Here is a 57,671-nt window from a genome sequence, read left to right on the forward strand (position 1 = left end):
TGAGCGCAGCACCAAATCAGCCGAAACCATGATACAGATTACCATGATACACATCATGCTTAAGAAATTATCCAAATGAAATTTAAACAGCCTCTGAGAAGTATTGCCGCCGCTTTCTTTTTTTTCTGAATAGGCAAAACCATCTTTTTCTAATTTGTAGAATGCACGAACTAAAAGTTTTTTCTCTACTTCAGGAAAAACAGGTCGTTTATAATCGCCAGCTCCAAATGCACTTTCATTCTTTAAGAATAGTAAAGCTTTGTCAAGAAAATCAACTGTTGTAATTTTTATCTTTTCTTCATACATATTTTCTATTGCAGCTAACGGTATTCGTGCAGCCGAAGCCCGAAGCGTAGCGAGGGTTAAAGCTGCACTTTGTTACCTGCTGTATATTTTAACGCTTTTAGAGTTATTATCAACCGATGCAATCCCAACAACCAAAGCCAAAGTTATTGAAAGGACAAACGTCAACATCATAAGAACAAATGTATTAAGCCCTGTACTCCATCTTTTATATTTGGGAGCATTCCATCGTGTTCCTAAAATTATGTTCCTGTTACTGGTTAGTAGAAAAAGCTGATTTAGAGTCCAGAATGCAACCAAAAAACAGAAGGGCATGAACAGCATAAATTGACGAATGTAATATCCTGCCAATCCAATAATTGCAGTAACTAAAAGTTGCTTACCGAAGAAATTTAAGTGGAATAATTTGTTGTACGGCTGCTTGCTAACTCGTTCATTAAATTTTCCTTGGATGAAATATAAGCAATATCCCATTCCCAAAATTACTGAAGGTATAACAAGTAACTGGTATGTTTCAAAACTATAATCCATAAGACTTTTATGATTTCTATTGCAGCTAACTACTGGATATGCGTAAACATACGGTTATTAGCACTATACACGAAAGTTTACTACTACTGTGCTGTACTTATTCAGTACACTCACCTAAATATAATCTATTTTGTAAGATCATCCGATACTTACAAACTTTAACTCTAAAGTATGGCAGGCAACTTTTAGCCATCCCTCCAAATAATGAGATAGGATGTTCTGTAAAGTCGGAAACGAGCAATATTATTCCAAAATACATATGCTGCACTTTTGCGACTTGCCCACAAGATCCTTTGAGGATGACAAAATAGATTAAATCAAATTTGTCTGAGTACTTACTTTACACTTTGCAGTCACAACTTTATACACATCAGCTTTTTATCCATCGTATAAACAATAAAGGCAGCCTCTTTGGCTGCCTTTATTGTTTATACTTTGGATGGTGGATTATAACCTAATGCTTATGCCGCTTTCCACTTGATAGTGCAGCCAATAGCTTTGGTGTTTGGCTGGCTCACCTGCTTTCCGGCTACTAGCTCGTTCAAGGCATCTTCGGCGTATTTTTTCTGTACCTGTGCCGCGTCTTTGTAGTTGTCGTCTATGGTGCCGATATAGGCTACTTTCAGGCTGCCGTCTTTCTGCTTCTGTACGACATACAGGTGCGGAGTGCGTGTAGCGCCGTAAGCTTTCGTGATTTCCTGCGTAGCATCATACACATAGGCAAACGGGAAACTCTTTTCTTTGGAACGTTCCTGCATCAGCTCATAAGAGTCTTTCGGCGATACCTTGGCATCATTCGGGTTAATAGCGATTACCGGGTAACCTTTAGGTGCATACTTCTTGTGCAGGTCTATCAGGCGGTCTTCGTAGGCAATGGCGTAAGGGCAGGAGTTGCAGGTAAAGGTTACGATAAACCCTTTGGCATCTTTGTAATCAGCCATCGATACCATTTTGCCATCTACGTTCTTTAGCTTAAAGTCGCGGGCAGTGTCACCTACCTGATAGCCGGTTTCAGAGGCTGGCACTGCTGAGAGCAGCACACTTACCAGCAGCAGGCAAGCCATGTACACGAAAGGCAATTTTGCTTTTTTCATAGGTATAAAGTTTAAGTATAAAATGATTAGTTTTAGTATCTGTTGATTTATAGCTTTTTCAGAGGCTGCTATGCCTAATTCAGTGAGTCGCGCTGTGGCTATTTATACTTTTCAATTAGTGCGTTCAGCTCTTCCTGTGTCATCTCTGCTTCCCGAAACTCATAGGTGCCCTGCTTGTTATTGTACACCATAGTGGCAGGTATGGCCCCTGACCATTTCGGTTCTATCTTATCAATCCAGGAATTGCCGTCTACCTCATCCAGCAGCATAACTCTAGATTTTAGGCCGCGCCGCTGTACAAAAGTTTTTACGCGGCTGTCTAAGTCCTCTACAGCATCCATACTTACTAATACCACCTTTACCGGCTGGCCTTTATACTTTTGGTTGGCAGCCTCAAAGTATGGCAGTTCCTTTATGCAGGGTTTGCACCAGGTGGCCCAGAAATTTACCACATATAAAGTGTCGTTTGGCTGCTGGCGTAGCTGCTGTAGTTCTTTATACTTGATAACCTCTACCTTTTGTGCCGAGGCAGTAACTGTTGTTAACAGCGCAAGGCCAAGGGCAGCCAGCAATAGGTTAAGTTTTCGTGTGTTCATAGTTAGGTAACGTTTGTAGTTGCAGTATACGTATTTTAAAGTATAAATATAAGAGGTATAGCTACTTAATAAAACAGCAGCCATAGTTTATAGATAAACTATGGCTGCTGTAAAACTGCAATCAAAGCGATTTGTTTATTTATCCTGCTACCTGTGCCGCAGTAGTGCGTGGCGCTTTTTTGCTTGGCTTCTTCTTACGAAGCTTATTGATCCAAATCAAGGTACCAGTAACTGGCAAACTGGTGGCAATTAAGCAAGCCAGGAAGTATAAAATCTTTGAGAAAGTGCCATATACATCGCCCAGGTGTAGCGGCTTGATCAGCGACACGATCTGCTCGTTTAGTGGTTTGTCTGCAAATATATCTACCTGTAGCGCCTGCCCGTTGTGCTGGTCTAGCTGTACTTTGTCTGATGCTGCCAGGGCAAAGAAACCTGCTTCGCTTTTTGTAATCACCACGGCTGTTGTATCATCACCAGGGATAGATACCCTTAAATTACCCTCATAAGGAAGTATAGTATTTGCTTTGGCTACAAAGTCAGCCAGCATTAAGTCCGTAGCGTCAGCAGCAGGCATAGAGCTCAGTGGCTTTTCACGGCGGCCCTTAAATACTTCTGCACCCATTACTTTGCTCAGGCCTTCACGGTACCAGTCAAAAGACCAGCAAAGGCCGGTAAGCGACATAATCAGCAGCAGCAGGAAAGAGTAAAAGCCAAACGTGTTGTGCAGGTCGTGATTGATGCGCTTCCAGTTGGCATCCGTCTTTACTTTTAAGCCCTGCTTCCAGTTCTTGATTTTCTTAGGCCACCACAGCACCAGGCCAGTAAGCACCAGAATAGTAAAGATGATGGTTGATATTCCCACGATCATCTTGCCTACACCACCCTCTATTAATAACCAGCGGTGCAGCTGCATTACAGTGCCGAAGAACTCTGTTGCCGGGCCTTCTGTTGTGCCAAGCACAGCTCCTGTGTAAGGATTAACCATGTAGGTGGTTGGCCTGCCGCCACCGCCGCCTGCTGGCCCATGGCCGCCTTTACTTTCTTTGCCGCCTCTGCCTTCCGGTTTTTTGGCTGCAGCAGTTTCAGCGCCTTTCCCTTCTCGCTCACCTTTGCCACCGCCTTCTTGCTTTTGGGCTACGCCCACACGGTAAGCCAGCGTTTTGTCCTGCGGAATCTCAAGTGATACCACATTACCTTTTAGCTCTTTCCCCAGTTTGTACACCAGTGCATCCGGAGACAGTGGTGTTGCATTAGCGGCGGCTTCTGCTTTATACTTATCTGGCTCCAGCGCTTCCTCAATGTCGGTGCGGAAAGTATAAACGGTGCCGCTCAGGCAAACAACGAACAGCACAAGACCACTAGCGATGCCCAACCACAGGTGCACATCGTTAAAGAACTTGCGGAAGGTATAGCTCTTTTTCATTTTGATGGGTTAGAAAGTAAAGGTTGTTTACTGCAAAAGCTGCCGACAGATAGTGTCGGCAGCTTTTGTGAATTGTTTCACTTTAATATATAGTTAGAATCTGTATGTAACTACACCAGAAACGTTTCGAGGTTGAATTCTGTCAATAAAGTTTGAGCGGTAAGCATCGTAACCAACTTCATCAAATATGTTGTTAAACAAGGCCCTCACTCCCCAGTGTTTCAGGAAATCGTAGCCAACCTGCGCATTCACGATGGTATATGCTTTGTTGTTCCACGGTGCAGTGTTAGGGTCTATGTTGTGGTACTGCACGCCTGGCTGTGTCCAGTCGTTGTAAGGGCGCTCTCCTAAATAGTATGCACCTGCACCGAAGTTAAGTCCTTTTAGTGCTCCGTTAAGTAGCGTATAGCTTGCGTAAGCGTTAAATGTATGCTTCGGTGTGTTGTTTGGTGCAGAGCCAGGCACAAAGGTAGTGTGCTCTTTATACTCTGCATCAATGTACGCATAACCCATTACTACTTCCAGGTTCTCCAGCACACGGCCGGTAAGTTCTACTTCTACACCTTTGCGTTCATCGTTACCGCCTTTTATGTAGTAGCCTGTTGGTAATACAGTGCCGTTCTCATCAACCATGAACGCCTGCAGGTTCATGTCTTTGTTGTTGATCTTGTACAAAGTCAGGTTAAAGCGCAGGCGGTCGTTTAACCACTCCGATTTAATGCCTGCTTCAAACTGATCGATACGCTCAGCGCCAAGCGGGTTTCCTTCTGCATCTACTACAGAGGCAGAGCGAGGATTGGTGCTGTTTGTGTAAGATCCGAAGATATTGATACCATCTTTAACCGTGAACATCACACCTGCCAGAGGGTTCCAAAACTCAGAAGTAGCACTGGTTTCGCCGGCATTTTTCGTTTTGTTTGTGCTGTAGCGAACGCCGCCGTATACTCTTGCCCAGTTAGTAAGCTGGATTACATCCTGGAAAGTAGCTCCAAAGCGATAGTCGTAAGATTGCGTGCCTCCTGTGCGCTCAAAGGCCGGGATGTTTTCAGGTAGCACATTCGATACTGTGCTTGGATCCAGCACGTTGATCTGGTCAATAGCGATAGAGTTGAATGTAGGCATGAACAGGTCAATGTAGCGATAATCGGCACCTACCTGGAAAGTATGGTTAATACCGCCTGTTTTTACCTTGCGGCCAACCAGGTCGAACTGCAAAACAGTGCTGTTGTCTTCGCGGGTTGAGTTATGAGAGATAGAGCGCCTGTACCAGTTTACCTGGTCTGTATTTATACCTTTTGCCGGATCAGCCTTTAGTGCCGATAAGCCAGATCTGATGCCGTCAGCGTCGTAGTTAGAGTTGAAGAAAGCAGCACGTAAGTATAAGTTGTTGGTAAGGTCATACTTATAACGGGCAGCATAAGTAGTGTGCTTTACGTCTGTTTTGTCTGACTCAAAACCTAAGAATCTTTCAGAAGGTAAATCGTAAATCAGGTTTTCTTTGTTGCCTACTGATAAGTTTACAGTTCCTGCATCAAAGCCCTGCTCTTCTTTAAAGTAATCCATCTCTAACGTAAGAGTGCTTCTGGCGTTTGGTCTCCACTCTACAGACGGGTTAATATAGAATGACTCGTTGTCCATGTGGTCACGGAATTTGCCACCGTTTTCGTAGGCACCGTTTAGGCGAACTGCAAACTTGTTGTCTTTATCTACTACACGCTGTATATCAAACGTAGGGCGAATTAATCCCCAGCTGCCTGCGCGCAACGATACGCTACCGGCGTTTTCGAACTTAGGCGTTTTAGTAACAATATTTACCAGGCCACCCGGTCCGCCTAGGTCTGTGGCGGCACCCATTGTAATAGCGCTGGCACCTTTTAGTACCTGCACACTTTCCACACCCTGCATATCGGTCGAGAAGCCGGAGCCACGGAAGTCTGTCATTACGCGCACACCATTTTTAAGTGTAGGTATACCACGGAAGCCCCGAGAAGAAATACTCTCGCGCACACCACCATAAGTTGCATAAGTATAAACACCTGGCACGTTGCGCACACCTTCAATTACAGTAAGTGCTCCCTGCTGCTCAATTAGTTTCTCAGAGATCACAGATATACTCTGGATCTGCTCGCTTGGCTTTAGAGGCAGACGGGTAATGGCATCCAGCTTCTCCGGCTGCTTGTCTCTTATTCCGAACACCTCTACCTGAGTTACCTCGTTGGATTTGGTCTTCAGGTTAAAGCCGATAGTTTCAGTTTCGCCTTTATCAAGTTCAACTTTCTCTATGAAGCTGTTAAACCCAAGCATCATAGCTCTCACCTGGTAAGTGCCTGCTGGCAAGTGGATAATCTTGAAATAACCATTCTCATCGGTAACAGTGCCAAAAGAAGTGTTTTCCACTACAATGCTGGCTGCAGCCAATGGCTGACCGTTTTCCTGAAGCACCCTTCCTTGAATAGCGGAGCTTCTGTGCTGTGCCCACGCAAGCTGCGTAAAAAGTATACACAAGCAGATCAGGGTAAATTTTTTAAACATGCCTTATAGATTATAGATGATGTATATGGTTTCTTCTGGGTAGGTGTGGTAGCTAGAGCTTATATCTCCCTTTCCAGATTTAGAGTTATTTAGACTAATTCTAAGTGATGCAAACTTACATACTTACTTAGACTAGTTCCAAATAATGAACATTTAAATTGATGGGCTGATAGATAAAATCACTAATAGTAGCTAGTGCTAGTGAGAGCCGATTCTAGTGCGCCCTTGTGAGGAAGTGACAACCGAGAGGGAAAAGTTGTGACGTTAACAATTAAGGCGCAGGCGCGTTATGTATATAACGACACAATGTTTAACCATAAAAACAAACTTAGTAATGGCTAATAAATTAGAAGGAAAGAAAATAGCGATTTTAGTAGAAGAAGGATTTGAGCAGGTAGAGCTTACAAAGCCGCTGCAGGCGCTGAAAGACGAAGGAGCCGAAGCGCATATTATCTCTCCAAACAAGAACAGTGAGATCAAGGCCTGGAACCACACAGACTGGGGCGATAAGTTTAAAGTTGACAAGAAGCTGAGCGATGTAAGCGCTGACGATTATAATGGATTACTTTTGCCAGGTGGCGTTATGAACCCCGATAACCTGCGCACCAACCAGGATGCCGTTTCTTTTGTAAACAAGTTTATGGAAAGCGGTAAGCCTGTGGCTGCTATTTGCCACGCCCCCTGGACGCTGATAGAGACAGGTAAGGTGAAAGGCAAGAAAATGACCAGCTACCATACCCTGAAAACAGACCTCATAAATGCCGGTGCTGATTGGGTAGACCAGGAAGTGGTGGTAGACCAAGGCCTTGTTACCAGCCGCAACCCAGACGATATTCCTGCTTTTAATAAAAAGATGATAGAGGAGTTTGCTGAAGGCAAGCACGACCGCTAAGCTTACTTAATATATAAAAGCGAAAGCCATACCTTATACTCAAGGTATGGCTTTCGCTTTTTGCGGTAAGTATAAATTATAGGTTCGGTATCAGCCTAAACAGCTGGCCTGCTCCTGACTCCAGCAGTATAACCAGCACCAGGTCTAGCAGAAACAGGAATACTCCCTGTAATACAATAGACTGGCCCCAGCCCAGGGGCTTCTCATACTTCGGCGTGTTGCGCGATCGCTCTTTCAGGTATACACCCAGGATAATATAGGCTACATCTAACCCCACATTCAGGTACAATACTTTTTTATACCAGCTGTGGAGCTCTACACTTGTGGCCAGGGTTAGTGTTGCCTGGTCTTTGGAGATGATGCTATATAATGCTACCGTCGCTATAATAAGGTTTACGATGTTCCAGTACAGGTTCATCTGGTAAAAGTATTTCCGGTTGCGGGTAGCCTTTGTCAGCTTAAAGCTGCTTAAGAGTATATTTAAAACGGCCCAGCCGCCTAAAAGCAGCATGCCTACTTGCAGCGTGTTTGCCTGCTGCTGATTAAACGGGCTAAGTGCCGTAGTTTGGGCACTTGCTGTAAAACTTAACAGGAACAGGGGCAACAGGCATAAATATTTTATCATAGGTAAGAGGGCATGTTTAGGAGTATCAACGAGCAGAAAGGCGCTTTAGCATAAAAAAATACGCTTTTGCTGTTATGTATAATTATAGAATAACGGGTAAAGGTACCTAAGATTCTGGTGTAGTGGGCTTTTGCGGCTTTGCTACTATGTCTAAACCAATGTTAACTTCCGGGTGTATCGTCTGGTCACCTAAGGATTGGTCGGAGCGGTAGATTAACCCCCATTTAGTCCGGTCGATGTTAAAGTTAGCCTTGGCACGTACCAGGCTATCCTGCATCGTTACGCGTGCCGGAAAAGCGATGCTCTTGGTTTGCCCTTTTATGGTGAGGTTGCCGGTAAGGCGGTGCGTAGGGTTATTAATGCGCAGCTCACTGTAAGTTACCTTTGTCTTTTGCTTTGCTTTTTCGCTAAGGCTGTCGTACGGGGCTATGCCAGTTAACTCAAACTCTGCGGTTGGAAAACGTTCAGAGTCAAAAAAGTCGGCAGACCGTAAATGCGTTGTCAGTTTCTTGTTGCTTTCAGCATCTATGGTTTTATCAGAAGCGCGGGTAGTAGTCATGTCTATAACAAAATGGCCGCCGGTTAGTAGGTCGTCCGTCATGTATAGCTCGCCGTGCTGCAGATCAAACACGCCGTTGTGGCGGCCGGTCATCTTGGCCCCAATCCAGGTTATCTCGCTCTTTGCCGTATCTATAGCAAAAGTAACAGCCGGAGTTGGCTGCTCTTTTTTTACAATGGCATCGCTTATAACAGCCTCATCGGTTTTAACAGTGGTGTCGCAGGCGCTGAGGGTAAAAAGCAGCAGGGCCAGCTGCAAAAGCAGGTTACGGTGATGCTTAGCCATAGGATAGTGGTTTGATATAGCAGCCACAGTACCGCAGCTGTGCCTACTGGTACGCTATAAACACGCAAAACGATATGGTATATGCGTAGAAATGCAGCAGAACAGGGAGTTGCTGTGTTGCCTGCACCTTGCGCTGCTGCGTTTTGTTTGCGTTGATCCAAGCTACTAGAATCCAATACCAAGGTATACTTGTATCACACCGGTTTTAACATTTTGGTCGATGCTGTTGCCTGCATCATCTTCTTTGCGCAGGTCGGCAAACCCATGCACATAACGTGCGCCTAGCCTAAACCGCTCCAGAAACTTACCTTCCAGGCCTGCTGCAAAGCCATAGTCAAACGTGTTGTATGGCTCCAGGTTCACTTCCTGATCTTCCTGCTTTGTCGACATCATAATGCCTACCTGTGGGCCAAGGTGCGCGCTGAAGTTATCAGATATGTTGAATACAGCTAGTATGGGCAACTCCAGGTAATCGAAACGGAAGACAGAATCCTGGCGCTCAAAGCCTCTGCGTGTATATAGCAGCTCTGGCTGAACAGAGAATACCTCACTTACTCCAAACTGCGCAAATATACCGGCATGGAAGGAGGTTAGATTATCAGTAGAGCCATACCTGTCGGCATCGCTACCATGTACGTTCGCAAAATTAACGCCGCCTTTTATACCTAAGCCTGAGTTAGGAGACCGGCTAAACAGGTTATGATTCCGGGTGATAGGGTTAGGTCCTTCTATCTGTGCATAACTAGTTAGCGAGCATAGTATAAAGAGTGCGAGTATCAGTTGTTTTTTCATAGTGTATGTCTTTAGCTTGTGCTTCTCCATGTTCGAGAATATGTACTTATGTTTATACTTGCCTTAACTGGTGCGGGTTATCTGTTTTGCACTGCTTTAGATAAACTGGGGACATCAGGTAGACATATAAGTAGCTTTATACTTCCTTTTCCGAGCGCATTTATCTATAAAACCCTTAGGTGATGTAGGAAATACATAGATTGCCAGAAGGTTAATAATATGATTTAATTAATATGTTATAATGTGCGTAAAGTCTGTTTACGGGCAGGTTTTAGTCATTGGCTAAATGTTTATTCCATGTTAGCTTTACTTGAATATTAAACTTTTTAGGCTTTGTTAACAGTGAATTAACAGCAAATAGTGGATAAGATTGTTGAATCAACATAGTTATCCACATTTATGTGAATAAATAAGGCGTAAAACTACAAGTGCTGCCCACTTTTTTTAAAAGTTTCAGAACTTATCAACGAGGCCAAAAAACTAAATTTAAATTGTACTGATTTATGAATGGTAGTAGTGGTGAGTGCCGCCTTGGTAGCCGCTATGTAAAACTTTGAATTATGTATTATTGTTAGCTTTGCAATATGCTGAAGATAGCCTGGTCTGAGATTTTTGCCCACAGCCTGCCGGAGAATCACCGTTTCCCGATGGCTAAGTATGATTTGCTGCCTGAGCAATTATTATATGAAGGTACCATCACAAAAGATAATCTGTTTGCACCCGAGCCGCTGGCCGAGCAGTTTATACTTGATACCCACCATCCCGAATATTGGCACCGCCTGCGTAACCTGCAGCTAACTGCCTCAGAAATTCGCAAGACAGGTTTTCCGCTTTCCGAGCAGTTGGTGCAGCGCGAAGTGGTGATCATGAACGGTACGGTGCAGGCGGCACTGTTTGCGCTGGAGTATGGCATCGGGATGAACATAGCCGGAGGAACGCACCATGCCTTCACAAACCGTGGCGAGGGTTTTTGCCTGCTCAACGACATTGCCATTGCCGCAAATTACCTGCTTAAGTATAAGGCTATCCGAAAGGTGCTGGTGGTTGATTTAGATGTGCACCAGGGGAACGGTACAGCTCAAATCTTTGAGCATGAGCCACGCGTGTTTACGTTTAGCATGCATTGCGGCCACAATTATCCTTTCCATAAAGAGCGTTCTGATTTAGATGTGCCTTTAGCCGAGGGAACAGACGATAAGGCTTACCTACAGCTTCTGAAGCATCATCTGCCGCGCCTGCTAGAGGAAGTGCAGCCAGAGTTTGTGTTCTTTCAGTCTGGGGTGGATGTGTTGGCTACCGATAAGCTAGGCAAGTTGGGTATGACCATTGACGGCTGCAAGCAACGCGACCGCTATGTGTTGGAGCTTTGCCAGCAGCACAACCTGCCGGTAGCCGTAAGTATGGGAGGTGGCTACTCTAAACAGATCGCCCACATTGTAGAGGCACATGCCAATACGTTCAGGCTGGCACAGCAGCTGTTTTTTTGAGGCAGAAGGCTTGAAGGTCAATGTTGGCAAGCGGCTATACTTGCACAAGTCGTAAAGAAGTATAAAAGCCTGCTATAAAGTAATCTTCAGGGAAGAAGTTGAAGAATTTATACTTGCTGATGCAAGTCCAAATCCATTTCAGCACTTGCAGCTGTTAATACTATAATCTGTGGCAGGCTTAATCTCGCCTTTTGAGCTTATCGTTCTCATCTTTCTTGGTAGGAATCAGCATCCGAAGCGCAAAAAACACAATCGGAGCCAGGGCAAGCACCAGTATAGCCATCAGAATTATCTTCAGCGCTTTGACAAACACCGAAATCAGGATAGCAGAGATAACGATAGACACCGCAAAGAGTACCCAGAAGTTAATAGACTGTTTGCTCATGTTTATTTTTCAGGCTTTAAGATGATCAGCCAAGTTAAGATTTTTGAAGTAATAGTTGCCATCTAAAAGCCCACATCCATTTAAGCTTATAAGTGGTGACTCCTGCTTTTTGCACCAGCCGCTCCAGGTCGTGGCGTTTAAAAGCCCGCCAAACCGAAAGCGGTCCATCGTTCTGCACCATCGGTGATTTTGAGAACACAGCCGTCAGGTATTTGATAGAATAATAGGCGAGCCAGTGGCGGTGCAGATCGTTGATGATTACAGCCATTTGCGCCTGCTGGTGTAGCTGCCGAAACATCTGTATCAGTTGCTCATCAGTAAAATGGTGGCAAAACAAGCTGCACACCACTACATCATACTTTTCCTGCGCAAACGCTTCAGAAAAAACGTCGTGCTGCTCTACCTGTATTTCCGGAAAATCGCTGCAATGGCGGCGGGCATACTGCACAATAAATTCGTTTGCATCTACGCCTATCAGCTCAACGTTAACCCCTTTGCGGCGGGCCCAACGGGCAATGTTCTTCAGCGTATCGCCGCCGCCGCAGCCTATATCGGCAATGCGCAGGAGCTGCGGCTTATGCTTTGCTACCAGCTCATCCAAGGCACTGAGTACTACTTTGTGCCCGCCCAGCCAGTTGTTGATCACCTCCAGCTCATTTAGCGTCTGGCTCATCTCTTCTGAGGAGATGGTCAGGTCATCCATTATTTCTGCTTCGTAAGAGCGGTGTTTAAGCGTTCGCATAGTGTACTTTCAATAGCATAGATTCTAGGGTAAGGCCAGGGCCAAAGGCAAAGCTCAGGATTGGCTCGTCTTGCTGCTGCGGTGTCAGCGTTTTCATAAGGGCTTTCAGCACAAACAGCACTGTGGCCGACGACATATTGCCGAATTCTTTTAGCACCTCATACGCAAAGCGGTTATCATCGCGGGTCATACCTAACTCCTTTTCGATTACTTCCAGAATGCGGCGGCCTCCGGGGTGTATGGCAAAAAGATCTATCTCTGAAACCTTCATTTTAAGACCCTCCAGCAGGCGGTCAGTGAGCTGCTTTATACCATTCTGAATCAGCTCGGGCACGTAAGACGAAAGCGTCATTTCAAAGCCAGTGTCGCCGATGTGCCAGGCCATTTCACTTTTGCCGTCAGGAGCCAGGTCGCAGTGGAAGGAAGTTAGCTCAAGGCTTACGTCTGCGCTTGGCTTCCCCTGTACCAACACTGCCGCAGAGCCATCACCAAACAACGCATTCGATACCAGGTGGTCCTGCTCTGTGTTCTTCTGGAAATGAATAGTGCAGATTTCTGTACAAACCACCATCACTTTGGCATCTTGGTCGGCTTTGCAAATAGCATCGGCCAGTTTGAGCGCATTAAAGGCGGCATAGCAGCCCATAAAGTTAACAGAGGTGCGCTGTACAGTAGTTGGTAGGCCCAGGCGCTCTACCAGTTCTATATCTAAGCCCGGCGCATACATGCCCGTGCAGCTAACGGTAATCAGGTGCGTGATGTCAGGGATGTTTGTATGCGTAGCTTGCTCCAGGCACTCGCGTATGGCTTGCTCTGATAGCGTAACGGCATGCTCACGGTATACGCCCATGCGCTGTTGCACAGTAGGGAATGGCTCCAGAGTTGGGGTGTTCGGGTAAAAAGTGAAGTCGCCATTATCGCGGGTATAGTCTTCGAGCACGCTATAGCGCTGGCCTATGCCCGTTACGCGGTATAGGGCCTGTAATTTACGGGATTCCCGCTCATCAAACTGTAGTATGTTAGACATGAAGTCTGCTACCTGCATTTGCGGTATCTTGTGGGGTGGGTTTGCTGTGCCGATGGCGCAAATGTAGGTTTTCATAGAGTCGGGTTACGAAGTATATACGTGGGTGTTTTTAAAGTATAATGCATGATTTTGAGGTGCCGCAGAAACAATTGTGCGAGCCTCTAGCTATACTTGACTGGTACAGCGGTTGCAGCTATAACCAGTAAGTATGGCTTTAGTTACGCAAGCCGCCTGTTAATAGATTTGGGCAGGTTTTAAAATGGCTGGCCGTGGGTCTGGCGCATAATCAGTTTTACAGCTGCCGGAATATGTTTTAATCCGCCTACTGCCAACTCTGAGAGTATGGGGCTGCCAAACAGGTTTTGTACGGTACGGCCTACGCGCAGCCGGCTCTCAAACTGCTTTTGCCATGCTTTGGTATAGCCAGCTTCTAAGGCGGCGCGATTTTGACCATCAGCAAAATACTGGAGTACTTGCTCCGTCAGTATTTTGGCAGAGTGTATGGCAATGGCCATGCCGTTGCCACAAAGCGGCGTGATCATACCGGCTGCATCCCCGCACATAAGCAAGTGGTCTTCTACACAGGTTTTGGTAGCAAACGAGATCTCATTGATCACCTCTGGCTGCTCATACAGAAACTCGCCTGTCTCGAAAATGTGGCGCAGGTGCGGGTTGCGGTAAAGTACTTTTTGCTCCATGGCAGGTATAGAGCCGTGGGTTTTCAGGTTTTCGCGGGTGGTCAGGTAGCAAAGGCAGTAACTGTCGTTTTCGATGGCAGAAGTGCCGGCGTACCCGTTCTTGAAGTTGTGCAGTGCAATCAGGTCGCGCGGGAAATCATACTTTACGTGATACTTCACACCAATGTAGGGAGATCGGTTTTGGAAGAAGGTGCGGTTAAGCTGCCGATCCAGGTTGGAGCGCTTGCCGTAAGACCCTATCGCAATGCGTGCCTGTACAGTTTGGCCGCCGGATAGTTGAGCTGTGAAAATGTCATGCTCAAAATCGACTTCTCTTACTGTCTTCTCAAGTATAAATTGCGCGCCTGCCTGCTTAGCCAAGGTATATAAGTGATGATCTAAAGTATAGCGGCTCACGCCAAACCCACCCAGGTCCAATTCTGATTCCAGGCTTTTGCCAGTAGGAGAGGTGAGCTGCAAACGGTTTATATGTGCAGGTTTCAAGGAATTTATCTCTACTCCCAACTGGCGCAGGTAAGGCAGCACCTCGTTTGAAATGTACTCCCCGCATACTTTGTGAAACGGATAAGCTTTCTTTTCTACAAGCACTACCCGTAGCCCAGCCCTTGCTAAGCCCAGCGCATTAATCAGCCCTGCTAGTCCACCGCCAATAATTAGAATATCGTTTACCACAGCATATGTTATTAAATATTGTTTTTGTACAAATCCGATCTCACAATATTAGTGAATGGCCCTTTTTTAGTGGGTACAATACAAGAACAAAAAAAGGCTTGCATCGTTTTAATTAAGTGGAATGACTTTTGTCATGTTACTTACCTAAGACCTTGATAACTAGAATATATGAAACAAATTATACTTTCTGTTTTTACGTGCTTCTCCGTATTGTTGGTGCAGGCACAGGCCAAAGCTCCTGCACAGGTGCAAGTGGCGCAGCAAACAGAGCAAGAAAACCCGCTTGGCTTAAAGCAAGAAGAAGATGTGGCCATTTACCCAAACCCTAGCAATGGTGTTTTTACGATTTCCATAGCTAACCTTCAGGCTCAGAAAGTAGAGCTTCGCATATTGAACGTTATCGGGAACGAGATTCATCGCGAAACGTTAACCCGTACCCAACCTGTGCTGACCCGAACAATCAATTTGGATCGGTATGCCAAGGGTTTATACTATGTAAAGCTGGAGGCAGATGACTATAGTGCGGTGCGCAGAGTAGTGGTGAAATAAGCTAAACCTGTAACAGGTGCTTTACGGCAGCTTTTGCTTTGCAAGGGCTGCCGTTCTTTTTTGCTCTGGCTATACGTGCTGTTACTCACGCTCCGGAAGTATGGTTTTAGGAACGAATCCGGTGTAGGTCGTACTGTCTTGCTGAATGCGTGCCTTCGCGAACATGGCGTTTGCCGTGTCGAGGATATGAACTTGCTGAGCTGTATCGAAGTAGGCGACAGTGCTGGCCTTAAAGTCGGGGCGGCTGTACAGCTTGCTACTTATCAGCGGCTTTGTAGCATATAGCACATCTTTAGGCAATGGCATTAGCTGGCCCGTTTCGTTAGCGACAGTAGCTTTTTCCTTATCATGGTCGTCATCACTGCTGCCTGAGCAGGCGCTTAAACACAAGATGGCAAGTATAAAAGGTGCAGTTTTTTTCATGAGAAGGTGAGCAGTGCTTTGCTATGTATATGTTTTTGTGCCTATTAAGTTACAGGCGCAAGCCAAAACAAAAAGCGCAGGGCCTATTGCCCCGCGCTTTTATACTATAAGCCAGGTTGTGGTTTGGTAAAGTTAGCTCTGCTGGCTTAAATCAAGTTGGGTTGTGAAAACCTGCTTAAACCTATCAGTGGCCCTGATGGTAATTAATTTTGCGTTTGCGGATGGTTGGGCAAAGAACATGTGGTTTGTAAGCAGCGGCTCTACCCACTTGTGTTTAGCTGGTTTGGTAGCACCTGCATGCAACTCTACTGACAGCGGGTCCAGCGCAGTGATACGCTCCATGCTGCCCATATCTTTGCCGTCTTCCAGCCACTCTACTTTCCATTCCGGGTCCCAGTTCCATACATTGGCTGCAATGTGTTTTGGTTTCTCTGGAACTGAGCCTGCCGGATATGCCCGTACCTGGTGCTCTTTCGGAAGTCCGGTTGACTTATAGTACCAGCGCACCTCAGGGCCATCTACCTCATAAACGCCATAGCCATTCGGGGTTCCGTCGTAACAGATAGGGCCCGTCCACCAGGCGCCGCAAACAGTGCCGTGTACATGTTCAATTACATTATCACCCTCAAATATTTTCTCATTAAAGTGCGTGTGGCCCGACATAATATGCGCTTTGTAAGGCTTTAGGATGCGATAAAGCTCTTTGCGGTTTGATACCACGCCACCCATCGGTTCTTCTTTTTCTTTGTTGCGGAGGTGCTGGTGTGTGTATACGGGTATGTGTACGTTTACTACCACCGTGCTACCAGGCTTTACGTTTGCCAAATCCTGCTCCAACCACTCCAGTTGCCGCTCTGTCAGGTAACCAATGTACTTTTTGGCGGTACCTATAAAGAACACATCATCCAGCACCACATAATGGATGTCACCCCGGTTAAAAGAGTAGTAGGTAGGGCCAAATAACTCTTTGAACTTCTCGGCAGAGCCGTCGTCTGTGCGGGCATCCAGGTTCATGTCGTGGTTCCCGATTACCTGGTAAAATGGAATTCCCGCTGTAGCAACTGCTTGTTGGTAATCTTCAAATAACTCAAACTTATCCCATACCAGGTCGCCGCAGCCAATGCCATGAAAAAGGGTGTTGGCTGGGTAGCTGTTGACAAGTTGCTTCAGGTCCGGGGCAGTTTTGGTCTTTAGCTCCTCCGCGTCTGCTTCAGAAATAATCTGCGGGTCGGCCCATACTACAAAGTTGTGCTTTGTGTCGTCCTGTGCTAGTTTCTGCAAAGCAAAGTCAGCTTTAAAACGGTTACGGCTTGGCTTTATGCGTTGGTAAAAGCGTGCGATGCTGTTCTCGTTTGGCAGCTCGTATCCACGTGGAACAGAAAGGTAAACAAACTCGGCAGTAGCGTTGCTTTCCAATTCATACTTGCCGCTGGCATCCGTCAGCACTATGTTATATCCATCTGTTACGGCTACACCTGCTATACCCTTGCCGCCGTTGTGCACTTTGCCGGAGAGGCTTACAATAGAAAGGTCTTTTCCTTTGGCCGGCTTTGTTGGCTGCGCCTGCAGTAAGTTAGGCGAAAGCGTAAAGCCTACTCCTGCCAGGCCTAAAGACTTAAGAAAGGTTCTTCTTTTTTGGGACATGATAAGTAAAGTATAAAGTATTGGGTTGATGATAGGCGAGGGCCTGTGAATTCAGTTTATTTCTCCCACCATACTTTGGTGTTGATGTCGTCGCCGCCCATGTTGGAGACTGCCTTTTCGTAGTTCTCCTTATTATAGATCTGCACGATGTTTGGGTACTTAAAGCGCACCGGCGTTTGCTGGTTATTAACCATGGCAGAAGTTTTAGGCAGAACCGGGAAGCCTGTACGGCGGTATTCAAACCACTGCTGGTAATCGTTGAAGTACAGGGCATAGTATTTCTGTAGCATAATGCGCTCCAGGGTGCCATCGTAAGCAGCTTTAGGATTCTCAAAATAATCTGAAGTAAGCGTAGCTCCCCATTGTTCCACAGCGGCTTTCACACCAGCTTGGTAGTGCGCTTTTGCGTTTCCGCTGGTGTGGGCCAGCATAGCCAGTTCTGATTTAATAAACTCTACCTCCGCATAGCTCATGATCGCAGAGACCATTGGTGCCGTTACAAGCGCAACATTGTGGTTGGATGGGATAAAGTTGAACTGTGAGTCGCTTCCTGCATAAGCACTCGGAATACCCTTGTAGCCAATGGACGTCTTTCCGTCTTTGGACCTGGCCTGGATCATGAACTTCTCGCGGCGCGGGTCATTCAGCTCATTCAGGTTGTTAGTGAAAAACTCTGAAGTAGCACGGAACGTGGTAAAATCAATAGCACGGCCCCAAGGTGACACAAGTGGTGTAACACCTGTGATCTTAAGTATAGCTGCTTCCTGATTGCTGGTAAACACTGGGTGGGCAGAAGGATTGTTGATGATCTCCGCCATCTTTACAAAAGAGTTCATCTCAGGTCGCTTTGAGACGCGAAGCAGCATACGCAGGCGCAAGGAGTTACAGAATTTCCTCCAGTTGCCAATTTTGTTTCCATACAGAATGTCAGTTCCGTATATCATTGGCTTAGAAGCGTCAAAAAGAGTGTTCGCCTTCTCCAGGTCTGCCAGTATCTTAGTATAAACCTCTTTTTGGGTATTGAATGCCGGTTGAAGAATTTTTTCGTCTCCACGTGCGGCTTCATCCATAGGTACATCGCCAAAGCTGTCAGTCAGTAAAGAATAAACCCAAGCGTTAAGAGTAAGTGCAATAGCCTCGTAATTTTTATCCTGTGCTGCTACTGCCGTAGCTTCCATCTCCTTAAGGTTTTTGATCCAGCGGTAGTAATTATTCCAGGTAGAGTTTCCTGCGGTTTCGCTGATGTCGTAACGGTGCTCGCCACCTGTGGCGCTTGGGTAAGGCAGGCCCACCTGCATGATCTCGAACGTGAAAGCATCTGCACGGGAGGTGTTGAAGCTGGCCATCTCGTAAATGATGGGGTTGAGCAAAGTACCCGGACTAACCTTGTCGATCTTGTTGGGGTCAATATTGAGCTCCGCAAAATCATCGGTACAGGAAAAGCTGATGCAGCTGAGCGCTACAAGTAAAACCAGTAATTTTTTTATTGTTGTCATACAATTTAGCTTTTGATAAACCGCCACACATGTAAGCAGGCGATGTACCACGTTTCTCTGTATTGATTAGAATTTCAGTGTTACATTCATGCCATAGGTTCTGGGCGTAGGCAGCTGGCCCATTTCCACACCTGGCAAAGCAGTAGAGCCGTTAAGAGCGGCCGTCTCCGGATCAAAAATCGGGAAGTCGGTGATCATGGCCAGGTTGCGGCCATACACGGCTATACTTGCGCCTTGTATAAATTTGGTCTTGGCTAACAATTGCTGAGGCAGGTTAAACTCCAGGCGCGTTTCACGCAGCTTCAGGTAAGAAGCATCAAACGAGTTTGATTCCACGTTAGCACGGCGGTAGTAGTCGGCGTAGTAATTAGCAACATTCACCTTTGTTTCGTTAGGCGAGTACGTGCCGTCTGCGTTTGCTACCACGCCCGCACCTATTATATACCCCTCCTCGCGGCCTGCCAGCGTGTGCTTCAGCTTGCCCTGCTCGCTCATTTTGTGGTGTGTCTGGGAGTAGATGATACCGCCGTACTGGCCGTCTAGCAATATGCTGAAGCGGAGGTTTTTGTAAGATACTTCGTTGTGAAGGCCACCTTTCCAGTCGGCATAGGCATTGCCGATGTACTGGATCTCATCAGGGCGCTCTGGCAAACCATCCTTATTATAGATAATCTGCCCATCTGGGGTGCGTTTAAAGCCATACCCGTAGATGTCGCCGGTGGTGCCGCCAACCTTGGCAATAATAGTTGCATTGCCACCATACCCGATAACCTGACTACCGTCTAAGCCTTCCGCCAGGTCCAGCACTTCGTTTTGGTTTTTAGACCAGGTAACAGTAGTATTCCACTTTAGCTTAGGGAGGTCAACCAGCCTGCCGGTTAATGCCAACTCAACGCCCTGGTTTCTTACTTTGCCCGAATTAAGGAAAGCTTCTCTGTAGCCGGTGGTTTGATCAAGAGGAACAGCTACAATCTGGTTGCGGGTAATGTTGCGGTAGAAGTTAATATCCATGCCTATGCGCCCGCTGAAAAGCTTGTACTCCAGGCCTGCCTCGTAGTTCGTGGCCATCTCAGGTTTCAGGTCAGGGTTAAAGAGGGTGTAGTCAGCAGTGGCAGAGCCAGCAAACTCGCTAGGAATGTAATACTTGTTTGTCTGGTAAGGGTCACCACCGTTGCCTACATCTGCTACAGAAAGCCTGAGTTTAGCATAAGACACCGCTCTGGGTAGCCGGAACAGGTCCGAAAGTACAAAGCTGGTATTTACTGAAGGATAAAAGAAAGAGCTGTTCTTTACAGGGAGCTTGCTGGACCAGTCGTTACGTGCCGTTACGTCCACAAAAATCTTATCATCATAGGAGAAAGTCATTAAGCCGAACACACTATGCACCTCACTATTGCGCTCAATGGTGCGCATCATCGGGTTATTTATACCGTTCGATAACTTGTAAACTCCGGGCACTACCAAGCCGTCCACATACCCTTCGGTGCGCTTATAATGCTGGCTCATTATGTTGCCACCTAACATAGCACGCATATCAATTCTGCTGCTAAGCTTTTCTTTGTAAGTCAGCATGGCATCAGTATTTTGCTGCAGATCGAAAATTGTTTGCTCTTTGTAGTAGCCTTTCTGGAAGTTAGCAGTGCTGTAAGGGCGCTGCATGGTACGGTCCTCGTTGCTAAAGTCTATGCCGGAGCGCACCATTAGCTCAAACTTAGGCGAAACCTCATAGGTAGCAGAGAGGTTGCCAACGGTGCTGTAGTTGTCAACACTATTGGTCATTTCATAGGCAATCACATACGGGTTATCAATAAATGAGCTAAACGGGTGAAGCTGATCTACCTGGTATTGACCTTGTTTCCAGCGGGGTTCGTACCAAGCCAGGTCGATGCTGGGGTTCTGGAAGATCATGAAGTAAGCAACAGACTGGTTGTTGTAACCTGTGGCCGGAAGATTGTCGCTTTGTTTGTGCGCAAAATTCACCTTGGAGTTCAGGCGTAGTTTATCGGCCACTTTATAGTTCAGGCTAAGCGATGTGTTCAGGCGCTCAAAGCCTGTGTTTGGCATGATCCACTCATTTTTAGTATGTGTAATGGACGCACGCGCAGACCCTTTTTCATTGCCACCCTCAATGGCTATGTTGTTAGATACGGTGTGGCCTGTTCGCCAGAAGCCTTTGATGTTATCTTCATACGGTCTCCAAAGCCTCCGTTCCGGTGACTGTCCTTCCAGGGTTGGATCGTACTGATAGTATAGCTGGCCGTTGAACTTAGGGCCATATGCGCTACTTGTTCCGCCTGTGCTAGCGCCATCGTCAGAAGCACCATAAGAGTAGTATAACTCTCCGGCCTCGTTAAATTGCTTTCCTGTGCCTTGCCCATACTCGTACTGGTAGTCAGGCCACTTTAGTACATCATCAAAGCTGATGTTGGTGTTTACCGTTACACCCAGCCCCTTTTTGTTGCGCGAGCCGGACTTAGTGGTGATGATTAAGGCGCCATTAGCTGCCAGGTGCCCATAAAGCGCAGCTGCACTTGCTCCCTTCAACACCGTTATACTTTCAATGTCGTCCGGGTTGATGTTTGATATACCATTCCCAAAGTCTATCGGCACATCATTACCTGAGCCCGCGCCGTATGCGTTGCCTACACCAGATTCTGTCAAACCCGTGTTCATCGGAACACCGTCTAGCACTATCAAAGCCTGGTTCTTGCCTGGGTTCAGCGAGTTATCGCCTCTTAGTTTGATTGTAGTGGTGTTTACAGGGCCGGAGCCAGTTGAAATCAGGCTTAAGCCAGCTACTTTGCCAGATAAGGCACTGGCAAAGTTATTGGGCCGTGCCTCCATCAGCTGCTCTCCGCTTATTTTAGTAACAGCATAACCCAGCGCTTTCTCCTCACGCTCAATACCCAGGGCCGTTACCACCACCTCATTCAGCTTATTGGTATCTTCGCTAAGTATAATGTTCATCATGGCCTGATTACCAACTGCAACCTCTTTGCTTAAAAAGCCGATGTAACTTACTACCAGCACATCCTGCTCATTGCGGATTTTGAGGGTGTAATTGCCATCCATGTCGGTTACGGTGCCGGTAGTTGTGCCTTTGATAGCCACACTAGCGCCTGGTAAGGCAATTCCCTGGCTGTCTGTAATCTTACCTTTCACCGTTTTAGCTTCCTGCCTTGGTGCCTTCTGCGAGATGGCGATGGAGTTGCCGACCTGCCGATACTCCAGGTTCGTGTTGTGAAGTATAGCAGCCAGCACGTCTGACAGCTGCACGTTGCTACCGCTGTAGCTAACATTATAGAGCCCGTCAAGCTGTTGATCGTTATAGATAAACTTGTAGCTCGTCTTTTTCTCTATGTGGGCAAGCGCATCTTTCAAGGAGACGCTCTTAAACTGAAGTGTAATGGAAGTACCAAGGATGCTGCTGTTCTGAGGCTGGGCCAGCAGTGGCAGCTGCGTTCCCAACGATAGCAAAGCAGCAAGGCCAAGGCTGCGTAATCCTTTAAACCTGTGCAGGAGATTACATGTAAGCGCTACCGGGAGATAGACTTTTTTCATACTTTTAACTGATTTTGATGACGTAGAGGTTATTTAAAATCATTTTGAAAGCACGCAGAGCCTTATTATAGCAGTAATAAGAATGCGTGTGCAAATACTGCCGGACCCGTAGCAGCGGGTTCGGTTTTTATTTGCAGCTGGTTCCGTGCAAGGTTATGGCTCGTCCATGCTGTTTGTAAGTGAGGTTAGTGGTGATGCCCAGCAGATGAAGGGCATCTTTCAGAGAGACATTATCAAAAGTGGCCGTAAAGCGGCAGTTGTGCAGGGCCTGGTCTTTAATCTCGATTTGCACATCATACCAGCGTTCCAGTTCTTCGGCTATCTGGTGCAGGGGCATATTTCGGAATACCATTTCTCCTTTTGTCCAGGCGGTCGCTTCGCTTGCAGGCACTTCGGCTGTAGTATGTGTTCCGGTAGTGAGGTGGTAGGTGAGTTGCTGGTTCGGCCTTAGCTTCTGTAGCTCGTGGGTACTGTCCTGTACGCTTACCTTGCCTGTTGCTACAGTTACCTGCGCAGTCCCTGTGCTTTTATAGGCATGAATGTTAAACGAGGTGCCCAGCACAGCTGTGGTTATTCCGGCAGTATGCACCTTGAAGGGTTTGGTACTATCAGGCACAACTTCAAAAAACGCTTCACCTTCTAAATAAACCGTCCGGTCTTCTACAAAATAGGCATCACTGTAAGAAATGCTGCTTTCGGCATTAAGGTATACCACGCTGCCATCGGGGAAGAATAGTTTAGATCTTTGTCCTTTACCATTTTCCTTCTTGATGATAGTAGCAGTTTGCTGGGCCAACTGCTTATTTGCCGTTTGCCAGTCGCTGTAGTCAAGGTATACAAAAGCGCCTGCGCACAGTAGCAACATAAGTGAGGCCGCAACAGCCCACCAGTGAGAAGTATAAAATTGGGGTGAACGCGGCAGTTGCGGTTCAGAAGTAAGTTGCTCTTCCTGCCACAGGTCTATTTTCTGGTTTAGCAGGTTGAGGCCACGCGCTGTAGGTTGGTAGGTGGATTGGTCGAGCTTAACACTATGAAAATACGCTTCCAGCTCTTCCTGGATATTATTGTTCTCAGCGCTTTGCTGTAACCACTCCTGCAGCTTTAGCTTCTCTTGTTCGGTAGCCTGGTTTTGCCAGTAGCGTATCAAAATGTTGTAATGTTCCTCTCGTAGCATAAGCGTGGTGTTCGCCTATAAGAGTAAGAAAGCAGCATGCTCCCCTGAAAGAAATTGTTAACCTTATGTTAGTAAATGGTTACGTGATATTTTGATTACTCCTGCTGCTGGTGGTAGGCTCTCTTTAGGAAACTTTGGGATTTGGAAAGCCTGTATTCTACGGTTTTCTCTGTCAGGCTGAGGGTTTTAGCCACTTCAGCATAGGTAAGGCCGGATAATTTGAGACGCAGAATCAGACGGTCTTGCTCGGGTAGTCGGTTGATAATGCTGTCGAGGCTATAGTTCAGCTCTCGAAAAAGGAGTGCGTCCAGTGGGTTATAGTGCTCTATGGCCTGGCTCTGAGCTTGCTCATCCAGCTCTTCCCAAAGCCGCTCTTTTTTTAAATATAAAAGCGCTTGGTTTCGTACGGCTGCATAAAGGTATGTTTTGAGCGATGTCCTGATTTCAAGCGTTTCTCTTTTTTGCCACACTGCCAGAAACACATCAGAAACCACTTCTTCAGCCAGGTCTGCACTTTTCACAATCTGGCAGGCAAAGTCGCAGAGGCATTGGTAATAAAGCAAGTATAGCTTTTCGAGTGCGCCACGGCTACCTGCACAGATGTTGTTTAGCAGCCAATTTACATCTACAGGTTCCATAAATCTTTGTTCCGGATGTTGTTGTAAAGCTACAGCACCAAGACCTATGGCAGCAAAAATGGGGTGTTATCAAATAATTAAGGAGTATGGTAGCTAGGGTACAGCGGGTAAGAGTAGTAGAGAATAAGCTGCTGAAGATTTATTTTCAGGAAGAGAAGCGGTAAAAGAAGAGTTGGTAAGTATAGAAGAAAGGTAGTACAGCTAGCTTTGCTGATTTTAGATATAGCTGTTCAGCGTGGCTGCTTTAGTAAATGCTAACACAATAGCTAAAAGTGGCCCCGCCAGGAATCGAACCTGGATCTAGAGTTTAGGAAACTCCTATTCTATCCATTGAACTACGGGGCCTTGTACTTTGGTTTGCGAATTTACACCAAACCCAGCCATAAAGCAAGAGGATGTAAACTCTCGCTTTAGTAAGAGATCATGGCAATAACAAAGCCAAGCACAGTTAGCACAAGTCCTACCATAAAGATAGTATAGGATATCCGAAGGATTTTATATTTGCGCTCTAGTACAACCCCCAGGTAATAAATGTCTGTGATCATGTTGTTGTATAGAGCCTTCTTGTCACGCATAAGATCATGCATGCCGCCTTGGAAGTCCTCTAGCGGGAGGTTTGTGAAATTACCGAAGAACAGGATGTTTATTTTACGGGAGTCCAGTTTCTTATCCTTCTTCTTCTTGAAAGAAAAGCTGGTTACCTCTGGTTGGGCCGAAATGATGGCAAAAACCACAGACCCCAATGTGGTAAGCAATAAAATGCCAATTGGAATAAGAATGCGATATGTAGCCAGTCCGGTGCCAGTGCCAAGAATGGACGTTTGGGCACTGAGGTAAGTAATCACCACAGATAGGATGATGGCATTAAGGCTGATCATCATGTTAGCCTTATTATCAGCGATGGCACTAAGCTCCAAATGCGTACGGTACGTGTTCCGAAACATTGTTTCGATGCCACGCTTAGGTTGTGCCAGGGTTTTGTTCGCCTTCTTTTTCTCTTTCTTCTTCTTCTCATCCTCAATGCTCAGGCGGCTGCGCTGCTCCTGTATGTTTAACCCAAGTTGGGCGGCAAACTTCCGCTGTGCCTGCACCGTGTAAAAGCTGGTAGATAGCAGAAAATCCATCTGAAACTGCTCCCACTCATGGTCAGAGAAAAATTTATCCTGATAAATTTCCCACTCTACGCGTAACAGTTCGGCTGTGGCAAAAAAAGTATCCTTGCCTATATTAGACATATCAGCATCTACCAACAGCTCCTCTAGAAGCGTTTCCGGCTCGGTATCGTGTTGCGTTGCCAGAATAGTCTGGCTAATGCGTTCTATGCGTTCTTCAGGGTAGCCCTGCTCCTGTAGCCATTCAGTGGCAATGCGTACACTTTCCTGTTCATGGCCGGCATAGGCATCCACATAGCCAGTATCATGAAACCAGGCCGCCAGCACAAGGTCCTGCAACTGATCTTCTGGCAAAAGCGTCCGCTGCCCCAGGTCTTGCGCTTCGGCTACAGTTTCAAAAGTATGTTTATAGTTGTGGTAAACGAGTTTTTTCGAAAGCCTTTGCTTAAAAAGCTTAAATACATGCTCTCCGGCCTGTTTAATTATTGCTTGGTCTTCCATATTCTAGTTTGATGGCCAGGTGATCACCGCCTAAAGTAGCGGCATGGCATAGCTGGCAGGTTGTGCTGGCATTTGCAGCACATTCTACTCAGCGGTTACGGTAAAACAGCCTTTTTGTTAGTGGATAGGCTGACTGAGGTGGTATCCGGTAGTATAAATGAAGGCAACAACTTAAAACAGGTGCGTCTCGTTTATCAACTTCAGTCCTGCCGTGCCTATAGAAATTGCTGTAGGAAGGAGAGGCAGGGGGTAAATGCTGTAGCTCACGATGCAGTATTGCCCTTCTCACCTTTAGAGGCATTCAGCTACCTTATTATCTACACCTGTAAACAGGGCAGTACACCCACTGCCTGCAACTGTACGTTAGTAAGAAAGTGCTGTAGCTGCTGTGGCAGGTATATCGAGCAAACGTTACTATGATACATAAGACTAGGATAACACAGCTGCCATTTTTACGCTTTGGTTGGGCGGCTATACTTTGTTTTTTTGTAAGTGCTTGTGTTTCCACCGAGCCATACTACAGTCCGGAAGCGCTGAGCTGGGAACAGGAAAAGCCAGCTCCAGGCAACAAGGTACAGTATAGTGTTTTCCTGATTGGCGATGTGGGCGCACCTGACCTGGAAAATGGAGAGCCGCCTTTGCTGTTTATGCGCAGGCAAATGGAAGAAGCAGGGGCAACAAGCGCTACCATTTTTCTGGGTGATAATGTGTACATGAACGGCTTACCAGCGCCGGACAAGTATGACCGGGAAATATCTGAAAAACGGCTGAATGCGCAGCTTGATATCTTAAAAGGATACCCGGGAGAAAAGTATATGATACCCGGCAACCACGACTGGAACCACAGCGGGCGCGGCGGTTTAGAGGCCGTAACCCGAGAGCAGCGCTATGTAAACGAGTACCTGACAGACGAAAACATAGTAGTAGGCGGCGATTTTTACGTGCCGGGAGATGGCTGCCCTGGGCCATACGAGGTAAAGCTGAGCGATGACCTGGTGCTGATCGCCCTAGACTCTGAATGGTGGTTGCACCCCTTCGACAGGCCTTATGGTGATAATAGCAGCTGTGGCGCCTCTACCGAAGAAGAGCTCCTGGTGCAGCTAGAAGATATCATCGAAAAGAACCAAGGCAGCGATATACTTGTAGTTGGTCATCACCCGCTGATTACGCGTGGCGAGCACGGCGGTTTTTTTACTTTAAGAGACCACCTGTTTCCGCTTACCATGCTCCGCGATTGGATGTACCTGCCGTTGCCTGCCATAGGCTCTATCTATCCTTTTGCCCGCAAGTATGGCGGCATCCTGCAGGATATTCCGCATCCACGTTATCAGGCCTATATCAACGGCTTGCTAAACATCTTCAAGAAGTATGATAATATTACTTATGCTGCGGGCCATGAGCACGCACTGGAGTATTTTAACTATGAGGGTATACCTCACATCGTAAGTGGCTCCGGCTGCAAAACCGATTACCTGAAACCTGGCGGCAGTGCGTCTTACCTGCACACCATCAAAGGCTTTGTTCGTGTAAACTACTATGAGAGTGGTGAAGTATGGGCAGAGTACTGGGTACCGACTAATCAGGAAGGAACAGAGGGTAAGATTACATTCCGCACACCGCTATACGCCAAAAAACCACGCAAAGAAGTTCCGCTAGTAGAAGACAATACTAACTATGCTGACAGTACTATCACCATTGTTGCCAACAACAACTACAAGGCTGGCAACTTAAGAAAGGCTTTGCTGGGAGAGCACTACCGCGACGTGTGGGCCACGCCTGTAGAAGTGCCGCTGCTGGATATTAAAAATGAGTTAGGAGGCCTTACACCTTACCAGAAAGGAGGAGGAAAGCAAACGGCAGCGCTCAAAGTCAGAACACCTGAAGCCAAAGAATACACCTTGCGCAGCGTCAACAAAGACCCTTCCAAGGCGCTGCCAGAGTTTCTGCGCGAAACAGCGGTGCGTGGGCTGTTACAGGATCAAATATCTGCACAGCACCCTTATGGGGCGCTTATTGTGCCGCCCCTTGCCGATGCGGCAGGCGTATACCATACTAACCCCAGGTTGGTATACATCCCCAACACACCTTACCTGAGGCAGTACCTGGATGAGTTTGGCAACATGCTGGCTTTTCTGGAAGAAGATGCCGATGAAAACCACGAGGAAATAGAAAGCCTGGGCAATGCCGAAAACCTGGTAGGCACCGATAAGCTTTTGGAGGAACTGGAGGAAGACAACGACAACGAAGTAGACCAGCCGGAGTATGTGCGGGCGCGGCTACTGGATATGCTCATCGGCGACTGGGACCGGCACGAAGGGCAGTGGCGCTGGGTAGAACAGGACAAGCCTGGCAAAGGAAAGCTGTACATACCTGTGCCCGAAGATCGTGATCAGGCGTTTTTCAAAGCCGATGGGATACTTCCCTGGCTGGCTACACGTACTTGGGGCATCCGCAACATTCAGAACTTCGGGTATGATTTTAATGATATTATTGGCCTAAACCTGAGCGGCATTACGCTTGACAGAAGCTTTACCTCTAAAGTATCCCGGCAGGAGTGGCTACAGATAGCAGAAGACATCAAACAAAGTATAACCGACGAAGTAATAGAGCAGGCCGTGCAGCAGTGGCCGGAGCCAGTGCGCCAAATATCAGCTGATGAGATTGCAGCCAAACTAAAGTCGAGGAGAGAAAAACTGCCCGAAGTCGCCGCGACCTATTATGATTTCCTGGCTCGATATGTAGACATTACAGGCAGCGATAAGCACGAGCGATTCCTTATCAACCGCATCAACAACAAAGAAATGCAGGTGATCGGGTATAAAACCTCTAAAGAAGGAGAGATACTGGAAGAACTTTACAACCGCACTTTTTATACAGACGAGACAAAGGAAGTGCGCTTTTTTGGCATGGATGGCAAAGATGAGTTCGTCGTGTCCGGAGAGGTAGATAAGAGTATAGTGGTACGCATCATCGGAGGTGGTGATGAAGATAAGATCACCGACACGTCGCATGTTGCCGGTCTGAAGAAGCACACCATCGTGTACGATACAGAAGAGGGCAACATATTTAATTTCGGGAGTGAGACAAAAGACAAAACAGAACCTTATGTGGATGTAAACCTCTACAACCGCGCTGATTATAAGCTGCCTTATGTGGGGCCTCGCATCTCGGCTGAGTATAATGTAGATGATGGTGTGTTTCTGGGGGCAGGGGTATTGCTGCGCACGCACAAGTTTCGTAAAAACCCTTATGCCGCAGAGCACCTGCTGGAGGCAAACTATGCTTTCCGTACTAACTCGTTTAACCTGCGGTACACCGGCGATCTTCGTGATGTGGTGCATAACTGGAATCTGGCCTTGAATGCGCACCTGCAGGGGCCGCAGTTTCAGCGTAACTTCTATGGCTTAGGCAATCATTCAGAACAAGCCGCTGACGTAGAAGATGATTACTATCGCGTGCGCTACGAGCGTATGTCGCTAAGTGCCTCTTTTTACCGGCAGCCCTTTACATTTGTGAAAATAGGAATTGGACCCACCTATGATCGGTTTGAGGTAACCATGCCCGACGAAGAAACCTATCTGCTGAATGAGGCACAGGCCGGACGCTTACGCCAGGATACGTATAACCCGGAAACTGGCAAGTTTAATGCGCAGCACTATGCGGGTATTAAAGCCTTTGCCACGCTTAATGTAATAGGTGGCGGCAGCACAGAAGCCAACCCGCGTATAGGTATGCGCTGGTTTAACACCATCAGCTATAACCAACAGCTAAATGGGGAGAAGCTAAGTTACACTAACCTTAATTCAGAATTTCGTTTTTACATCAGTCCATACTTCCCGTTCCAGCTAACGTGGGCAGGCAGAATAGGAGCTGCGCATAATTTTGGTGACTTCCGCTTTTACCAGGCTAACACCTTGGGTGGCACAGAAAACCTTAGAGGCTATCGCCGTACGCGCTTTGCCGGCCGCAGCAGCATATATGCCAACGGAGAGGCTCGCCTGCAGCTCTTTGATTATAACCTGTACCTGGTGCCGGGCAAGTTTGGTATACTTGGGCAGTTAGATGCAGGCAGGGTATATATGGATGATGAACCAAAAGAAGCTTTCTTCCGCAGCTTGCACACAGGGTATGGCGGTGGTGTGTGGACCGATTTTCTGAATCGCACCGTGCTGTCACTGACTTATAGTGTAGGAGAGGAGGAAAAACTGTGGATGCTCAACTTCGGATTCTTTTTCTAACACAAAGCCAATTTGCAAGTATAAGCAAAGGTGCAGCAAAGGCAGCCTTGCAAAAAAAATAATCGCTACAACAAACATGAACATACAAAAACTACTCTTAGGTACCTTAACTATACTATGCTTTGCCGGACAGGTACAGGCACAGCAGCCCGAAACAAAAGCACTGGAAGAATTTGCCTCTCCGGGGGTAAGAGGTATGGGGCGATCCCGGGGAATTGTAATCGGCTATGAGCGCCTGCCACAGTTTGATATAGACTCTGACTCTAAAGACCCTCGCATCGGAGACGGGAGTGGCCGTGTAAAGAGAAACAATAAGTTTGATTTCAGAGCCCTTGCCCCGCTTCTTAACAAGCCACAGGATAAAGTTATTTTAGGCTTTAGCTACAATCTCGAAGAATTTAATTTTCAGCGAGCCACACCGGCAGCCTATCCCGTTTACCAGTATCTGGAGGATAAGAACTTACGAAGTATAGGGTTGCAACTGGCTTACCTGCACTCCATAAATGAGCGTAACTTTTACCTGGTGCGTGTGAAGGGTGAGTTGAATGGGGACTACACACAAGATAACATTAATGTAACAGATTACCTGAAGGCAACCGTTGACCTGGCGTACGGCTGGAAAAAATCAGAGGATTATGCTATTGGGGTGGGTTTGCAGCTGGGCTATACATTCGGTAGGCAAAATGTTTACCCCGGAATTTTGTACAACCGTACCTTTAACGACAAGTGGGGTGTAGAGTCTATTTTTCCGGCCAATGCGCGTGTGCGCTATAACGTAAACGAAAAGACGCTGCTTTACGCAGGATATCGTCTGGAAGGAGCTAGTTATAACCTTTATGTAGACGAGCCTCCGCTATCGGAGTTTAAGGAGCTGGAGCTGCGGCGCACAGACGTTAAAGCCCTTGTCCGGCTGGAGCGCGAGATTTATGACTTCCTTTGGTTTTCCGTAGAGGGTGGCTTCCGGCAGTACTACCGTAACAGGATTTTTGATGAAATAGGATCACGCGATGAGCTTATTAATAATGACTTGGCGGGTGCAGGGTATATCGGTGTAGAGCTTTACCTGGTGCCGCCCCGCAAGTGGCTTGAGAGAAACTAAAAATCAGCTACAGAAAAATCCATAAAAGCAGAAGGGCAGCTATACTTAGCTGCCCTTCTGCTTTTATGGAGATATGATGGACTGTTAATTTTCGTCATAAGCTGCCTCGGTTCCGGCTGGCACCATCTCGCGCAGGTAATTATAAATAGCATATTGCGCACGCACGTTACTAGGTGCAGGAGGCTTAATATAGCTGTTGTCTACGCTACGGGTCTTCATGTCATCTGCAAGCTGCAGGTCTATTGTGTGGCGTATCTGCGCTGCCAGGTCCGGCTGGTAAATAGGGAAGGCAACCTCGACACGGCGGTTCAAATTTCGCGTCATCCAATCGGCAGAGGCAATGTATAATTGCTCATTGCCATTGTTATGGAAGATATAAACGCGGGCATGCTCCAGGTATCTGTCTACAATGCTACGCACCTGTATGTTCTCGCTTAAGCCTTCTATGCCGGGCATAAGGCAGCAAATGCCACGCACCAGCAACTGTATTTTTACACCAGCCTGACTTGCTGCGTACAGCTTCCGTATCATGCGCTCGTCCTGCAGTGCATTCATCTTCAATATCATACTTGCCGGTAGTCCTTTCTTCGCATTTTTTATCTCACGGTCTACCATTTTAGTGAAGTTCTGCCGCATGTTCAAAGGGGCCATCAGCAAGTGATTAAACTCCTTGTCGGGCTGCCGGTCAATAAAGAAGTTAAACACCTGCTCCACGTCTTTTGTCAGGCGCTTGTCAGAAGTAAAGAGGGCATGGTCGGCGTAAATTTTAGAGGTATCTTCGTTATAGTTGCCCGTACTTAAATACGCATAGTTTACCAGTTTGCCTTTTTCATTACGGGTGATGAGGCCAAGCTTGGAATGCACCTTAAGGCCAGGCACACCAAATATTACATTTGCACCGGCTTTCTGTAGCTTACCGGCCCAGTATATGTTTGATTCCTCATCAAAGCGTGCACGTAATTCTACCACCACTGTTACCAGTTTCCCGTTTTTTGCTGCCCTGGCTAGTGCTTTGGCTATTTTAGATTTGCCGGCCACACGGTAAAGAGTGGCGCTAATGGCTGTAACCTTTGGGTCGCGGGCGGCCTCATCAAAAAGGCGCAGCACATAGTCAAACGACTGGTAAGGATAATGCACCATGTAATCCTGCTGCTGCATAGCAGCAAGTATACTTGGCTCCTGATGCAGCTGCGGATGTATAAGAGTAGGCTGTGGCGTATACTTCAGGTCGGGCAGGTTAAAGTCCGGGAACCCGAAAAAATCACGGAAGTTGTGGTACTTGCTGCCTTCCACCAGATCATCCTGTGTTATGCCTGTATGCGCTATAAGCATATTTAGCAGCTCCTGCGGTGTCTCAGGATCATAGAGCAGACGGGCAGGAGAGCCTGTCTCCCTTTTTTTCAGGCTGTTCTGTATCTTGGCCATCAAGCTGCCTGATACTTCTTCTTCTATATCCAGCTCTGCATCCCGTGATACTTTAACGGCATGGGCTACAAAAGATTTATACTTAGGAAACAGCAAGGGCAGGCAGAAGCGGAGCACATCATCAATAAACATAACATAACGCTGGCCGTCTACTGTCGGCAGTTTTACGAATCGGCTTCCATGCTTCTTTGTGGGCAGCTCCAGCATTGCAAAACGCATATCCTTACAGTCTTGCTCTGTTGGCTCCCACATTTCTATCCCCAGGTACACCATCTGGTCCTGCAGGAAAAGGTGTGTTTCAGTTTCGTCTAATATGATAGGGAGCACAAGGGGCTCCAGGGTTTCGTTGAAATAATTCCGTACCCATACTTCCTGCTCCTGGTTCAAGTCGTGCTCAGTCAGTAAGTGTATGTTGTGCTGGCGCAGGTCGGCCAGTATACCTTCCCGGAAAATTTCGCCAAACTCCTGCTGCTGCCGGTGTACTTCCTGTAATATCGAAGCAAGGATTTCGGCTGGTTCTTCTTCTAGCTTGCTGCGCGTTTTCTTTTTCAGGTTGATCAGGCGCTTTAAGGTAGCTACGCGTACTTTAAAGTACTCATCTAGGTTAGCAGAGAAGATGGCCATAAACTTAATGCGCTCCAGCAGAGGCACTGTTTTATCTTTGGCCTCCTGCAAAACTCTATAATTAAAGGCTAGCCAGCTTAATTCGCGGTTGATGAATATATGTTTTTCAGGAGTTTTCAGCTCCTCTTTTCTTTCTTGTTTCATGATGTAGAAATGTATGCTGCGGTTGCAGCTTTGCAGGTGCAAAAGGGTTATTTGTGATTCTTCGGGAAGTCGTGAAGCAGGAGTTCTGCGTTTTCTTTAGAGATGTCGTACCAGCTTTCGCAGTTAAAGCGGATGCCAACCACGCCCGTGGTAGGCAGACTGGCTACGGGTTCCGGCGAAAGCATATTGGCAAACTCGGAGATGGCTTCGTTGTGTCCCACCAGCATCACCTGTTTTACCTCAGCCGGGGTACTTTGAATTACTTCCAGTAAGACATTTTTATCAGCGCCGTAAACACGGGTATCTACTACAATATCGTCGGCATCGTAATCTAGCTCTTTGCCAACAAGCGTGGCGGTGGTCAGCGCCCTTACAGCCGGGCTTGAAATGATAAGCTCTGGCTTAACGTTTTGCGATGCCAGCTCATGTCCCATCAGAGGGGCATCGTGCCGGCCACGTTTGTTAAGCGGACGGTCGTGATCACTCAGTCCGTCAAACTCCCAACTCGACTTTGCGTGCCTAAGGATATATAGCGTCTTCATAAGGTCTCTTTGTTCAATAGCCGTTTGCAGCCTCTTGTCTGGCCGCAGGTATGGCATTGCTAATTACTGCAACTGAGGGCAAATGGTTGTGCGGTGGTGGCGAAGTATAGCTCTGGCTGAAGATAGGGCCTGTTAAACAAAAGACCATGGCCTACTGAGGTAAGCCATGGTCTTTTGTGTTCATATACAAGGTATTACTTATACATTGTTTGGGTATCGCTGATAATGAAGCTCTGCAACCCGCCGCTGTAGCTCTTCTCGCAGCTCATCCATATTCAGCTTATCAGTAGCAGAGATAAACATAGCAGGAGCATGCTCTTTTGCCATGTAAGTAGCTTTCAGGTCTTCGATAGAAGGCCGGGCCTCAATGTTCTCTTCCTGTAGCTCCTCCTGGCGTTGTTTCAGGTATTCATCAATTTTGTTGAACACTAGCAGCACCGGCTTCTCAGCAGAGTTTATATCTTTCAAAGTCTCGTTTACTACCGCAATCTGGTCCTCAAACGACTCATGTGATATATCCACCACATGCACCAGCATATCGGCCTCACGTATCTCATCCAGCGTTGATTTAAAGGCCTCAATAAGCTTTGTAGGCAACTTGCGGATAAACCCTACTGTGTCTGAAAGTAGAAAAGGGACATTATCAAACACTACCTTCCGGACGGTGGCATCTACTGTAGCAAACAGCTTGTTCTCTGCGAAAACCTCTGATTTGGAAAGCAGGTTCATGAGCGTAGATTTGCCTACGTTGGTATAGCCTACTAAGGCCACCCGCACGATGCCGGCACGGGACTTACGCTGCTCAAAGTTCTGCTTTTCAAACTTCTTCAGGCGCTCGCGCAGCAAGGCAATTTTATCGCGCACAATACGGCGGTCAGTCTCAATCTCTGTTTCACCAGGGCCTTTCATACCGATACCACCTTTTTGCTTAGATAAGTGAGTCCAGAGGTTGGTAAGGCGCGGCAGCAGGTATTGGTACTGTGCCATCTCAACCTGGGCGTGTGCCTGGGCTGTTTTAGCACGCAGAGCAAAAATATCAAGTATAAGTAAGCTACGGTCTACAATCTTAACCTGCAGCTCACGCTCAATATTCCGCACCTGAGAAGGGCTCAGGTCATCATCAAAGATCACCATGTCCACGCTATGTTCTTTTACATAAGCGTTTATCTCGTCTAGCTTTCCGCTGCCAACAAATGTGCGCACATCAGGCTTATCAAGCTTTTGTGTGAACCGCTTAAGCGTTTGAGCACCGGCAGTTTCTGCTAAAAAGGCAAGTTCGTCCAGGTACTCCTGGGTTTGCTCTTCGGTTTGGCGGTAGCCAGGTACAGCTACCAGTACCGCAGTTTCCTGCGGCTTTGATGTATCGTAAAATTGTTGTTTAGCCATTCAATGTTATTTAAGCGTCATAGTATAAGCAGCCAAAGCCTGCACTTCTTCATCAGTTAGCTGGCTGCTAAAAGCGGGCATCAATCCCCGGCCATTTTCAATTACGTTTACACGATTGTTCAGGCTGAGGTTGCTGACCTGTAAATTGGCTGCACCTCCCAAGCCTTTGGCTCCGTCGGTGCCGTGGCAGGTTACACATAGCTGTGTGTATATTGCTTTTCCGTTTGCCAGTTGGGCATCTCCCAGCGAGGCTATTATTTCTTGCTGTGCCCCTTCTGATTTGCTGAAACCCATGTCACCTGTTTCTGCCGCATCTGTCTCTGGTGAGGCTGCTACTTTTGTTGTTGCATTCTGTATAGGCCCGGGCTGCTGCATGGTCAGGCTTTTGGTTTCGGCCACACCATATACATAAAAGAACAGCAGCAGCGAAACGATTGCGAGTGCCTTGTTTTCTCGTTTTATACCTACAATCCCTAAAGGAATAGCCGCCAGTACAAGTATAATCTTGATAATTAACCAGGTCGGGATGCCCTGGTAGTTAACCAACAGGTAACCTCCAGTTATTACAATAAGAGTGCCAAATATAATGTCCAGAATTTTAGTGTTGCTTCGGACTTTCGCCAGTGTTTCTCGCTTGTTAAGCAGGAGCAATGCTGTTTTGCTGGTAAACAGAATCAGAAACAATACAACCACTAATACGTGCGTGTGCAGGAAAGCAACTGTTGCTTGCATATTGGCCAATTTATCAGGTTTAAGGCTTTATGAACACGTGCAATTTACTTTAATTTTTCTGATGGGCCTGTAAAATGACTATCTTGCCTCTTTAAATAGCAGGAGTATCAGCCCTATTTTAAGCTTTACGTTAGTAACATCAGTTTTAGAAATGGAGCACAAGCTTTTCCATATTGAAGGAGTAATAGAATTCCACCCGCGTATTTTCGAAGATGAGCGTGGTTACTTTACAGAAACCTTTAGTATGAAGTGGTTTGAGCCCTTTGGTGATGCACCTGTTTTTGTGCAGGACAATCAGTCAGGTTCTAAGAAAGGAGTATTGCGCGGCCTGCACTTTCAGAAGCCGCCGCATTCCCAAGGTAAGTTAGTACGGGTTACAAGTGGTAAGGCCCTGGATGTAGCAGTAGATTTACGCAAAGGCTCTACTACCTACGGGCAACATGTTACCAGCTTGCTGGAGGCCAATAAGCATAACCTTTTTTATATTCCGGCGGGTTTTGCACACGGGTTTGTGGCGCTGGAGGATAACACCACCTTCCTGTACAAATGCACTAATTTCTATGCGCCAGCCTCAGAAGGTGGTATTTTCTGGAATGATCCTGCGCTTGATATTGACTGGAATATAGCTGAACCTCTGGTGTCTCCAAAAGATGAGGTGCTGCCGCTGCTGAAGGATTTCAACTCGCCCTTTTAAAAGCAAGATATAACGTTTAGATGCAAAACAAGACAGCCTGCACCTCTACAGGTGCAGGCTGTCTTGTTTTGCAATAGCTTCAACAGGTATAAAGTACCTGTAAATATATTCAGACGCTACAAGTATGAGCAAAAGCAAAAACGACAGTTGGCAGTGTCTTGCCCATCAGGCTTTAGTCAGCTAGTGCAAGTTCTGTGGTCAGCGTTTCCAGGCCCATTCCCCTGGAGCCTTTTATCAGCACATAACTTTCAGCAACAGGGTTTTTGCGCAGCCAGGTTTGCAGCTCAGGTTTGGTTTCGAAGTATAGGAAACTGTCGTTTACGGCGGCGGCATGTTGCATGTCTTTGCCGCAAAGTATAACTGTGTCAAAATGCTGCTCTGCTACTACCTCACCTAAGGCACGATGCTCTGCTTCGCTCTCGGCGCCCAACTCAAACATATCACCTAGTATAACCATTTTGCGTGCAGCTTTCATACTTCCGAAATTGCGCACGGCTGCGGCCATAGAGGTGGGGTTCGCATTATATGCATCCAGAATAAGGGTATTGCTACCCTGTTGTAACACCTGAGAGCGATTATTTACGGGACTGTATTCTGCAATGGCTCCATTCGCCTGCTCTAGCGGCACACCAAAAAACTTGCCTATACAAGCGGCAGCGGCCATGTTCTCGTAATTGTAGCTGCCTACCAGCTGTGTGTTTACTACATTTCCTTCTTCATCCTTATACACTACATAAGGCGATGCCTCCAACAGCTCACTATGGTAGTAATCATTGCTGGCAGGGTAAGTGACTTTATCTGAAATACGGCGACTCATGCGCATCAGGTGCTCATTTCCGGTGTTCACGAATACAGTGCCTTTATGCTCATCCAGGTGCAGGTACAGCTCGCTTTTGCCTCTGGCTACTCCCTCCAGACTGCCAAAGCCCTCCAAATGCGCTTTGCCAATGTTGGTGATAAATCCATGCGAAGGCAAGGCAATGCTACAGAGTAAAGCAATCTCGCCGATGTGATTGGCGCCCATTTCAATAATAGCCATTTCATGCGCTGGCGTAATGCGCAGCAGCGTAAGCGGTACTCCTATGTGGTTATTTAAATTGCCCTGGGTATAAAGCGTATTATACTTCTGGCTTAGCACGGCATGCACCAACTCTTTAGAAGTGGTTTTTCCGTTTGATCCTGTTATGCCTATTACCGGAATGCTCAACTGCCGACGGTGGTGGCGTGCTAGTTCCTGTAGGGCAACAAGTGTGTCTTCTACTACAAAAACATTCTCAGAGGCGAAAGCCGGGTCATCTACTACGGCATATTTAGCGCCTTTGTCCAGTGCCATCTGTGCAAACTTGGCTCCTTTGAAGTTAGGGCCGTTCAGGGCAAAAAACAGACTCTGGTTTTGCTCTGCCCTAGAGTCTGTACTTACATGTAGGCACTCCTGGTACTTTAGATATAAAAACTCAATATTGTTCTGCATGAAATGCGTAATTTTAGCTTGTTCGGATGCTTTTTTGCAGGCCTCTTTCGTTAAGAATCAGTGTAGCCCACTCAGTGGCAATATACACTGTATAATGTAAAAACGACAGTGCCCCAGGAGTCAGTATTTCAAAATAATCCAGAGCCATGTATGGCGGCAAACCCTTAACGCGCATGAAACAACGCTTTACGCTATTTTTTATACTTATAATAGCCATTTCGGGTATAGCACAAGCCCAACAGCAGCAACCTTTTCGGTTTCGCCTGAGCCAGGACATACCCGTAACCACACCTGCCGGCAAGTTAACTGATCCTTGGAGTGGTGGGCTGAATACGCCACAGTTCTCCACCATAGACCTTAACAAAGACGGGCAACCGGATCTCTTTATTTTTGACAGGCAACTGCGGAAGGTTTATACTTGGCTGGCAGTGCAGCAGCAAGGAAAGTGGGAGTATGTATATGCCCCTGAGTATGAGGTTTTTTTTCCGGCTGATCTGGAATACTGGGTATTGCTGCGCGACTACAACTGCGATGGATTAAATGACATCTTTACCAGCTCGCCGCTCGGAATCCGGGTGTTTAAACAGGAGGAGGCCGGGCAGGGGCAGTTAAAGTTCAGCTTAGTAACAGATGCTTTGCGCTATAGAAACGCTAGAGTAAACATGCAGATGAACAGTGCTGATGTGCCTGCCATTACGGACATAGACGGCGACGGCGACCTTGATGTGCTGCTAACAGAATTTTCGCAAGGCTATACGATGGAGCTTTACCGCAATGTGCAGGCAGAGCAGGGGCTGCCATGTGGCACGCTGGAGTTTGAGCAGCAGTCGGCCTGGTGGGGCACCATAACCGAATGTGATGGGTGTAATAATTTTAAGTATGGAGAATACTGCAATACACTTGAGGCGGAAAGTATAGCTAAGCCGATGCACTCCGGCCACGATGGATCCTCTATGCTGCTGCTGGATACCGATGGCGACGGTGACAAAGAGCTTGTGCTTGGAGGCATGCAGTGTAACGACCTGGTGATAATGGAAAACCAAGGCACGAAAAACGAGGCGCTTATGAGTGGCTTTGACCCTTTCTTCCCTGCAGTAAAGCCTGCCGACTTTATACTTTACCCCGCTGCTTTTTATGAAGATGTTACCTTCGATGGCATGCCAGACCTGATTGTTACCCCGCAGGTATACCGCGACATGTGGAACATGGACTTTAAGCGCTCTAACTGGCTTTACCAAAACAAAGGAGCAATCGATAAACCGGAGTTCAGTTTTGTGCAGGAGGATTTTCTACAGAGTAAGATGATAGATTTGAGCGAGGGGGCTTATCCTGCTTTTGCTGACATGGATGGAGACGGAGACCTGGACATGCTGATCGGAAACAGAGCAAGCTATCGTAACGAAGTATACGGAGGCTCTCTCAGCTACTACCGCAATACAGGCACTGCCGATGCCCCGGCTTTTGAGCTAGTAACAGATGATTATCTGAAGCTGCACAACCAGCAGGCTTATAGCATTAAACCTGCTTTTGCCGATATAAACGGAGATGGTGCGGTAGATCTTGTGCTCACTTTTAAAGGAGTACAGGCAGGCTCTAACCGGGTAATGTATATGCAAAACCTTGCTGCAAAAGGACAACCTGCTGCCTATGATCTGGCCCTACTGCAAGTGCTGCTACGTGTGGGCGACGGTGATATCCCAGCCTTTGCAGACGTAGACGGCGATGGAGATTTGGACATAGTGTTAGGCAAGGCTTCGAGTATGCTGGAGTTTTACCGCAACACAGGTACGGCTACAGCACCCATCTTTACTCTTGAAAACGATAGCTTTGGTGGCATCAACTACAACTACGCGCGCCGAAACGTGCATCCTGCCATGTATGATATAGACGGCAATGGCCAGTTGGATTTGCTTACAGTAGATGAAAGCGGCGAAATGCGCATCTTCCGGAATTTTACCGAGAACCTGAATGGCGCTTTCACGGCTGAGTCAGAAATACTGGAAAATGAACTGACAAAGCAGGTACATGTTACAAAATTCGGACAAGGATTAAGTATAACTGTAGCACCTCTGGGTGGTAAGCATAAGAATTATGCTGTGGTTGGCACACAAGGTGGTGGCTTATACTTACTAGAGCAAACAGCAGGTAACGTAGCCAATCCGGCTGCAGGAGAAGGATTAGCGCTAACAGTTTATCCTAACCCCTACGAAGGAGTGCAGGCAGATATGCCGCTTCGGATTGATGCTTCAGAACCAGTAAAGCTGGAAATATACGATACCATTGGCAAGCAAGTATACCGCAGCCAGGGCAAGTATAGCCGTAATCACAGCTTAACGTTACAGCAATGGCAGGCAGGGTTATACATTATCCGCGCCGTTTCTGAAAGCGGAGAACAGGCATCACGAAAACTACTGGTTCGCTAATGCAGGTTTTCCTGTACATAAACCTTGTTGAAGAAACAGCTTATCAGCAGCCTGTAGTTGTGCAGGTGCGGCAGGCTTTTCCTGCCTTAGGCATACTTGATATGGATGCACGCTCTGATGAGTTGCTACAGCACTACGCGCTTCGTTTGCTGCAGGAGGCAGAGCAGGCAGTAGTCTGTATTAAAGCGGATGACGCAACAGGGCAGCTTAACAATCTGATGCCACTACTGGAAGAATTATTTCAGGAGAGGCTACAGCGGTTAGTGCTGCTACAGGGGCAGCACCCAAGGCTACAGCGTATTTTTGCTGCCCGCCCGCAGGTGTTGTTTAAAGTAGTGGAAGAGGAACAGGTAGTGGAGGAGTTAAAAGATTTTTTAATAAACACTCCAGTATAAAACAATAGTGCTGAATCCTTTAGTTTAACCTCGACTGCCCCGTTTTCTTCGATCCAAACTGCCAAAGTCCTAGCCTCGGCTGGTGCGAAATTTCAACTCATTTCCTTAGCTAAAAACAGGAGCTATACTTACTCGCCACTGCTAGTACTAGTACCTATTATGTAGGGCCTCCATTTGCAGGTATAAGCTCAGCTTTTTCAAGCTTCTAAACAGAGCAGAGACAAAGGAAACTGAACCAGATAACCTGAAACAGCCGGAGCTACTTTAGGTTAAGCATTTAAGCTAAAGCTATCAGCATCCAGGTGTGCAGGAAATGCTTCCCTGAAATCATCTAGTTCTTTTTTACTTAACGTCAAAGTATGTATTGCCTCCACCTCGGCTGTTTCCAGCAGGTGATAGCCTTTAGGATGTATGATGGCGGAGTCGCCGGAGTAGGGGTGGTTGTTGCCATCGGTGCCAACGCGGTTAACGCCTGCCACATACGCTATATTCTCAATGGCCCGCGCTTGCAACAGGGTGCGCCAGGGCTGGTTACGCACTTTAGGCCAGTTAGCTACATATAGCAACAGGTCATAGCTGTTGCCGGTGTTGCGGCTCCATACCGGAAAGCGCAGGTCGTAGCATACCAACGGGCAAATCTTCCAGCCGTTTAGCTCCACTATCAGTCGCTCTTTGCCGGGCGCATACGTATGGTGCTCTTTCGCCATCCTGAAAAGATGCTTTTTGTTATAGCTGGCATAGCTGCCGTCCGGGCGCACCCAGTACAGACGGTTAAAATACTGTTCGCCTTCTTGCACCATCACACTGCCGGTTAGCACAGCCCGGTGCTTGCGGGCCTCCTGCTGCATCCATTCCAGCGTAATGCTGTCAGCTTTTTCGGCCAGGTTTTCAGGACTCATGCTAAAGCCAGTGGTGAACATTTCCGGAAGTATAATCAGGTCAGTTTGCGGGGCAACGGCAGCTAGTTTATTGCTAAACATTTGCCGGTTTGCCGCTGCGTCCTGCCAGTGTAGCTCTGTTTGTACTAGGGTTATGCGTAAATCCATAGGTGTTTCTAAATCAAAATGGCAGTTTATCAGCCATTGCTCTCATGCCTGCAAACAACAGAAGTGAATTATACTTTTGCCAATTTCTCCCCGGCTGCTTGCAATGTTTCCTCGCTTTTGGCAAAGCAGAAGCGCAAGTATTTGTTGTCAGTTTTATCATGATAGAATGCCGATACTGGAATAGCTGCCACACCGGTTTCAGTGGTTAAGCGCTTGGCAAAGTCCTGGTCAAACTCCTGCGTTATACTGTCATACTTTACAAGCTGAAAATAAGTGCCTGCCGATGGTATAAACTCAAAGCGGGTGTTCTTAAGCTGTGCTGCAAAAAGATCTCGTTTGGCCTGGTAAAAGTTGGGTAGCTCCAGGTAGTGTTTTTCTTCCTCCATAAAATCAGCGATAGCTAATTGCAGCGGAGTAGGAGAACTAAACGTGATAAACTGGTGCATCTTGCGCAGCTCGCTTGTGAGCTGAGCCGGAGCCACGGCATAGCCAATTTTCCAGCCAGTGATATGGTAGGTTTTCCCGAAGGAGGAAACTACAAAGCTACGCTCACGCAGCTGTGGGTGCTGCAGTACGCTATAGTGCTGCTGCCCGTCAAATACCATGTGCTCGTATACTTCGTCGCTCAGTACCAGAATGTCTGTGCCCTCAATTAAATTGGCCAGCGTATCCATGTCATGCTTCGACATGACGGCGCCCGTAGGGTTGTGCGGTGTGTTGATGATGATCATGCGGGTGCGCGACGAGATGCGGCGCTTCACGTGGTCCCAGTCTACAGAAAAGTTTGGCAGGGCCAGCGGCACGTAAATAGGGGAGCCTCCACATAAGCGAATCACAGGCGCATAACTATCGTAGCAGGGCTCCAGCAGCACTACTTCATCACCTGGTTTTACTACAGCTGTAATGGCCGCATTCAGCGCTTCTGTGGCACCACTGGTAACTGTAACTTCCGTTTCGGGGTTTGGGCAGTAACCATACATCTTGTCTGTTTTCAGGCTGATTTTATGGCGCAGTTGCGGCATACCGGTCATGGGTGCATACTGGTTGAAGCCTGCCTGCATATACTTGCTCACCAACTGTATGAGTGGCTCAGGGCAATTAAAATCCGGGAAGCCCTGAGACAGGTTGATGGCTTTATGTTCAGCGGCCAGCGATGACATAACAGTAAAGATGCTCGAGCCAATATCAGGTAGTTTGCTGCTAGGGTAGTTGATCATATAGGTAGTGCGTAGCATAGGGCATTTTCTTGCAACGGAAAACCAATATACAAGTTTTTCTAAATTATGTTATGCACCAGTTGCTGCACATAGGGTACTGCGTCGGCTTCAAACCAAGGGTTGCGACGTAGCCAAAACTGATTTAACGGAGATGGATGTGGCATGGGCATATACTGTGGCAGGTACTGGTGCCAATTGGTAACCGTTTCGGTAAGCGATGGTTTTGCTTTGGCACCTAAAAAGTAATCCTGCGCGTACTTACCGACCAGTAAAGTGAGCTCAACAGCAGGTAAATTTGCGAGCAGACGCTGGTGCCAGTGCCGGGTACACTCCGGGCGTGGAGGCAGATCGCCGCTCTTGCCTTTGCCTGGGTAGCAGAAGCCAATAGGAATGATAGCTACCTTACTTGCATCGTAAAACACTTCCGGTTCCAGCCCCAGCCATTGCCGAAGGCGCTTCCCGCTCTGGTCATTCCAGGGAATACCGCTGGCATGTACTTTTGTGCCGGGTGCCTGCCCGACAATCAGCAGTTTTGCAGTGCTGCTGGCTGTTAGCACCGGGCGCGGGCCCAGTGGCAGGTGCTCTTCGCATATACGGCAGGCGCGCACCTGCTCCAGTAAACTCTCCAATGCCTCCATTTTTGCAAGTTACCAAGTATAACTAAGTATGGAAAGCAGAATGCATGTGCGGCAAGTATAAACCTGTGCATTAGAAAAGGCTGGTAGTATAAAGGTAAAGTATACAGGGCGTAAAAAACGAAAGCCGGGAAACCGGCTTTTATTATTAGGTAAAATTTAATCTTCATAGTCCTGCCAGAAGCCATCGTAATGGCGGGGCGGGCGTTGGCGTGGGTGTGGCATAGTCGGGTCTTCGGACCAACGGTCTTCTACGCGTTGGTTACTTGGGTCAAAGTGAACATCGCGCTGGCGCCACATAGGCTCATGGTGCTGCTCATGTCTGAAATTATGAGGCGGTTGCTGGCGACGGTGGTCTTGCTCATTAGGCCGCCACTCCTCCTGACGATAGTTGCCTTCCTGTCTAAAGCGATCTGCGCGGCGTGGTTGCCAGTCATCTTGCTGATGCTGGTTCAGAGGTGTGACAGGTTCTCCCCAGCGACTACCAAAATCATTGAAATTATCTTGGTGCTGTGGGTGCATTGGCCGCTGCTGATCTCTGCGGTGTCGTTGCTGCTCCCAATGGTGCGGGTGTCTTTGGTCGTGCTCTTCGTGCTGCATCTTATATTTAGTTAAATGGTGTACATGTGCCTCCCGGTCAGGCCGAAGCCTTTTATATGTACGATGTGATAATCAGGAGGTTCCTTTTTAAGATAAGCATAATAAAGCAAAAAAGCAAAGCCGGCACTACTGCCGGCTTTGCTTTCATTTGTATTAAATCTATCTACTGCCAATTCTACCTAATCTGAAAAGGTATACGTTTTTAGCGTCTGTAGCGTTGGTTTCTGTTCGTGTTGTTGTAGTAATCATCGTGTCCTGAATCTACCTCATCAGCCCAACGCGGCCCTCCTTCAAGTCCTTTGTCGTAGCTGCGGTTGCGGTAGGCTTCAGAGCCATGGCGCTCTCTTGAGCTGATGTTATCTTCTGGCGATGTATGACGATTTTGTGAATGATAATCTCTGTCGTCTGAGTGCCAGATGTCGTTCCATGTATCTTTTACCCGATCCACAAAACCTCGGTCATCATTCGAGCTATTACTGCCGTAACGACTGCGGTTTTCTTCATGATCTGGTGTATAGCGGTTTTCTCTGTACCAGTTGTGTGAGCCGCTGCCATAACGGTAATCATCTTCTTTGTAGCGGCTTCCGGTACCTGGGCCCTCACGCCACGGGTCACTGTTGCGATCGTTGAAGTCGTTATGATTACCTTCCAGCGCACCACCCGGAGAGTGTGGTCTGCGCATGCTGTGGCTTTCGTCGTGCTTGTACTGGTTGCCACGGTCGCCGTGGTTTATGTATGAGCGCTCGTTGCGGTAAGCACTGCCAGATCGGCTGCCATAATGGTCGTTCAGGTGGGCGTTTTGTCCCTGGTTATAAGAACTGTTGCTGGCGCCGCCTCTGCGGTAGTTGTCGTTATCGCGGTCTTGGGCACCACGCGGGCTTGGCCCGGTATGGAAATAATTGCCTTCGCCCCAGCGTCGGTCTTCCTCGTGCCCGCTGCGGTTGTTGTTATTTCGGATTTGTTGATCTCTCTGATATAAGTCGCGGCCTATCTGGTGGTTTTCACCATTTCTGCCGTTTAGGTTCATTTCTTTGTTTGCCATAGCTTTATTTTGATTTAGGTGTTTCACAATTGCTAAACCCCATGAGGGGGATAGGTTTATGTTTACGGTATTCCGACACCTATAGTTAACAAGCGGTAGCTACAAAGTAACAGCGGCACACCTTATTAGGAATGCCGCTGCCATAGTTTAGGATGCAGGTATATTAAAAGTATGTTTCCAGAATGTCACGAACATCACCTTCCGTTAAAGGCTTGGAGTAATGCTGGCGTACATCCGGAAATTGCTTTAGTTTTTCCAGATCGTAGAAGCTGGCAGAAGATGTTAGCATAAGCAATACCGTTTTGTCTTTTTGCTCCTGCGGGTACTCCTGGTACTCTTCAAGGAACTCAAACCCATCCATTACCGACATTTTAATGTCCACAAGTATAAGGTCTGGGTAAGGATAATCTTCGTTTCCTCCAAATGCATACCGGAGGTAGCTTAAAGCCTCTTCTCCGTTTGTTACTACTCGTATGTCAGGCGCAACTTCCAGGCGCGTGAGCAAGCGATGGTTCAGGTAATTCGTAGTTTCGTCGTCATCGATCAGCAGTATCGTGTTCAGCGGTTTCATATGTAATATCTTCTGATTGTTAGCTTACGCTTTGTTGTTTTTAAAGTAAAGGGAAAAGGTAGTGCCTTTGTTTAGCTCACTCTCGACATGAATATAGCCTTTATGGTTGGTAAGTAACCTATTTACAATATACAGGCCTAAGCCTGAACCTTCCACATGGTTGTGGAAGCGCTTAAACATCTGAAAAAGTTTGCTTTGCTGCCTGCTCAGATCCAGGCCCAGGCCGTTGTCTTTGACTTGCAGTTCGATGTAATTGCCCTTTAGTGCTGAGCGCAGTTCTATGTTCGGTGCACGATCAGGAGCGCGGTATTTAAGTGCGTTTGTTATTAAGTTATAGATGATGCTTTTCAAGTTTGACCTTGAAAAGGGAACTGACGGCATCTCTGAAAAATCACAAATAATAGTGGCACCTGTGTCTTTTATAATGTCTTGCACGCTTTCTAGAACATCATCTGTTGTTTCCTGCAGGTTCAGCCACTCTAACTGGCGCGCCTTAGACTTCTGAACGCGTACCACCTCACCTAAATCATGTATAGTAGTGTGCAATTGCTTAAAGGAGCGGCTAAAAAGCTCAATAAGTTTCGGAGCATCAGGGTCTTTGAAGTCCGCATCACGAACGAGTTCTTCAAAAATACCTGCCATATTGATAATGGGCAACTTCAGGTCATGCGATGCGGTGTATACAAAGCTATCCAGATCCTGGTTAATGCGCTCCAGCTCCAGATTTTTTTCCACCAGTTCTTCTTCTGCCAGTTTATGGTCTTCGATATCGGTGCAGGTTCCGAACCATTTCGTAATACAATCCTGATCATCGCGCATAGGCACGGCTTGTACCAGAAACCAGCGGAAACTGCCACTTGTCGTGTTTTGTATCCGGTATTCGGCTTCATAGTACTCACCTGTTTTTACGGAGTGCTCCCAACGACTTGTAACACGTGCCCGATCGTCCGGGTGCAGCAAATCCGCCCAGTTAAAATGCACAGCATGCTGTTTTGTTATGCCGGTGTAATCATACCAGCGTTGGTTATAATAATCCTGAACACCATCCGGTGTAGCTGTCCAGACAAGCTGTGGAATGGATTCTGTAAGAAAGCGGAACTTATTGTTGCTATCTTCCAGAGCCAGCAACATCTGCTTATGATCTTCTATATCGGTATGCGAGCCAACCCACTGGGTAATATTTCCCTGACTATCGCGGATAGGCAAAGCGCGCACCAGAAACCACCTGTAGGCACCATCTGCTGATCTGAATCTATTCTCCAGCAGAAGGGGTTCTCCGGTGCCGATGGATTTTAACCAAAGCTCTGTCGTGTTTTCTATATCGTCAGCGTGTATGTACTTGTTCCAGCCCCAAGCCTGCATCTGCTCAAAGTTAGATCCTGTATAGTCGTACCATCTTTGGCTATAGTAATTGAGGTCTCCGCTTGGAAGGGCGGTCCAGGTCATGAGCGGAAGCGACTCCAGTATCTGTTTGGTTTGCGCAGTGCTTTCTTTCAACTGCTGTTCAATCCGTCTTTTCTCGGTAATATCCAGCATGGCACCAATCATGCGTTTGGCAGTGTGCTGCTGGTCGTGTATAACGTAGCCCCTGTCATGCACCAATTTATAAGTGCCATCGGCGCACCGGAAACGGTACTCATCCTCCCAATTGGTCTCACCGCTGTCTATTACCTGATGGATAGAAGATTTTACCCGTTGTAAATCATCTGGGTGAATGCGGTTGGTCCAGGATATAGCAGTATCCTCTATCTCTTCTTCGGCATATCCAAAAAGTGTTTTAAAGCCCTCGTTCCACCAGATAGAGTCATCTTTTAGGTTCCAGTCCCAGATAACATCATTGGTGGCCATGGCAATGCGCTGGAAACGTTGGTTAATTTCCAATAGCTCCTTTTCATACTCTTGCTGCGAACCTGCGTCTACTATGGAGCCAATCATGCGGCTGGGCTTATCTTGCTGATCGTTGCAAATAACGCAGCCATAATCTATCACCTGTGTATAAGTGCCGTCTGCTTTACGATAGCGGTACTTAAGGCTCCATACCTTTTGCTTGTTAGTGATAACTGCATCAAGAGCGGCAAGCACTTCAGGTAAATCTTCCGGAAGTATGTGTTGGTTTCGTTTATCCAAATCTGTTTCCAGATCTTTATCGGCATAGCCAAAAACTGTTTTGTACGACTCGCTCCATTTGATTTTCTGCTGGAGCAGGTCTATCTCCCAAACAGTACCCCCGGTAGCTTCTGTCATAAGCCAAAGCTTATGCTGTGCTGTAGCAGCTGCCTGGTCTTTTTTGATACTTTCCGTTATGTCACGCACTTCATGCAGTATGTACGCTATCTCCTTTTGGGCACCAAGCACTGGTACATTACTGAAAGTCCAGTAGCGCTCCTCAAGGGTGCCGCTGGCAGTTTGCACATCATGCCGGATAACATCTATAGTGTGGGCGGTTTTATGCGTAACAACATGCTGCAGAGAATGTAATAGTACTTCTCTTGATTTAGCATGCCCTGAAGCTGGGTTTTCGAAAATAACCTCTAGCAGAGGCCGCCCTATAATAGCTGAATCTGCTTTTTGTGTTGTTTTAAGATAATGCTCACTGGCTTCCACAATTATATAATCGGGACTCAATACGAGGAAAGAGCCGGGGAGCACCCTGAATAGACTTTTGTAGCTTAGTTGGCTCAAGGTAGCGTGCTCTTTCTCCATGGCGCAAAGATAACCCTCTCTTTTGATTTGTGTTGTAAAACAAGTATATCTTAGCACAAAGCTCAGCTGAAACGCTGCCAAATGATGGCTCTTTCATAAAGTGTTGTGCTTTTGAGAAGGTGTTTAATGTTTTTTTTGCAGCTCTGCTGCCAACTGTTCAGCTTTTTTTCTCATATGCACCAGTTCTGTTACTTCTACCGCTGAAATCAAAACGCCTTCGGCACTGCCTTCATTGTTTAGCAATGGGTGATATTTGATATTAAAATACGCGTTTTCTTTTCCTCCATTCAAATGCCTGTCAAACGCTAATTCAAACTCTTCTACAGCTATAGTGGCCGATTGAGTATATACTTGTTCCAGCCTTTCTGCAAATGGCGTGATTTGGAGCTCGGGCCAGATTTCTTTAGCTGGCCTGCCGATGTACTGCCGGTTGCCATACAGTTTATGAAACCCTGGGGTGATGTAGCGGCAAATGTGCTGAGGCCCCTCCAGCAGGCATAGGTGTGCAGGAGAGGCATTTAAAACCTTTTCAAGGTACTGGTCTTTTAAGATCACCTGGTTGAGGGCTGTTTTCTGGTCGTCTATATCAGTATAAGACCCAATCCAAAGCTTTGTCTTCCCCTGCTCATCAAGCATTGGTGCGCCACGATCTAGAAACCAGCGGTATTCACCTGTTACCTTGCTTTTGATGCGATATTCCATTTCAAAGAAATCACCGTTTTTAGTAGTCTCTTGCCAGGTAGACAGAAGTTGAGCAGAGTCTTCTGGATGCACAGCATTAATCCAGCCATCTACCTGGCCTGCCTTCATGCCCGTGTAGTTGTACCAGTTTTCATTAAAATAAATAAGGCGACCTGTTGTATCAGCTATCCATGCCATATGCGGGAGTACTTCCAGCATATGCCAGAAGCGGGCGTCGCTTGCCTGAAGGTCTTCCTCAAATCGTTTGCTTCTGGATAAATCTATGATAGAGCCAATGGTGCGGATAGGGTTGCCCATGGCGTCATATATAATATAGCCCTGGTCTAATACAGGTGCATAAGTGCCGTCAGCCTTTCTGAAGCGGTACTCGCCAGACCATATCCTATTGCCACTCCTGGTAGCTTGCTGTATACCCTTTTGTACTTCGTCAAAATCGGACGGGTGTACCCGCATGTCCCAAGACTCGCCTCCACTGCCCATTTCCTCAGGCGTATAGCCAAAAAATTCTTGCAAGCCTTTGCCCCAGGTCATTTTGTTGCGTATGATATCATACTCCCACGATACGGCATGCAAGGCGTCTGTGAGCATGTACAAACGCTCCTGGTTATGAAGGTGCTCCTGCTCGTTTAATACTTCTTTGGTTATGTCTCTGGCTTCGTGTAAAATGTAGAGCAGGTTACCTGCATCATCTAGTATTGGCCTGGATATAGGGCTCCAGTAGCGTTCCTCAAAGCCTCCTCCACTGCTTTGCGGGCGTGGGATATCATATCGAAGTACGGCCATGGTATGCTCCTGCTTATGCTCCAGCACATATTGCAGCGACAGTTCAAAATTATGAGCAGAGTCTAGGTCTGGCGTGGAGGGGTTGTTTGGAAATACCTCGAAAAAGTAGCGGCCAATGAGGTTTTCACGGAAAGCGAGGGTAGCTTTCAGGTAAGCATCTGTGGCGTGCTGTATAACCAGGTCTGGCGTCATGACCAGGTATAGCCCTGGCAGCAAATGGAATATACTGCCAAGCATAGCAGCTAAGTTTGAGTCTCTTTGTGGCATAGTGGTAACTGGGGGATAGTACTGTAGGTATTTAGCGCTAGGCTTGAAGATAGGATTATATTTTTAATTTGACAATCCTGTTAAAACTATAACGCAGACCTCTTTCGGAAAGAAGTCTGCGTTATGAATAGTTAGGGTTCCTACAGTCTATCGAGCCCTAAGCGGCTAATCTTGTATGGGAAAAAGCCTCTAACTTCTCAACATACTGCTTCATTTTTCAACTTGTAGCTTTTCATGGGACAAGTTTTCAAATGCGTGGATATGCGGGCCTCAAAATCTGCCACAAAAGCTAAAAGCTTTCCCTATTTCAACCACAAGATGAAACCTTGCGGTAGTTTATTTTCCCCTGCAAGATGAGCTACGCGGAGGTAGCTGCTGCTATTCCCAGCCCTTCAAATACCTCTTTGGCATCTGCTATACTTTGGATATCCTCCACAATCACGATCAGCTTGCTCTTGGCCTCTTTCAGGCGCGACTTGCGTGAGTGCTGCTGCACATACTTCAGGATATTGCCAAACACATCAGACTGGAAGTATTTGTCGTTGTTCTCGCTTGGCAGATAGCCTTTCATCACTTCTTTCTTGATGGTGAGCTTCTCGAAGCCCAATTGCTGTGCCTGCCAGCGCAGCTTCACGATCTCCACCAGTTGCTGTACCGTTTCTGGCAGCGGCCCGAACCTGTCTACTATACTTGCACGCAGTTTCTCCAGCTCCTGCAGGTCTTTGGTGCTGTCTAATTTGCTGTAGAGGTTCAGGCGTTCTGATATGTTACTTACATACCAGTCCGGGATCAGCACCTCCATATCCGTTTCAATGCTACATTCGCGAACCGGCTCAATAAATTGCTCCAGGTTATCACCCAAAAATAACTCTCGGAATTCTGTTTCTTTCAATTCTTTGATAGCATCGTCCAGCACCTGGTGGTACATTTCAAAACCAAGGTCGGTGATGAAACCGCTTTGCTCGCCACCCAGCAGGTTACCCGCCCCGCGAATATCCAGGTCGCGCATGGCAATCTTGAAGCCTTCGCCCAAGTCAGAAAATTCTTCAAGCGTGCTTAGGCGCTTGCGTGCATCCGATGGTAAGCCTGCTACAGGTGGTGTTAGCAAGTAGCAGTATGCTTTTTTGTTTGATCGGCCTACTCGGCCACGCATCTGGTGCAGGTCTGATAAACCGAATATGTGTGCCCGGTTGATGATGATGGTATTGGCGTTCTCGATGTCCAGCCCAGACTCAATGATGTTGGTGCTCACCAGCACATCATACTCCCCGTTCACAAACTTCATCATGCGTTTCTCTAGCTTCTCCGGTTCCATCTGCCCGTGGGCATAGGTTACTTTGCAGTCCGGTACGTGGCGCAGAATCATAGCGGCAATCTCCTCGATGTCTTTGATGCGGTTGTGTACAAAGAACACCTGGCCGCCGCGCTTCATCTCATACACGATGGCATCCCGAATCAGTGCCTCGTCGAATACGTGCAGCTCCGTTTTTACCGGTTGGCGGTTTGGCGGTGGTGTGGCGATAACAGAAAGGTCGCGGGCACCCATCAGCGAGAAGTGCAGCGTGCGCGGAATGGGCGTAGCCGTAAGCGTGAGCGTATCCACGTTTATCTTCATCTCCCGCAGCTTCTCCTTTGTCTTCACCCCAAATTTCTGCTCCTCATCTATAATCATTAAACCAAGGTCCTTAAACTTCACATCTTTGCTCACAATGCGGTGCGTACCAATCAGGATATCGATTTTGCCTTCAGCCACACGCTTTAAAGTGTCTTTGGTATCCTTGGCTGTTTTAAAGCGGTTTACATAATCCACTGTTACCGGAAACTGCTCCAGGCGGTCGCGGAAGGTGCGGTAGTGCTGCATGGCCAGAATAGTGGTAGGCACTAGTATGGCTACTTGTTTGCCGTCGCAGGCTGCTTTGAAGGCCGCACGAATAGCAATTTCTGTTTTACCAAAACCCACGTCGCCACAAACCAGCCTGTCCATTGGGTGCGGTTGCTCCATGTCGGCTTTCACGTCTTCGGTTGCTTTGCCTTGGTCTGGGGTATCCTCATAAATAAACGACGACTCCAGTTCGGCCTGTAAGAAGCCGTCGCGGGTATAGGCATAGCCAGGTGCGGCCTTGCGCTTGGCATACAAGCTGATGAGCTCATGCGCAATGTCTTTAACCTTGCTCTTAACTTTCTTCTTCTTGTTCTCCCACTCCGGCGAGCCCAGCTTACTCATACTTGGCGGACCACCTTCTTTGCCGCTATACTTGCTGATCTTGTGCAGCGCATGTATACTCACGTACAGCAAATCATCATCTCGGTACACCAACCGGATAGCCTCCTGCAAACGCCCGCCTACCTCTACTTTCTCCAATCCGGCAAAGCGGCCAATGCCATAATCCATGTGCGTTACGTAATCGCCGGGCTGCAGTGAGCGCAGTTCTTTCAGCGTCATGGCCTTCGACTTGGAATGCCCTTCTTTGGCCTTGTGCTGGTAGAACCTGTCAAACAGCTGGTGATCGGTATAGCAGGTTATTTTGAGTGTCTGGTCGATGAAACCCTCACGCAGCGAAACGGGCAGGTGCTGAAAGCGCACGTCGTGGTCCAGCTCATCAAAGATCATCGTCAGGCGGTTAATCTGGCGCGGCGAATCCGTAGCGATCACATTCACGAAACCAGCACCCTGCTGCTCGTGCAGGTCTTTAACCAGCCGCTTAAAATCCTTGTTGAACGATGGCTGCGGCTTGGCCTGTAGTTGTATGACTTCGGCTGATTTAAAATGAAAGCGCTTGCCAATCTCTACCACGTTAAACTTATCGAGTAGCTTCTTGAAAAGCTTTTGCGTCTGGAACAGCTGCTCCGGGTCAGATACAATCTGGGTGCCGCCGCTGCTGGCGAGCATCTTCTCAAAGTTATGCGATGCCTTGTCGAAGTATTCATCAATTACATCCAGCGTCAGGCGCACGTCCTTAAACCAGAGCGTGGTGTTTGCCGGAATAAAATCCAGAAATGCCTCACGCGTTTCCTGTAGCAGTTTGGTCTGCACGTTAGGTATAATCGAGATTGCTTTCTTCGTCTCAACAGACAGCTGTGTATCGGGGTCGAAGGTGCGTATACTTTCGATTTCATCGCCGAAAAGCTCGATACGATAAGGTAGGTCGTTGGCGTACGAGTACACATCCACGATACCACCACGCACGGCATACTGGCCTGCCTCATACACAAACTCCGTGCGCTCAAAGCCATACTCAGCCAGCATCTCACTCAGGAAAGCCGTGTCCAGTTTCTCGCCTATCTTGGCCCCAAGCGTGTTCTCTACCAACGATTTTTTGTTGATCACCTTCTCGGTCAGCGCCTCCGGGTACGTCACGATCAGCTCGCCTTTTCCGGTTTTCTGGTTCAGGCGGTTGAGCACCTCGGCGCGCATGAGTATGTTAGCGTTTTCGGTGTCGTCAAAGCTATAAGGACGCTTGTATGATGTCGGGAAAAGCAGGATATCCTTCTCTTCGCCCAGCAGGTTTTTAAGGTCGGTATAGAAATAAGCAGCCTCCTCTTTATCGTGCATTACAAAGAGTTGGTGCCCGTAGTTCAAGGTATAAACCGCCGAGGCTAGCACAGCATCCTGGCTACCCGCCAGACCTTTGATCTGGAGACGGTAAGGTTCGGTTGCTTTCAGCCGCTGGGCAAGGGTTTGTACTACACTATCGAGGCGGTAAAGCTCTAGGAAATCTTTTACTTTCATTCAGGTCTATTACAAAACAGGAAAGGCAGAACACATGGCTTTCCGATCAGGCCGTGTTCTGCTGCTACTTCTCCACAAAGATACAAATAATCAATTCTCTATACAGAACATGGAGGAGGAGGAGAAGGTTGCGCTTTTTGTCTGAATCAGGATTTGCAGGATTTATAGATGAACAGGATGGGGTGTAGCGTGCAACCGCTGCCTTATACTTCAGTGTCTGTACGGCGCTTGCTGGTACCCGCTTTAACTGTTATGATTACTCATTCGGGAAATGATTAACAAGTATACTTTAGGGTTACCTTATATTGACAAAAGGTACAAGAAAAAGCATACCTTGTACCAATGAAAACAGACATACTTCGCTACAGATTATCCGAGCCAGCAGGCATGTTTACTAAAGTATCTGCGTTGGTAATAGCTGTGGGTGGAGCATACATTACTCTGACACAACCTGTAGCGGGAGTGGCTTTAGTTATTGCTGGTCTTTTTCCATTTTTTTACTTCAAGTGCCTGGAAATCGATCTTTATAAAGGAACATACTGCATAGGAGCTAATATTGTTGGTTATACAATAGGACCTAAGGAGCCTTACCCCGGCGTGAAATGTATCTTCCTGAAAAAGAATAGAACTATTCACCAGTCTACAAGGCATTCGTGGTCTTCCTCTGTTTCAACTTCTTTCGATGGTTATCTTTGGCTAGAGGACGATACGAAAATTCTGCTCTCTCAGGACAGTAAGAAAGAGGTAGCACTGCTTAAGCTAGAGCCGTTTGCAGAGGAACTCCAGACAGAGCTCCGGGATTTAACTACGCAGCATCTGGCTTGAGCGCACATTGGCAGGCGGTGTTAAAATACTATCTGAATCAGGATTTTCGGGATAATAATGGGATGAACAGGATCAGATACTGCCACACCAACATTTCCTGTTTCATCGTCAAGCTATCGCGCGGACAGGTCGCGACCTGTCCCTACCTGTCCCTACAGGGCAAATTATTATCAGACACAGAATGCACATTATTGCCGTATACAAATGCATGACACGACCCGACCGGAAACTTAACAGGCTGCGGGGTTTTGACTACAGCCGTGACAGTTTATACTTTGTAACTTCGTGCGTGCAACATAAAGCTTGTGTTTTCGGAGAGGTTGTTAATGAAGAAATGCAACTGAATAAATGTGGCCTTATTGCTGAAAGACAGTGGTACTGGCTGGCTGAGCAGTATTCGTATGTTATTTTACATGCTTTTGTAGTGATGCCTAATCACGTGCATGGGATTCTGGAGATTGACCGGGATAGTATTGTAGGGACAGGTCGGGACCTGTCCACGCTAAGGCCTGACGATGAAACGGGTGCCGCGGCTAACTCATCACAGAAAATCAAATCCCTGTCAGAGCTGATTGCTGCCTATAAAACCACCGCCTCAAAACAAATTCGTTTAGCGGGTTTAACTGAATTCTCTTGGCAGCGCTCCTTTCACGACCACATCATCCGAAACGAACAATTATACTTCCGAATAAAAATTATGTCCTGACGAATCCTGAGAAGTGGCAGGATGACGTGTTCTTTCAATAAGTATAGTAGCGTTAATTATACCCTTATGCCGCAAGTTTAGCGTCAGCGCAACTTGTGGCTTTATTTGATGCCAGTTTGTAACTGGCGCTATCCACCCTCCATACCTCCGCAAGGTATAAACTGGCTGCCCCAATTGCCATACCGCTGCGCTCAAACTAGCGAAATAACAATCGAGGGCAGCTAAAAACAAAAGAGCCTGAAACCGCAGCTTCAGGCTCTTTTGTGATAAAGTATAATCTAAAGGATTAGTCCCAATAAGCAGGAGTTGTTACCTCTTTGCCATCGGCTGAGAAAACAAGCTTCTTGTCTTGCCCTTTCTGGTCTAGTTCTACCTGGTAGTACGTCTGTCCGTCTTTCTCTACCTGTTCCATATCATCCAGGCGCATGCTTTTGTAGCTTTGGCTGATAGTTGACTGTACCGCTTGTGGCAGATCTTTTTGCATAATGTCACGTTTGCTCATCAGAATTTTGCCCGATGGGTCGATGAGAACTGTGTGGTCAACGCGGTTCATGTCAAACTCTGCTTCGTAGTTCGCACCATCTATCTCCCAGTCAAGGTCGGTGGCGTTGGCATACTGCTGCGTTAAAGCACTGGATACTGCTTGCGGCACATCTTTCTGGTCTACGTCCTGCGCCTGAGCGGATGCAAATGTAGCTCCTGCAAAGGCTAGTGCTATTGCTATCTTTTTCATGTTTCTTTGCTTTTTGTGTTAAAAAATAATCTACACTACAAACTAACGGCATGAATCTGAAGCAAATCTGTACCTGCCGATTGCAGATAGTCTCACACTGCCTTACCGCTTAGCTCAAGCTAGCTGTACGGTGCATTTATACCTGTTTAGCGGAGCTACTTCTTCGCATCAAAAGGTACAAAGCGGCCCTGCTGCAGCACATATAATGTTGTCAGGTTTTCCCCGATCACTGAGATGCCATCTGCTTTAAGCGGAACTTGCTTTTGAGCACGATTGTCGAATACCAGCGAATCTTGTGGAGCCAGTCGCAACTGATACGTGCTGAAAAACTCTGTATTCAGCTTTTGAGCAGGATAACTAGCTACCTTTACTTCACGGGCTTGTTTGCTGTAATCAAGGTAGGCTATGATGTGAATAGAGTCATTCTGCAGGACTTGCACAGCGTAATCAAGCGAGGCGTTTCCGTTAAAATTTCCCCGGAGAAACACCGGATTTCCCACCTTTAGGCGCTTACTTGCCATTGCTTGGTCTGTTAAAGTGGCTATCTGTGCCTGCGGTCGATTTTCTTCTAACAGCTTTGTCAGCGTGTCCGGCAGCGGATGCAGAATTTTCCCTTCTTCTGTTGCTCTCGCGATGCTGTCTGTTGATGTTTTAATATCGGCATCTACCTGCTCAGCAATCAATTCGTCGCTGGCAGCACGGTTATAGTTACCATCAGCAGAGTCTGATCCACAGGCAAATAATGTGGACAGGGCGGCAAGGGCAAGTAAATTAATTTTCATGTTTTTATTTGTCTTTAATAAGGTGTTGCAAGTAACCTTTCCTATCGACCAGTTAAAATGATGCTCATCACTTTCTGAGGAAATAAGTGCCTGCAATGCTTATTGTTTTCAAGTCTGATTAAGCAGAACGTTGCTTCGGTGTCGTAAATCAGCAGCACCTGGCACAATCCCAACATTTTCAAGAACCTGCTCTATACTTATACTACAAAACTTAAGATCATCTGAAAGTATGGTGAGGCTTTACTTTACCTGTTTTACCGCATGCTGTAGTTCCAACGCATTTTGCCGCACTTGTGCCTCCTCTGTTGTCGTTAAATCGGATATTAATAATAGGTTAAAAGCCCTTCTTTGTGCGGGTGCCAGATTGGCCCTAATAGTGTGCTGCTGTTTTTTGTTCATCTTTTGCACAGCAGTT

General features: G+C 47.1%; 46 protein-coding genes and 1 tRNA gene (1 of these 47 running past the window's edge). 10 read left to right on the forward strand and 37 right to left on the reverse strand.

The window, feature by feature from the left end; genetic code table 11:
- The 5 genes from ACFQ2O_RS00005 to ACFQ2O_RS00025 form a co-directional block, all read right to left on the reverse strand.
- Positions 1-306: hypothetical protein (locus ACFQ2O_RS00005; RefSeq protein ID WP_377521882.1), on the reverse strand; the 306-nt coding region annotated here is incomplete at its 3' end.
- Between the two features lie 989 nt (positions 307-1,295).
- Positions 1,296-1,928, reverse strand: a complete 633-nt coding sequence (locus tag ACFQ2O_RS00010; RefSeq protein ID WP_377521884.1) for a thioredoxin family protein — start codon at positions 1,926-1,928, stop codon at positions 1,296-1,298.
- Between the two features lie 98 nt (positions 1,929-2,026).
- Positions 2,027-2,524 (reverse strand): TlpA disulfide reductase family protein, encoded by a 498-nt coding sequence (locus ACFQ2O_RS00015; protein WP_377521885.1) that lies wholly within the window; start codon positions 2,522-2,524, stop codon positions 2,027-2,029.
- A gap of 139 nt (positions 2,525-2,663) precedes the next feature.
- The gene (locus ACFQ2O_RS00020) at positions 2,664-3,947 is read right to left on the reverse strand and encodes a PepSY-associated TM helix domain-containing protein (protein WP_377521887.1); all 1,284 of its coding nucleotides are present in this window, start codon (positions 3,945-3,947) and stop codon (positions 2,664-2,666) included.
- 93 nt (positions 3,948-4,040) lie between these two features.
- A complete protein-coding gene (locus ACFQ2O_RS00025; RefSeq protein WP_377521888.1) occupies positions 4,041-6,479 on the reverse strand; it encodes a TonB-dependent siderophore receptor in 2,439 nt (812 codons plus the stop codon).
- A 334-nt stretch (positions 6,480-6,813) separates the two neighbouring features.
- Between ACFQ2O_RS00025 and ACFQ2O_RS00030 the strand changes: the two genes are divergently transcribed.
- Complete coding sequence (locus tag ACFQ2O_RS00030; RefSeq protein WP_377521889.1) at positions 6,814-7,371, forward strand: type 1 glutamine amidotransferase domain-containing protein; 558 nt, start codon at positions 6,814-6,816, stop codon at positions 7,369-7,371.
- Between the two features lie 76 nt (positions 7,372-7,447).
- Here the strand turns inward: ACFQ2O_RS00030 and ACFQ2O_RS00035 are convergent, their stop codons facing one another.
- The 3 genes from ACFQ2O_RS00035 to ACFQ2O_RS00045 form a co-directional block, all read right to left on the reverse strand.
- Entirely contained in the window at positions 7,448-7,996 is a 549-nt protein-coding gene (locus tag ACFQ2O_RS00035; RefSeq protein WP_377521890.1) for a DUF6992 family protein, read from the reverse strand.
- A gap of 106 nt (positions 7,997-8,102) precedes the next feature.
- Entirely contained in the window at positions 8,103-8,840 is a 738-nt protein-coding gene (locus ACFQ2O_RS00040) for a YceI family protein (protein WP_377521891.1), read from the reverse strand.
- A 165-nt stretch (positions 8,841-9,005) separates the two neighbouring features.
- Positions 9,006-9,632 (reverse strand): porin family protein, encoded by a 627-nt coding sequence (locus ACFQ2O_RS00045; protein WP_377521893.1) that lies wholly within the window; start codon positions 9,630-9,632, stop codon positions 9,006-9,008.
- 584 nt (positions 9,633-10,216) lie between these two features.
- On the opposite strand from ACFQ2O_RS00045, the gene ACFQ2O_RS00050 reads away from it, so the two are divergent.
- Positions 10,217-11,119, forward strand: a complete 903-nt coding sequence (locus ACFQ2O_RS00050) for a histone deacetylase family protein (protein ID WP_377521895.1) — start codon at positions 10,217-10,219, stop codon at positions 11,117-11,119.
- Positions 11,120-11,297: 178 nt separating this feature from the next.
- Here the strand turns inward: ACFQ2O_RS00050 and ACFQ2O_RS00055 are convergent, their stop codons facing one another.
- The 4 genes from ACFQ2O_RS00055 to ACFQ2O_RS00070 all read right to left on the reverse strand — a co-directional run bounded on the left by ACFQ2O_RS00055 (position 11,298) and on the right by ACFQ2O_RS00070 (position 14,643).
- Positions 11,298-11,504, reverse strand: coding sequence for a hypothetical protein (locus ACFQ2O_RS00055; protein WP_377521897.1), 207 nt, complete (start codon positions 11,502-11,504; stop codon positions 11,298-11,300).
- 34 nt (positions 11,505-11,538) lie between these two features.
- The gene (locus ACFQ2O_RS00060; protein ID WP_377521898.1) at positions 11,539-12,246 is read right to left on the reverse strand and encodes a methyltransferase domain-containing protein; all 708 of its coding nucleotides are present in this window, start codon (positions 12,244-12,246) and stop codon (positions 11,539-11,541) included.
- Positions 12,233-13,348, reverse strand: a complete 1,116-nt coding sequence (locus tag ACFQ2O_RS00065) for a type III polyketide synthase (protein WP_377521899.1) — start codon at positions 13,346-13,348, stop codon at positions 12,233-12,235. The genes ACFQ2O_RS00060 and ACFQ2O_RS00065 overlap by 14 nt, the downstream gene beginning before the upstream one ends.
- Before the next feature lie 179 nt (positions 13,349-13,527).
- Complete coding sequence (locus ACFQ2O_RS00070) at positions 13,528-14,643, reverse strand: NAD(P)/FAD-dependent oxidoreductase (protein ID WP_377521900.1); 1,116 nt, start codon at positions 14,641-14,643, stop codon at positions 13,528-13,530.
- A gap of 168 nt (positions 14,644-14,811) precedes the next feature.
- Here ACFQ2O_RS00070 and ACFQ2O_RS00075 point away from each other — a divergent pair, with 168 nt between their 5' ends.
- The gene (locus tag ACFQ2O_RS00075) at positions 14,812-15,192 is read left to right on the forward strand and encodes a T9SS type A sorting domain-containing protein (RefSeq protein WP_377521901.1); all 381 of its coding nucleotides are present in this window, start codon (positions 14,812-14,814) and stop codon (positions 15,190-15,192) included.
- A gap of 81 nt (positions 15,193-15,273) precedes the next feature.
- Here the strand turns inward: ACFQ2O_RS00075 and ACFQ2O_RS00080 are convergent, their stop codons facing one another.
- The 8 genes from ACFQ2O_RS00080 to ACFQ2O_RS00115 all read right to left on the reverse strand — a co-directional run bounded on the left by ACFQ2O_RS00080 (position 15,274) and on the right by ACFQ2O_RS00115 (position 25,741).
- Positions 15,274-15,615, reverse strand: a complete 342-nt coding sequence (locus ACFQ2O_RS00080; RefSeq protein WP_377521903.1) for a hypothetical protein — start codon at positions 15,613-15,615, stop codon at positions 15,274-15,276.
- 132 nt (positions 15,616-15,747) lie between these two features.
- Positions 15,748-17,259, reverse strand: a complete 1,512-nt coding sequence (locus tag ACFQ2O_RS00085; protein ID WP_377521906.1) for a calcineurin-like phosphoesterase C-terminal domain-containing protein — start codon at positions 17,257-17,259, stop codon at positions 15,748-15,750.
- 56 nt (positions 17,260-17,315) lie between these two features.
- Positions 17,316-18,755, reverse strand: coding sequence for a SusD/RagB family nutrient-binding outer membrane lipoprotein (locus ACFQ2O_RS00090; RefSeq protein ID WP_377521907.1), 1,440 nt, complete (start codon positions 18,753-18,755; stop codon positions 17,316-17,318).
- 66 nt (positions 18,756-18,821) lie between these two features.
- Positions 18,822-22,316 carry a SusC/RagA family TonB-linked outer membrane protein gene (locus tag ACFQ2O_RS00095; protein ID WP_377521909.1) on the reverse strand — a complete coding sequence of 1,165 codons (3,495 nt, stop codon included), beginning with the start codon at positions 22,314-22,316 and terminating at the stop codon, positions 18,822-18,824.
- A 127-nt stretch (positions 22,317-22,443) separates the two neighbouring features.
- Positions 22,444-23,490, reverse strand: a complete 1,047-nt coding sequence (locus ACFQ2O_RS00100; RefSeq protein WP_377521911.1) for a FecR family protein — start codon at positions 23,488-23,490, stop codon at positions 22,444-22,446.
- Between the two features lie 95 nt (positions 23,491-23,585).
- Positions 23,586-24,128 (reverse strand): RNA polymerase sigma-70 factor, encoded by a 543-nt coding sequence (locus tag ACFQ2O_RS00105; protein WP_377521912.1) that lies wholly within the window; start codon positions 24,126-24,128, stop codon positions 23,586-23,588.
- 273 nt (positions 24,129-24,401) lie between these two features.
- Positions 24,402-24,473 (reverse strand) — tRNA-Arg (locus ACFQ2O_RS00110).
- Positions 24,474-24,538: 65 nt separating this feature from the next.
- Positions 24,539-25,741 carry a Pycsar system effector family protein gene (locus ACFQ2O_RS00115; protein WP_377521913.1) on the reverse strand — a complete coding sequence of 401 codons (1,203 nt, stop codon included), beginning with the start codon at positions 25,739-25,741 and terminating at the stop codon, positions 24,539-24,541.
- 416 nt (positions 25,742-26,157) lie between these two features.
- Between ACFQ2O_RS00115 and ACFQ2O_RS00120 the strand changes: the two genes are divergently transcribed.
- Together ACFQ2O_RS00120 and ACFQ2O_RS00125 are read left to right on the forward strand one after the other, a co-directional pair.
- A complete protein-coding gene (locus ACFQ2O_RS00120; protein WP_377521915.1) occupies positions 26,158-29,979 on the forward strand; it encodes a metallophosphoesterase in 3,822 nt (1,273 codons plus the stop codon).
- A 76-nt stretch (positions 29,980-30,055) separates the two neighbouring features.
- Positions 30,056-31,078, forward strand: a complete 1,023-nt coding sequence (locus ACFQ2O_RS00125; RefSeq protein ID WP_377521916.1) for a DUF6268 family outer membrane beta-barrel protein — start codon at positions 30,056-30,058, stop codon at positions 31,076-31,078.
- Positions 31,079-31,162: 84 nt separating this feature from the next.
- Here ACFQ2O_RS00125 and ppk1 read toward each other — a convergent pair whose 3' ends face one another.
- The 4 genes from ppk1 to ACFQ2O_RS00145 all read right to left on the reverse strand — a co-directional run bounded on the left by ppk1 (position 31,163) and on the right by ACFQ2O_RS00145 (position 35,931).
- On the reverse strand, positions 31,163-33,271 hold the full coding sequence (ppk1, locus tag ACFQ2O_RS00130) for a polyphosphate kinase 1 (protein ID WP_377521917.1): 2,109 nt from the start codon (positions 33,269-33,271) through the stop codon (positions 31,163-31,165).
- A 47-nt stretch (positions 33,272-33,318) separates the two neighbouring features.
- Entirely contained in the window at positions 33,319-33,813 is a 495-nt protein-coding gene (locus ACFQ2O_RS00135) for a SixA phosphatase family protein (RefSeq protein WP_377521918.1), read from the reverse strand.
- A 198-nt stretch (positions 33,814-34,011) separates the two neighbouring features.
- On the reverse strand, positions 34,012-35,199 hold the full coding sequence (gene hflX, locus ACFQ2O_RS00140; protein ID WP_377521919.1) for a GTPase HflX: 1,188 nt from the start codon (positions 35,197-35,199) through the stop codon (positions 34,012-34,014).
- Between the two features lie 6 nt (positions 35,200-35,205).
- A complete protein-coding gene (locus ACFQ2O_RS00145; RefSeq protein WP_377521920.1) occupies positions 35,206-35,931 on the reverse strand; it encodes a SirB2 family protein in 726 nt (241 codons plus the stop codon).
- 151 nt (positions 35,932-36,082) lie between these two features.
- Between ACFQ2O_RS00145 and rfbC the strand changes: the two genes are divergently transcribed.
- Positions 36,083-36,625: a dTDP-4-dehydrorhamnose 3,5-epimerase gene (rfbC, locus tag ACFQ2O_RS00150; RefSeq protein WP_377521921.1), complete on the forward strand. Its 543-nt coding sequence runs from the start codon at positions 36,083-36,085 to the stop codon at positions 36,623-36,625.
- A 172-nt stretch (positions 36,626-36,797) separates the two neighbouring features.
- On the opposite strand, the gene ACFQ2O_RS00155 is transcribed toward rfbC, so the two are convergent.
- Positions 36,798-38,096, reverse strand: coding sequence for a UDP-N-acetylmuramoyl-tripeptide--D-alanyl-D-alanine ligase (locus ACFQ2O_RS00155; protein ID WP_377521922.1), 1,299 nt, complete (start codon positions 38,094-38,096; stop codon positions 36,798-36,800).
- 173 nt (positions 38,097-38,269) lie between these two features.
- Here ACFQ2O_RS00155 and ACFQ2O_RS00160 point away from each other — a divergent pair, with 173 nt between their 5' ends.
- On the forward strand, positions 38,270-40,519 hold the full coding sequence (locus ACFQ2O_RS00160; protein WP_377521924.1) for a T9SS type A sorting domain-containing protein: 2,250 nt from the start codon (positions 38,270-38,272) through the stop codon (positions 40,517-40,519).
- Positions 40,519-40,914 (forward strand): hypothetical protein, encoded by a 396-nt coding sequence (locus ACFQ2O_RS00165; protein ID WP_377521925.1) that lies wholly within the window; start codon positions 40,519-40,521, stop codon positions 40,912-40,914. Before ACFQ2O_RS00160 ends, ACFQ2O_RS00165 begins: the two co-directional genes overlap by 1 nt.
- A 269-nt stretch (positions 40,915-41,183) precedes the next feature.
- Here ACFQ2O_RS00165 and ACFQ2O_RS00170 read toward each other — a convergent pair whose 3' ends face one another.
- The 9 genes from ACFQ2O_RS00170 to mfd form a co-directional block, all read right to left on the reverse strand.
- The gene (locus tag ACFQ2O_RS00170; RefSeq protein WP_377521926.1) at positions 41,184-41,960 is read right to left on the reverse strand and encodes an amidohydrolase; all 777 of its coding nucleotides are present in this window, start codon (positions 41,958-41,960) and stop codon (positions 41,184-41,186) included.
- Between the two features lie 68 nt (positions 41,961-42,028).
- Entirely contained in the window at positions 42,029-43,177 is a 1,149-nt protein-coding gene (locus ACFQ2O_RS00175) for a methionine aminotransferase (RefSeq protein ID WP_377521958.1), read from the reverse strand.
- A 59-nt stretch (positions 43,178-43,236) separates the two neighbouring features.
- Positions 43,237-43,815 carry a uracil-DNA glycosylase family protein gene (locus ACFQ2O_RS00180; protein ID WP_377521927.1) on the reverse strand — a complete coding sequence of 193 codons (579 nt, stop codon included), beginning with the start codon at positions 43,813-43,815 and terminating at the stop codon, positions 43,237-43,239.
- Positions 43,816-43,971: 156 nt separating this feature from the next.
- A complete protein-coding gene (locus ACFQ2O_RS00185; protein ID WP_377521929.1) occupies positions 43,972-44,412 on the reverse strand; it encodes a hypothetical protein in 441 nt (146 codons plus the stop codon).
- Positions 44,413-44,614: 202 nt separating this feature from the next.
- Positions 44,615-45,454, reverse strand: a complete 840-nt coding sequence (locus ACFQ2O_RS00190; RefSeq protein ID WP_377521931.1) for a hypothetical protein — start codon at positions 45,452-45,454, stop codon at positions 44,615-44,617.
- 163 nt (positions 45,455-45,617) lie between these two features.
- Positions 45,618-46,025: a response regulator gene (locus ACFQ2O_RS00195; protein WP_377521932.1), complete on the reverse strand. Its 408-nt coding sequence runs from the start codon at positions 46,023-46,025 to the stop codon at positions 45,618-45,620.
- Between the two features lie 24 nt (positions 46,026-46,049).
- A complete protein-coding gene (locus ACFQ2O_RS00200; protein WP_377521933.1) occupies positions 46,050-48,728 on the reverse strand; it encodes a PAS domain-containing protein in 2,679 nt (892 codons plus the stop codon).
- Positions 48,729-48,851: 123 nt separating this feature from the next.
- Positions 48,852-50,480: a PAS domain-containing protein gene (locus ACFQ2O_RS00205; RefSeq protein ID WP_377521934.1), complete on the reverse strand. Its 1,629-nt coding sequence runs from the start codon at positions 50,478-50,480 to the stop codon at positions 48,852-48,854.
- 358 nt (positions 50,481-50,838) lie between these two features.
- Positions 50,839-54,210 (reverse strand): transcription-repair coupling factor, encoded by a 3,372-nt coding sequence (mfd, locus tag ACFQ2O_RS00210; protein ID WP_377521935.1) that lies wholly within the window; start codon positions 54,208-54,210, stop codon positions 50,839-50,841.
- Positions 54,211-54,552: 342 nt separating this feature from the next.
- Here mfd and ACFQ2O_RS00215 point away from each other — a divergent pair, with 342 nt between their 5' ends.
- Positions 54,553-55,035 carry a hypothetical protein gene (locus ACFQ2O_RS00215; protein WP_377521936.1) on the forward strand — a complete coding sequence of 161 codons (483 nt, stop codon included), beginning with the start codon at positions 54,553-54,555 and terminating at the stop codon, positions 55,033-55,035.
- 208 nt (positions 55,036-55,243) lie between these two features.
- Entirely contained in the window at positions 55,244-55,741 is a 498-nt protein-coding gene (locus ACFQ2O_RS00220; RefSeq protein WP_377521938.1) for a transposase, read from the forward strand.
- Between the two features lie 286 nt (positions 55,742-56,027).
- On the opposite strand, the gene ACFQ2O_RS00225 is transcribed toward ACFQ2O_RS00220, so the two are convergent.
- The 3 genes from ACFQ2O_RS00225 to ACFQ2O_RS00235 form a co-directional block, all read right to left on the reverse strand.
- Positions 56,028-56,474, reverse strand: a complete 447-nt coding sequence (locus ACFQ2O_RS00225; RefSeq protein WP_377521939.1) for a PepSY-like domain-containing protein — start codon at positions 56,472-56,474, stop codon at positions 56,028-56,030.
- Between the two features lie 155 nt (positions 56,475-56,629).
- Positions 56,630-57,256 (reverse strand): hypothetical protein, encoded by a 627-nt coding sequence (locus ACFQ2O_RS00230; protein WP_377521941.1) that lies wholly within the window; start codon positions 57,254-57,256, stop codon positions 56,630-56,632.
- 240 nt (positions 57,257-57,496) lie between these two features.
- Positions 57,497-57,671 carry the 3' portion of a PQQ-dependent sugar dehydrogenase gene (locus ACFQ2O_RS00235; protein ID WP_377521942.1) on the reverse strand. The gene runs 1,553 nt beyond the window's last position, so 175 of the gene's 1,728 nt are visible here — the last part of the coding sequence; its start codon lies beyond the right edge, outside the window; the stop codon is at positions 57,497-57,499.

The sequence above is a fragment of the Pontibacter rugosus genome (assembly GCF_042678745.1).
GTDB lineage: Bacteria > Bacteroidota > Bacteroidia > Cytophagales > Hymenobacteraceae > Pontibacter > Pontibacter rugosus.

Bases quoted from the DNA above. Each gene is read 5' to 3' on its own strand.
- ACFQ2O_RS00010 (WP_377521884.1), bottom strand. From the start codon at position 1,928: ATGAAAAAAGCAAAATTGCCTTTCGTGTACATGGCTTGCCTGCTGCTG.
- ACFQ2O_RS00015 (WP_377521885.1), bottom strand. From the start codon at position 2,524: ATGAACACACGAAAACTTAACCTATTGCTGGCTGCCCTTGGCCTTGCG.
- ACFQ2O_RS00020 (WP_377521887.1), bottom strand. From the start codon at position 3,947: ATGAAAAAGAGCTATACCTTCCGCAAGTTCTTTAACGATGTGCACCTG.
- ACFQ2O_RS00025 (WP_377521888.1), bottom strand. From the start codon at position 6,479: ATGTTTAAAAAATTTACCCTGATCTGCTTGTGTATACTTTTTACGCAG.
- ACFQ2O_RS00030 (WP_377521889.1), top strand. From the start codon at position 6,814: ATGGCTAATAAATTAGAAGGAAAGAAAATAGCGATTTTAGTAGAAGAA.
- ACFQ2O_RS00035 (WP_377521890.1), bottom strand. From the start codon at position 7,996: ATGATAAAATATTTATGCCTGTTGCCCCTGTTCCTGTTAAGTTTTACA.
- ACFQ2O_RS00040 (WP_377521891.1), bottom strand. From the start codon at position 8,840: ATGGCTAAGCATCACCGTAACCTGCTTTTGCAGCTGGCCCTGCTGCTT.
- ACFQ2O_RS00045 (WP_377521893.1), bottom strand. From the start codon at position 9,632: ATGAAAAAACAACTGATACTCGCACTCTTTATACTATGCTCGCTAACT.
- ACFQ2O_RS00050 (WP_377521895.1), top strand. From the start codon at position 10,217: ATGCTGAAGATAGCCTGGTCTGAGATTTTTGCCCACAGCCTGCCGGAG.
- ACFQ2O_RS00055 (WP_377521897.1), bottom strand. From the start codon at position 11,504: ATGAGCAAACAGTCTATTAACTTCTGGGTACTCTTTGCGGTGTCTATC.
- ACFQ2O_RS00060 (WP_377521898.1), bottom strand. From the start codon at position 12,246: ATGCGAACGCTTAAACACCGCTCTTACGAAGCAGAAATAATGGATGAC.
- ACFQ2O_RS00065 (WP_377521899.1), bottom strand. From the start codon at position 13,348: ATGAAAACCTACATTTGCGCCATCGGCACAGCAAACCCACCCCACAAG.
- ACFQ2O_RS00075 (WP_377521901.1), top strand. From the start codon at position 14,812: ATGAAACAAATTATACTTTCTGTTTTTACGTGCTTCTCCGTATTGTTG.
- ACFQ2O_RS00080 (WP_377521903.1), bottom strand. From the start codon at position 15,615: ATGAAAAAAACTGCACCTTTTATACTTGCCATCTTGTGTTTAAGCGCC.
- ACFQ2O_RS00085 (WP_377521906.1), bottom strand. From the start codon at position 17,259: ATGTCCCAAAAAAGAAGAACCTTTCTTAAGTCTTTAGGCCTGGCAGGA.
- ACFQ2O_RS00090 (WP_377521907.1), bottom strand. From the start codon at position 18,755: ATGACAACAATAAAAAAATTACTGGTTTTACTTGTAGCGCTCAGCTGC.
- ACFQ2O_RS00095 (WP_377521909.1), bottom strand. From the start codon at position 22,316: ATGAAAAAAGTCTATCTCCCGGTAGCGCTTACATGTAATCTCCTGCAC.
- ACFQ2O_RS00100 (WP_377521911.1), bottom strand. From the start codon at position 23,490: ATGCTACGAGAGGAACATTACAACATTTTGATACGCTACTGGCAAAAC.
- ACFQ2O_RS00105 (WP_377521912.1), bottom strand. From the start codon at position 24,128: ATGGAACCTGTAGATGTAAATTGGCTGCTAAACAACATCTGTGCAGGT.
- ACFQ2O_RS00115 (WP_377521913.1), bottom strand. From the start codon at position 25,741: ATGGAAGACCAAGCAATAATTAAACAGGCCGGAGAGCATGTATTTAAG.
- ACFQ2O_RS00120 (WP_377521915.1), top strand. From the start codon at position 26,158: ATGATACATAAGACTAGGATAACACAGCTGCCATTTTTACGCTTTGGT.
- ACFQ2O_RS00125 (WP_377521916.1), top strand. From the start codon at position 30,056: ATGAACATACAAAAACTACTCTTAGGTACCTTAACTATACTATGCTTT.
- ppk1 (WP_377521917.1), bottom strand. From the start codon at position 33,271: ATGAAACAAGAAAGAAAAGAGGAGCTGAAAACTCCTGAAAAACATATA.
- ACFQ2O_RS00135 (WP_377521918.1), bottom strand. From the start codon at position 33,813: ATGAAGACGCTATATATCCTTAGGCACGCAAAGTCGAGTTGGGAGTTT.
- hflX (WP_377521919.1), bottom strand. From the start codon at position 35,199: ATGGCTAAACAACAATTTTACGATACATCAAAGCCGCAGGAAACTGCG.
- ACFQ2O_RS00145 (WP_377521920.1), bottom strand. From the start codon at position 35,931: ATGCAAGCAACAGTTGCTTTCCTGCACACGCACGTATTAGTGGTTGTA.
- rfbC (WP_377521921.1), top strand. From the start codon at position 36,083: ATGGAGCACAAGCTTTTCCATATTGAAGGAGTAATAGAATTCCACCCG.
- ACFQ2O_RS00155 (WP_377521922.1), bottom strand. From the start codon at position 38,096: ATGCAGAACAATATTGAGTTTTTATATCTAAAGTACCAGGAGTGCCTA.
- ACFQ2O_RS00160 (WP_377521924.1), top strand. From the start codon at position 38,270: ATGAAACAACGCTTTACGCTATTTTTTATACTTATAATAGCCATTTCG.
- ACFQ2O_RS00165 (WP_377521925.1), top strand. From the start codon at position 40,519: ATGCAGGTTTTCCTGTACATAAACCTTGTTGAAGAAACAGCTTATCAG.
- ACFQ2O_RS00170 (WP_377521926.1), bottom strand. From the start codon at position 41,960: ATGGATTTACGCATAACCCTAGTACAAACAGAGCTACACTGGCAGGAC.
- ACFQ2O_RS00175 (WP_377521958.1), bottom strand. From the start codon at position 43,177: ATGATCAACTACCCTAGCAGCAAACTACCTGATATTGGCTCGAGCATC.
- ACFQ2O_RS00180 (WP_377521927.1), bottom strand. From the start codon at position 43,815: ATGGAGGCATTGGAGAGTTTACTGGAGCAGGTGCGCGCCTGCCGTATA.
- ACFQ2O_RS00185 (WP_377521929.1), bottom strand. From the start codon at position 44,412: ATGCAGCACGAAGAGCACGACCAAAGACACCCGCACCATTGGGAGCAG.
- ACFQ2O_RS00190 (WP_377521931.1), bottom strand. From the start codon at position 45,454: ATGGCAAACAAAGAAATGAACCTAAACGGCAGAAATGGTGAAAACCAC.
- ACFQ2O_RS00195 (WP_377521932.1), bottom strand. From the start codon at position 46,025: ATGAAACCGCTGAACACGATACTGCTGATCGATGACGACGAAACTACG.
- ACFQ2O_RS00200 (WP_377521933.1), bottom strand. From the start codon at position 48,728: ATGGAGAAAGAGCACGCTACCTTGAGCCAACTAAGCTACAAAAGTCTA.
- ACFQ2O_RS00205 (WP_377521934.1), bottom strand. From the start codon at position 50,480: ATGCCACAAAGAGACTCAAACTTAGCTGCTATGCTTGGCAGTATATTC.
- mfd (WP_377521935.1), bottom strand. From the start codon at position 54,210: ATGAAAGTAAAAGATTTCCTAGAGCTTTACCGCCTCGATAGTGTAGTA.
- ACFQ2O_RS00215 (WP_377521936.1), top strand. From the start codon at position 54,553: ATGAAAACAGACATACTTCGCTACAGATTATCCGAGCCAGCAGGCATG.
- ACFQ2O_RS00220 (WP_377521938.1), top strand. From the start codon at position 55,244: ATGACACGACCCGACCGGAAACTTAACAGGCTGCGGGGTTTTGACTAC.
- ACFQ2O_RS00225 (WP_377521939.1), bottom strand. From the start codon at position 56,474: ATGAAAAAGATAGCAATAGCACTAGCCTTTGCAGGAGCTACATTTGCA.
- ACFQ2O_RS00230 (WP_377521941.1), bottom strand. From the start codon at position 57,256: ATGAAAATTAATTTACTTGCCCTTGCCGCCCTGTCCACATTATTTGCC.